The organism is Bradyrhizobium sp. 142 (assembly GCF_023074015.1).
GTDB lineage: Bacteria > Pseudomonadota > Alphaproteobacteria > Rhizobiales > Xanthobacteraceae > Bradyrhizobium.
The window spans coordinates 1-48,336 of sequence record NZ_JADPKQ010000292.1 but is presented as its reverse complement, the minus strand read 5'-3'; the positions used below and the strand labels follow the sequence as shown (position 1 = coordinate 48,336).

Here is a 48,336-nt window from a genome sequence, read left to right as displayed (position 1 = left end):
GACGACATGACCCCGGATCAAGCCTACTTCAACCTTCCGCCGCTCCGCGTGGCGGCCTAATCTCGGCAGAGGCTCCACTTATCGACGCGGAAAGTCTGTTCAGACAAGCGGGACCAGCTCTTAGCTCTGTTCGATCTGCTCGGCAGGGGTGAGGCGCACCATCTTTACGATCCTCTCACAGCTCCCGCTCCATCGCGGGGTGGCTCCGGTTCTTCACTTTCACCCAATGCTTCTGCCGCCCGCCCCGGTAAGGCCGGTCCTGGTGCTTGGAGACCAGCCCCTCCAGCCCCATGCGGCAAGCGGCGCGGTACAGGTCGGGCCCGATCTCGCCGCGCTCGAAAGGCGCCACCGTGATCCCGTCCGGCCGCCGCGCCAACAGTCGCTGCAAGTTGGCCTTGCGCAGGTGCAGCGGAAGATCGCGCAGGTCGTTGCCGCCCGTGGCGAGGACGTCGAAGGCGTAGAGCTGGACTTCGTGGTCGTGCGTGCAGCGCGTTGAAATCGGAGATGCCGTCGACGCCGAGGATCACCGCCTCGCCGTCGATAGCGAAGTGCTTGGTGCGAGGATGCCCGCAAGGAACGCTTCGACTTCCTTGGCTACACGTTTGGGCCCGAGTACCACCGCAAGACGGGTCGCCGATACCTGAGCGCGAGCCCTTCCAGGAAGAGCGTCCAGAGGCTCAAAGGCAAAATCGATGGGCTTCTGGTCTCCGGCAACAAAGATCCGTGGCCTGAGGTACGCGACCAGCTGAACCGACTTCTGCGCGGCTGGTCGAGTTACTTCAGCTACGGCACCCGGCTGATGGCCTACCGGGCGGTCGACAATCACGTCTATGATCGCGTGCGACACTTCCTGCGAAGACGGTGCAAGGTGCAAGGACGCGGCACACGAAGGTTCCCCGCTGACCATGTCTTCGGGCCCGCCGGCGTGCTGCGGCTCCGCCGCGTGCATCTGGGGCCGCTGCCGCGTGCCATGTGATGAAACCAGTCGGAAAGCCGGATGCCGGAAATCGGCAGCGGGGAGAGGAAACGGGACGTTGCCGCACGGCCCAAGTCACCGCGCCTCTCCTCGACTCTACTGCGAGTGATCGAAAGGCCGCCCTTCTGCTGTTGGCCCATCGCTTCCGTTGACCCGGTGCAGCTACATGCAGTTGATGGGGGCAGAGGGGAAGTGTGCCGCTGAGGGCCAAGCCGACGTTTTGACCCATAGCCGACCTGCCGTTGCGGGCGAGGCCTGCTGGTGACCGATTTCGTAATAGACCACGTTCGGAGTCCCTTGGCGGCCGGTGGCCGTGGTGATCCCGTGGTTTGATAGAAGTTGGTTTGAGGCAAGACCAGGCGGGAGCTTCGTGTGACAAGCGGACGTGTCGAGCGACGGCTCGCGGCTGCCGGCGGCTTCTTTCGCACAACTATACCGATCCCGAAGCAAGGGTTCCGGCTAAGCGCTTACAGCCGCTCGCCGCACCCGCCGGCTCAACACCTGAGCGGCTGCCATTCGGCCTGTTCGCCGAGATGCAGAAGAAGCGGAAAGAGGGACTCCAGGTTGGTTTACCGCGAAAGACAGTGAGTCCGAATTATCGGGCAAGATCTGGCGCGGATTAGCAACTCCGAGTTATCGAGCAAGATCTAGTGATCTCCGCTCTACACACAATGCCAAACCTTATCACTGCGCTGATTTGAACCTCTCGCCGAGGTCCCTATAGCTGCCTTCGAAAGAGCCAAGCCGATTGAAACCGGGAAAGGCGTTGATTGACGATTACGTCTCGCCCGGGTGCCTAGAATCATTCTGTGGCCTTCGAGTGCACTGACCATGGCCATGCCAATGACGGTTGCGGCTTTTTGGCTTGCGGCCGCGCCGGGCTCGGCGTCGGCTTTTGCGTCTGGGCGACATTGGCCGACTGCCGCCGACGCGGCAGTGGTATTTCGGGCATCACCTTTGGCTCTTCGGGGCTCACCTTTGGCTCTTCAGGCATCACATTTGGCTCTGAGGCATTGGCGATGACGTGGGCGAGTTGTTCCTGGCTTGCGTTGAGCCGCTCGGTGAGCGTCTGGCCGTCGCGCGCCATCTGCATCTGGGTCGCCTTGATCTGGTCGATGGTACTATTGTTGCGTGCCATTTCTTCCCGGCTCGCCTTGATTTGGCTCACGAGATTTTCATTGTCGCGGACCAATTGTTCTTGCCTCACCTCGAGCTGTTCGACCGTTTGCCTCAAGGCAGCGAAATCGTGTGCCATCGGTTGGAGCTGCCGCGCAAACTCGGAAGACAGGGCAACAGCAGTCGGGGCAACGTCTTTCGGCGCGGCGGCGTCCGGCGCGGCCTGTGTCAGGGGTGCCGGGTCTGAGGGGACCATCACCGCCGTATCAACGGAGGATGACCATCGCCAGGCAGCGACACCAATGGATGCTGCCAACAGAGAACCGACGAAAGCCACGTAGCGCCAACCCGCCGAGCGATGAATCGCTGCCGGCGGGGCGCGAGACGTCTTCCTCCTGGGCGGGGCCAAAGGACCGACTTCCTCTTCGTGCGCCAAGTTGACCAGGTTAGAAAACTGCTCCTCCAAGCTTTTCGTGATCTGCTCTTCCGCGAGCTTGTCGTCCAGCGTGGAATCCATTTGGTGCTCCAAAAAATGCAATGGCACCCGCCTGAGAGCGATCCGCGCATCTGCGCTACGGCGAGCTAACATTCAACGGGATGCGGATGGTTTTTGAGCCTGCGAAGCTTTCCTAGGGATGAGCATGGAGCTGCACGTCACGTCGTTTTTTTGCCAGCTCACCCCAGAACTATACGGGAGCTTTTAACGCAGACGAGGAGGCGAAACTATGTTGACGGCCGGACAACCAGGGAAGGAACCTTGACCCTTCGCAAGTGCTGTCCGCCATTCGGCGCGGGGTGACGTGTGATCGCGGAGCCTGGTCGGGGTTGCGCAGCCGGCCGCATGCTGCGGTGAGATTGGCGGCATAGGCCGCAGGCGTCAGATAGCCCAGCGAGGAAAGCGGGCCGAGATCGCCCCAGGGTTAAAAGACTGCCGCGCAGGGGATGCACCACACGAAAGGAGCAGTGCAGCGCAAGCCCCACTTCGCAGCCGTCATGGCTTCGGCCACAGAGCGGTTGCGTCGGCTCGATGATCCAGCACAATCGCGCGGTATACCAATCGCGAGCGAACGAGCGAATTAAGCTCGGTTAACTTCCGAGAAGAGCTGTTATCGGCAGTATTCGATCTGCAGCGAATTGCGCCGAACTATCGGAGGGGCGATGATCAGACTGATAAGGTCATACGAAACGGAGTCAGTTGGCCAACTGATTAGGTAATACGCAAAACGGAGTGAGTTAGCTGACTGATAAGGTTTCATACGAAAGCTATCCAGTTCGCGACTGATAAGGAAATTACAGAAAGCTTATCAGTTTCGCGACTGTTTAGCTTTCTAATATAAGCTTCCGTTGCCAACGTACTGACCCACAAGGCGAGCATAAACATCCGTGGATCTCGCACGCCAAGGCGGCGAGCTTCGGGGCGAGATCAAATTCCCCTTGGCCCTATCGTTTCAAATAACCTTCAGGTCAGCAACACGCCGCCAATATGTGAGCGGAATATAGACACAAACGTTATTGCATCAGGATGCGGATAATTCGAGCGTCATCGAACGTGAAGGAACTTCGAATAAATCACGTCTCTGCGGTCGCTGCGACGCGCAATCAGCTTGTCGTCCGGTTGACCGAAAGTATGTCACCCAATTTTGTAATAACCATATCCTACGTCTTTCAATCTGGCGCACCCGCCCAAGAAATCATTGGTTCAGTCTCCGCACAGTTTCACACCCGGCCATTCAACCAAGTTTCTACCATGGGCGACCTTCTCACATACACAAAGACAAAGTTTGGTATGCGTTCGAAACTTTGCCGACCCCTCCCGTGACCGCCGGGAAGGTAGGCAAAACTATGAAGTGGATGTTCGTGGTCTTGGTTGGCGGCGTTGCGCCCGCCAACTCCGATCTGGTGTTTGAGAAGTTCGCGATTGTCTCGCCGCGGAGCAGCGGATGCGGCAGCACTATGCTGTCGCCTTCGAGGCATGGAACCGCAACGCGGCGACGGTAAGTCGTCCAGCAAACATGCCTGACAGACGCAGATGACCGCTTTTGGCACGGCGAAGTCCGAGCGGCCTCCAAAATTGTCCGCTGATCGGGGCGGACCGGACGTGACCGGCCGAGTTCGCAAACGGCGCTTTCGACCGACCCGAAGCAGACGAAAGCTTGGGAAATGTTCACGACACCTACAACGGGACTAGCCACGGACGCAGAGCGTAACGACCTTCGTGGCGCGCCCTCAGCCAGTGTTTCTGACCGCCTCTGCCAGCATGGAGTAGTGCTGCTGCTTGCTGTATTCCTTGGGCTGCTGCCTCTCCGCTGTGTTCCGCGACACCTTCCGTGCGACTGGACGGGCGCAGGCTGCCGACGACGTCGGCCTCAGCTTCGGGCGCGGCCTTATCTTGGGCGTTGCTGTGGGCGGCTTGTGGCCGCGCTTCAAGCCCAGACGGGTCAGCATGCCGCAGACCGCGTTACGACTGCACCCGAGACGACGCGCAATCTGCGCCGCGCTCTGTCCTGCGGACCAGAGCCGGTTGAGGAGCGCTATGTCTTTCGCATCCCAGCCCATGAGAGATATTATAGCGCCGACTGCCGAACACGCCAGTCTCGTCTTCGTCCGGCTCGCGCACGACCGGCGGTTCGTCAGCGTCATCTTCCTCTTCGTCGTCTTCGTCCTCCTCGTCTTCATCGGGATCTCTTGGCGGCATCGCGGCGCCCATAAGCACGAACGGTGTCGAGTAGATCACTGTAGTGGAAAATACATGGAGGTGTGTTGCTTCATGTTGCTGCTACTCCTCGAAAACTACACGCAGTCGCATATTCCTGACGGACCAACGCGCATGTCCAGGGCGTGATTCGCTGCAAACGCGACGGGGACATCAAGTCGACGACATGAGCATGGGGTGCATCCGCCAGGCGAATGGCAGCGTTTTCGGCTAGTTTATGCCCGAGGACTCATTCGGCTCTATGTTCACCAGAACCTCGCCAGTGGTGATTTCGGGATCTCCAAGATGGAGATCATGCAGACTTGCTTGAACAAACTCCAGTATCTTAACGTTCGCTGCGTTTGCGCTTTCGCGGTCCTCGAATATCATCACGGCGAGACCAACGCCGTCGCCCCCATCCAGCAGGTAGTAAGATTTGAATCCCTGCGATTGCCTTAGTATCTGACCGATGCCGCTCTTGGCGCGGCGAGCAGCGTCCGGAACCGAACGAACCATGTGTACTTGCGAATGACTATGTACATGACGTCACCACGCGCTACAGTTCCCGCCCCACGCATCAAAGCATAGCGCGCCCAGTTGGACTAGGGCCCTACTTCCAGGATGTCACAAACGCCGGTCGGCGGGGGCGCGAGACGCGCCTTCCTCCAGTGAGCCAACCTCGCCCCGCAAGCGGGGCGAGGTGCTGAGGCTCAGGAATCCTCGAACTTGAACGATACGTTGAGCTTGGCGCGATAGGCCTCTACTTTTCCCTTCGCATCCAATTGCATATCGAGGTTGACGACCTCTGCAATGCGAAGATCTCGGAGAGATTTTGCAGCTTGCTCGACCGCATTAGCGGCCACCTTCTCCCATGAGTCGGTGCTGGTACCGATCAGTTCAATGACCTTTGTAGACGCTATCAGGCCTGTCGTCCTCCTGTTCGGCATGAAGCAGAAGCAGGTGCTCCCGACAATACTTGCACAGTTCATAGCCCCATCCTGGGTCCTTTAAGCCGAGCGCCAGGGCCGGAATAGGTCGGGCAATGCCAAGCATCGGCTGTCTACAATTGCAGCTACGGGGCAAAAAGGTTATCAAATCAAGGTCGCGGACGTGGCGGAACTGGTAGACGCAAGGACTTAGAATCGCGCGGCGCCAATGAAATCGCTCCTCTTCCGATCTAACGCGGGCAGCCAATCTGCGTGACGCGGATGGGAGACACGGCCGACGCCGGGATCGGGATCGATCGCGTTCATTCCGGTCGGTAGGACCACGCCGCACCTGATCGGCAACCAGAATTCAGGACCGCTCCGTTGATAGTCGAGCTTAGCTCGGCTGGCCACGCCGCTCCATCTGTGGCAAGCTTGACTTTATTCAACGAGCTCAACAGGTATCTCGCCACCCGACATCGGGTGCCGTAGAGGCCCGCAGTTGAACCCAGTCTTTCGGTTCGGCGCGCATGGACAGCGACTTCCAGGTGTTATGGGAGGACGACGACCGCATCTTTTGCCGGGCATCGCGCCAAGGCTCCGATGGTGGCCGCAAAACTGTGCTGGCCGTGCTTCCCGCCGAGCACGCCCCATCAACGAGCCGGGATCGCCTGGCTCACGAATATGCACTAAAGGACGAACTCGACAGTGCGTGGGCCTTGCGGCCGCTCGAACTTGTCAGTGAGGGCGGCCGGCCCGTGCTGCTGCTCGAGGATCCCGGCGGCGAGCCGCTGGAGCGCCAGCTCCAAGCGCCCATGCAAGTGGGAACATTCTTGCATCTCGCCGTCCACATCACGGCGGCTCTTGGCAAGGTCCATCAGCGTGGGCTCGTGCACAAAGACATCAAGCCGCACAACGTCATCGTGAATCGCGCGACCGGCGAAGTCAGACTCACGGGGTTCGGCATCGCCTCGCGACTCCCGCGCGAGCGCCAATCACCCGAACCGCCTGAAACCATCGCCGGCACCCTCGCCTATATGGCACCCGAGCAGACCGGACGAATGAACCGCTCGATCGACGCGCGCAGTGATCTATACGCGCTGGGCGTCACCTTCTATCAGATGCTCGCCGGCGCGCTCCCATTTACCGCAGCCGATCCGATGGAATGGGTGCACTGCCATATCGCCAGGAGGCCTGTGCCGCCCACCGAGCGTCGGAAGCAAGTGCCCAATTTCCTTTCGGCCATCATCATGAAGCTGCTCGCCAAGACCGCCGAGGAGCGCTATCAGACCGCGGCCGGTCTGGAGAGCGATCTCCGGCGCTGCCTCGCCGCCTGGGAGGCTCGGCAGGGGATCGACGACTTCCCCCTGGGCGAGCGCGACATCCCGGACCGGCTGCTCATCCCCGAGACGCTCTATGGGCGCGCGCGAGACATCGAAGTCTTGCTCGCGGCCTTCGACCGCATGGTCCAGAGCGGCACGCCTGAGCTGGTGTTGGTCTCGGGATACGCCGGCATCGGCAAGTCAGCTGTCGTCAACGAGCTGCACAAGGTGCTGGTGCCCTCGCGCGGCCTGTTCGCCGACGGCAAATTCGACCAATACATGCGCGACATTCCCTATGCCACACTGGCGCAGGCGTTCCGCAGCTTGCTCCGGGGCCTTCTGGCGAAAAGCGAGGTCGAGCTGGCGCCCTGGCGCGATGCCCTGCACAAGGCGTTAGGCCCGAACGGCGGGCTATTGGTGGACCTCGTCCCCGAGCTGAGGCTCATCATCGGCGAGCCGCCGCGGGTACCCGACCTGGCTCTGCAGGATGCGCAAAGGCGCTTCCACCAAGTGGTGCGGCAGTTCATCGGCGTGTTCGCGCGACCGGAGCATCCGCTGGCGCTATTCCTCGACGACCTGCAATGGCTCGACTCGGCGACGCTGGACCTGCTCGAGGATCTGCTGACTCAGGCGGATCTGAGCCATCTGCTGATGATCGGCGCTTACCGCGATAACGAGGTCGACGCCGCGCATCCTCTGCGGCGCAAGATCGCCGCCATCAAGAACCGCAGCGGCATCGTTGAGGAGCTCGCGCTGGCGCCGCTTGCCACCGAGGATGTCGGGCAGCTGATCGCCGACTCGCTGCGTTGCGAGCCGAGTTATACCGCGTCCCTGGTTCAGTTAGTGCAGGAGAAAGCGGGCGGCAATCCGTTCTTCGCCATCCAGTTTCTTTACGAGCTCGTCGAGGAGCGTTTGCTTGCGTTCGACCATACGTCGTCGTGCTGGACGTGGGATCTCGATCTCATTCGCGCCAAGGGCTATACCGACAATGTGGTGGACCTCATGGTCGGCAAACTCGCGCGCCTTCCGGCCAATACGCAGGCTGCGTTGCAGCAGCTCGCCTGTCTCGGTAACACCGCCACGATCACGCTGTTGGCCCTTGTTCTGGGAAGATCGGCGGCTGAAGTCGACGCAGCGCTGTGGGAAGCCGCGCACGAGGAGCTGGTCGAGCGACGGCAAGGCTACTACAGATTCACCCACGACCGGGTGCAGGAAGCCGCCTATTCAAGCAAACCGGAAGCCGAGCGTGCGGAAGCCCATCTCGCCATCGGCCGGCTGCTCGCGGCGAATACTCCCACAGAACAGCACGGGGACGTGATCTTCGACATTGTCAATCAGCTCAACCGCGGCGTTGCGTTGATCACCTCACGAGACGAACAAGCGAAGCTGACCGACCTCAACCTGCTCGCAGCCAAGCGCGCCAAAGCGTCCACCGCCTATGACTCGGCACTGACTTATCTCAATGCCGGCGCGGCCCTGTTGCCGGAGGATTGCTGGGAGAGCAGGCATGAACTTGCCTTCTCGCTGGAGATCGACCGGGCAGAATGCGAGTTTCTGACCGGCGCGCTGGCGGAAGCGGAGCGACGCCTGATGGCTCTCTCAGCCCGTGCGGCCGGCCCTGTCGAGTTAGCCACGGTCTCATGCCTGCGCATCGACCTGTACACGAGGCTCGATCGGAGTAGCGATGCAATTGCTGTTGCTCTCGATTACCTCCGCCGCCTGACCATCGACTGGCCACCCCATCCCACGGAGGAGGAGGCGCGAGGTGAATACGACCGCGTCCGGTCCCAACTTGGCGGGCGCCGTATCGAAGCTCTGATCGATCTGCCCTTAATGAGTGATCCGGTGTCTCTCGCGACTCTGGGCGTGCTGACCAGGCTGCTGCCGCCTGCACTATTCACGGATCTGAACCTCTTTTCCTTGACCGTTTGTCGAGCGGTTAATCTCAGCCTTGAGCACGGAAACTGCGATGCCTCCTGCGTTGCCTATATGAGGCTTGGAATGATTGCCGGTCCTCGCTTCGGCGACTACGAGGCGGGATTTCGATTTGGTCTGCTCGGATATGAATTGGTCGAACGGCGCGGATTGACGCGATTTCATGCGCAGACCTACATGCTCTTCGGAGCGCACCTCGTGCCATGGACGAGACATGTCCGGAATGCGCGTGATTCGCTGCTTCGGGCTTTCGACGTCGCAAACAAAACCGGCGACCTCACGTTCGCCGCGTACGCCCGCGTCAATCTGAATTCGAATCTGCTCGCGGCTGGTGACCCGCTCGCCGAGGTGCAACGCGAAGTCGAGAGTGGCCTCGCGTTTGCGAAAACGGCACAGTTCGGGCTGGTCGTTGACGTTGTCGTCAGCCAACTGCAGCTCATCCGGACCCTGCGGGGGCTGACGTCGAAATTCGGCTCCTTCGACGATGAGCAGTTTGAAGAGCTTCAGACGGAGCGCCGGTTTGCCGAGAATGCCAACCTCATGCGAGCGGACTGCTGGTATTGGATCCGAAAGCAGCAGGCGCGCTTTTTTGCAGGCGACTACGCGGCCGCGATTGAGGCGTCACAAAGGGCGCAGCGGCTGCTGTGGACGTCTATATCGCAGCTCGAAACTGCCGAATACGAATTCTATGGTGCATTGTCCCTCGCGATGGCCTGCGCCTCCGCCGCGCCTGCCCAGCACCGGGAGTACCTCGCGGCACTGGCGGCGCACCGGCGACAGATCCAAATCTGGGCAAAGAATTGTCCGGAGAATTTCGAGAATCGCGCTGCGCTTGTCGAGGCGGAGGTCGCCCGCTTGGAGGGCCGCGAGCTCGATGCCGAGCGCCTCTATGAACACGCTATCCGCTCGGCCCGCGCCAATGGCTTTGTTCAAAACGACGCGCTTGCCAACGAACTCGCCGCACGCTTCTACGCGGCGCGCGGGTTTGAGAGAATCGCTCGTGCGTACTTGGCCGACGCTCGGCGTGCTTATTTGCGGTGGGGGGCTGATGGCAAGGTGCGGCAACTCGACCGCGTCTATGCCCACCTGGCAGAGGAAACAGCGGCGCCCGGCCCGACTAGCACGATCGGGACTCCCCTGGAGCAGCTCGACCTCGCCACAGTCATCAAGTTGTCGCAAGCGGTCTCGGGCGCAATCCTCCGGGAGAAGCTGCTCATCACCGTCATGCGCACCGCTATCGAGCACGCGGGCGCCGAGCGCGGCCTGTTGGTTCTGTCGCACGGGGCCGAGTTGCGAATTGCCGCCGAAGCGACCACCGAAGGCGACACGATCGTCGTGCAGCTGCGCGACGAGCCCGCGACTGCAGCGCTCCTGCCGGAGGCGATCCTCCACTACATCTTGCGTACGCGTGAGAGCATCATTCTCGATGATGCCGCAGCTCAGAGACCGTTTTCAGCGGATCCCTACATCATTCAGCGCCAAGCGCGCTCTGTTCTCGGCCTGCCGGTGATCGCTCATGCCAATTTCATGGGCGTGCTGTACCTGGAAAATAATCTGGCTGCGCATGTCTTCGCGCCGGGTCGGATCGCGGTGCTAAAGCTGCTCGCCTCGCAGGCGGCAATCGCGCTGGAGAATGCTCACTTGTACCAGGATCTCGCAGAACGCGAGGCTAGGATTCGGCGCCTGGTCGAGGCCAACATCATTGGGATTATAATCTGGGAGCTTGAGGGTCGGATTCTGGAGGCCAACGATGCGTTTCTCAGCATCGTGGGATACGACCGTGAGGATCTCGGTTCGGGCCGCCTGCGCTGGACTGACCTGACGCCGGCTGAATGGCTCGATCGCCACGAGCGGTGGTGGATCCCGGAACTAAAGAAGATGGGCCGCGTGCAGCCGTTCGAGAAAGAGTATTTCCGCAAGGATGGAAGCCGCGTGCCTGTGTTGATCGGTATGGCTGCGTTCGACGAGCAACGAGACCAGGGCGTCTCCTTCGTCGTCGACCTGACGGAGCGGAAACGGTCGGAAGAGGCACTGCGAGAGAGCGAGGAGCGTTTCCGGACTCTCGTACAATTCTCTTTCGACGTGTACTGGGAATCCGATGCGCGGCATCGCTTCATTCGCCAGGAGTTCGCCGAAGGTATGGTCGACGCACCCGCGTCGGGCTCTGAACTTGGTAAAACTCGCTGGGAAGTGCCCTATTTAGAGCCCGACGAGGAGGCTTGGCGCAATCATCGGGAGACGCTCGATGCCCACCTGCCGTTCCGTGATTTCGAGCTCGCGCGCCCTACGCCCGACGGCGGCAAGCGCTACGTGTCTGTCTCCGGGCTGCCGGTGTTCGACAAATCCGGGCACTTCATCGGTTATCGCGGCGTTGGACGGCACATCACCGAACAGAAGCGGGCCGCAGAGGCCCTGCGCGAGATGCAGAAAGATCTTGCGCATGCCAACCGCCTCGCCACTATGGGCGAACTCACGGCCTCGATCGCCCATGAAGTGAGCCAGCCGATTGCCGCGGCATCCATGAATGCTGGTGCGGCCGCGCGATTCCTAGAGAGAGATCCGCCGGATCTCGATAGGGTCCGGGAATCGCTGGGCTGGCTCATGAACGATACCGCTCGGGCCAGCGACATCATCCAACGAATTCGCGATCTCATCAAAAAAGCACCGCCCCGGAAGGATCGCTTGGATATCAACGAGGCGATCAGGGAGGTCATTGAGCTTACCCGCGGCGAAGCGATGAAGAACGGCATCTCGGTGCAGGCGGAACTTGCAGACAGCGTGCCGCTTGTGGAGGGCGACCGCGTCCAATTGCAACAAGTGGTTCTCAACCTGATTATCAACGCGGTTCAGGCAATCGGCACGGTCGCGGATGGAGCTAAGAAAGTGCTGATCACCACCGCGCAGGCTGCACCTGACAGTGTTCTCGTCGAGGTGAAGGACTCGGGGCCGGGGATGGGCTCGGAAAGCTTCGAGCGCGCCTTCGCCCCCTTCTACACGACGAAGCCCGGTGGTTTGGGGGTGGGACTGTCGATCTGTCGTTCGATCATCGAAGCGCATGCTGGGCGCCTGTGGGTGACCGCCAACTTGCCCCGCGGCGCGAGTTTCCACTTCACGGTGCCAGCCCATCCGGGCAGCGCGTCGTGACGATCCCGCATGGTTGCTTTTGAGACCCCGCTCCGGGCGTTCCCGCCAGTTCCGATATGTCAATCTGGGGTGGGCCCCGGGGCCGGACAGGGGCGAATTTAAGATTTGACCGCTATGCCGCCGAAGCGTCACGCGCCTTTTCCTCCTCGAGACCGGCCATGAGGTTGGCGCGCGTTCTCGCCAAGTACTTGGCCTAGCGCTGCTGTTGCAACCACTTCTCACGGTTCAAGCGCTGCCGGCGCGGACCCAGCCTGGTGAGCCCGCAATGAGCATTGCGACGCAGAGACTCTCGCCGTATGCGCTTGCAGGAAGCCCTTGGCGAGCGCGTGGTATATGCCCTCGGGACATAGGATGCGCGAAATTGCCTGGGCGATCAACGCTGAAGCGATCAACGGCACCACCATGGATTGATTATTGGTCATCTCGGTTACGATGACAAAGACCGTGATAGGAGCCTGCACGACGCCCGAAAAGTAAGTGACCATTCCGAGCAGGATGAACGAACCGATCGGGGCGCCCGAAAACAGATGCGCGATGTTCGGTGAAACCGGACGGCGCCAGCTCTCGCCTGGATGCCTCCCGCGGTCGGTCTACCCAAGGATGGGCCAGCAGGCCTCAGAGAATTGTTAGGCAGCAAGTTCGTTGTTGGCGTGGTCACGATACTTTAGGTATTCCTGCAGGCTAGCACAAAGAGCCTTAATGCCTCCCTTGCTTGCGCTCGCAAGAAACTACTCGAGATCACGTCCTCCGTCGCGATCGATCGCGTCGATCAGCAAGGTTGCAATCTGATCGACGGGAGGAATATCTGGATCGGTGGCGGGCGCCTATCTTTAGCCGCTGCCTTACGTGCTTTGACCTGCTCTCAGTAAAAACGTGCCCGTCATATACGTCAGCGAGTATCTCCGAAACGACAATACTGGTGGTATTCGTAGCGGCTAACTCGTAAGCCGCTCCCGGTTTCAGCTTCGCCAATCTGTGAGGTCATGAGAGCGCGCGAGCTTCGCTGGATTCAACGATGATGGGGACAATGGCGGGAAGTAACTCGTTGACGCGCGTCAAAATCGGCAATGCGGTCGCCCAAGCTTTGGCTTTATTTTCACCGGGAGTCCCGGAGGACACCCGGCGATCTCAAAGTCCAGAATCAGTAAGTCTTAGATGGTCTGTCCGCCGGATACTTCGATGCGTTGAGCCGTCATCCACCGGTTGTCCGGACCGAGCAGGCTCGCGATCATCGGCCCGATATCGTCGGGAACGCCCACGCGGCCGAGCGCGGTCATCCCGGCAAATTGCTTGTTGAGGTCAGGGATGTCACGAACCGCTCCGCCGAGGAAATCGGTCGCAATCGCTCCGGGCGCGACCGTGTTCACGGTGATCCCGCGGCTGCCCAACTCCTTTGCCAAGCAGATCGTTAGAACTTCCACCGCGCCCTTGGCGGCCGAGTAGGCCGAGAAGCCGGGGAAAGACACGCGGGTTAGACCCGAGGAGAGATTCACTATTCGGCCTCCGTCGTGAAGCAGCGGAAGAAGAGCCTGGGTCAGGAAGAAAACGCCCTTGACGTGCACGTCGAAGAGAGAATCGAATTGAGCTTCCGTCGTCTCGGAAAAGGGGGCCATCTCGCCATGGCCGGCGTTGTTAACGAGATGGTCGAACATCTCTCGGCCCCAGTTCTTTTTCAACGTCGCTTGCACTTCATTGGCGAAAGTCTTGAAGGAGGACACTTTGCTGACATCCAACGGCAGCGCGACCGTCTTCCGTCCCAGCGCCTTCATCTCTTGGATCGTCGTCTCGGCCTCGGCTGCGCCGCTACGATAGGTCAGAATGACGTCGCCACCGTGGCGGCCGATGCTGAGAGCGGTGTTACGACCAAGGCCGCGGGTACCGCCGGTGACGATAGAGATGGTGGTCATCGTAGTCTCCTTGTTGATGATCGATACGATGGGACCAGTAATCAGATCGGTCGGTGTTGAGGTTGCCAGATACTCGGAAATCTTTGCCTGTTTCTCGGAGTTACCAACGTCCATACGGCTGGATGGCGATTAAATGCCGGCGATTCCGAGCATAATGATCCAAGGCGATTTGGAATGTCTTGCCTGAAAGAAGATCAGACTTGCCCAATGCTCCAGGGCGGCTTGTGCCCCGAAGTCAGTCCCGCTAGTCAGACGAACCTGTTGGCCTTGAACGCCACTATCGAGGCCGCGCGTGCTGGCGAGGCGGGGAGGGGATTTGCGATCGTCGCGTCGGAAGTGAAAGGACTTGCGACCCAGACCGCTCAGGCCACGCAACGGATTGCCGATCAAATCTCGACCATGCAGAGCGCGGCTTCGGATACGGCTGGCGCGCTTCATGAATTGCGCGACGTGATCAACGAAGTGAACGAGGTCGCGATCTCGATTAGTGCTGCGGTGGAAGAGCAGACCGCGGCAACCAGCGAGATCGGGCGCAATATCATGGAAGCAGCAGGCCGGACCGAGGCCGTCACGAGAAGTATCGTCGTTGTGGCGGAGGGAGCCAGAGAAACCGGGGCAGCGGCACGCTCGGTCTTCGACATTTCGCGCGATCTAACGCACCAGTCGTCTGCGCTGTCCGGGAAGGTAAACAGCTTCGTCAGCGGCTTGCGAAATGCGTCCTGAAGCTGAAAACCCAGATCCGATGGTCTCCGAGGCTCGCGCCCCGACGGTTGGATTCTTGATCGAGAATGCCTAGGCGATTTCCATTTGCTGCCGCGTGAGCCGCATAGAATAGCTGTAGCGATCCGCCGGATGTATGCTGAGCGAGACTTCTGCCATCTCGTTCGAGCTGAAAAGATACTGGCGTCGAATCGAAAGAGCGTAGGCGCCCGGCAATGCCTTCAAGGGCGAAGCAAGATCCGCCGATACGCCGACCGCGCTGATGTCCTGACGGATCTCGACAAAGCGACGTCCTGATATCTTCTCTACCAGTGTCCCGAAGATGTCGCGATGGCTGTCCATTCGCGTCCGGACTTCGCGGGCGAAAGTACCGTCGACATAGACATCGGTCCAACAGACAGGCGTCTTCGTTGCATCTCCCGGAATCATGCGCAAGCTTGAAATCCGCAACCAGCGACGCCCGGGCTGGCAGCCCAGAGCGCGAGCGAGCTGTTCATCGGTCACGACCTCGGCGACCCGCTGAACGTGGCGTTCGGTCTCGACGCCGAATTGCTGCACCGCTTCGATAGAACCGAGCGATTGCGAAAAGCCGCCGCCGCTCTGCAAGGGCGCAACCGCTTCGACCCTAGTGCCCGCGTTTCTTTTTCGGCTCACGATCCCCGATGCCTGTAACTCCCGCATCGCCGCCCGGATTGTTGATCGGCTGACGGTGAACTGCTCGGCGAGCTCGAACTCGTTGGGGAGCAACGAACCGACGGGATGGCGCCCGTCGGCGATCGCCTGCATTAGAGCTCGAGCCACGTAGGCGTAACGCGTTACCACCGGACTCCTCCTGAAACGTCCTCATGGAAGGCTGGCTGGCCGACGTCAAGCGAAGCCCTATTGACCGTTATATGTTCGTACATATAAATATGTACGAACATATATGTTAGGGGAGCGCGATGCGATGGGAAGCACGGTGTTTGACTCGGACCTGTTTCGCGACATGTTCGGGATACCCGAAATGCGTGCGATTTTCGCCGATGACGGGTTAGTAGGTCGCTATATCGAGGCCGAGGTCGCACTGGCCCGTGCTCAGGCGCGCATTGGTGTGGTGCCCGAAGCTGCAGCCGAGGCGATTGCAGCCGCAGCGCGTTCCATCAAGATCGACTTCGAAAAGTTGCGCCGCGAGACCGAGATCGTCGGCTATCCGATCCTCCCGCTCGTGCATCAGCTGGCGGAAGCTGCGGGCGAGGCCGGTCGCTTCGTGCATTGGGGCGCGACGACCCAAGACATCATGGATACCGCCAACGTCCTACAGATCCGCGCGGCGTTGCAGATCGTGGCGCGCGACCTGCGAGAGGTCCGCGACATCCTGGCTGTGATGGCGCGCAAGTATCGCAACACACCGATGGCCGGACGTACCCATTTGCAGCAGGCACTCCCGGTAACGTTCGGTTACAAGGCCGCGTTCTGGCTATCCTCGATCGACCGTCATATCGAGCGCGTCGATCAGGCGCTTCCGCGCATCCTTGTCGGCGAATTCTCAGGCGCCGCGGGCACGCTCGCTTCCGTCGGCGAGGGCGGCTTCGAAATGTAAAAGCTGTTTTGCGAAGAACTCGGACTGCATCAGCCGTCGATCACCTGGCATGTCGCTCGCGACGGCATCGCCGAGGCGGTGACGTTGCTCGGTCTGGTCACAGGCACCTTGGGCAAGATCGCGACCGACGTGATGTTGATGTCGGCGTCGGAATTCGGCGAGGTCTCAGAACCGTTTGTGCATGGACGTGGTGCATCGTCGACAATGCCGCAGAAGCGCAATCCGATCTCCAGCGAGCTGATGCTCGCCGCGGCAAAGTCCGTGCGCCAGCACGTCGCCGCGATGCTCGACGGCATGATCCACGATTTCGAACGCGCCACCGGTCCATGGCATCTGGAATGGGTGTCACTGCCGGAAAGCTTCCTGCTGACCGCCGCGTCACTGGCCAACGCCAAATTCATGCTGGCCGGGCTCGTCGTGCACGAGCATCGGATGCTGCAAAACCTCGATCTCACCCGCGGTCTGATCGTGGCGGAGGCGGTGATGATGGCGGCGGCGCCGAAGCTCGGCCGGCAGAGGGCCCACGATGTCGTGTACGACGCCTGCCGCAAGGCGATCGAAGGCGGCGGTCAGCTTGCCGACATTCTCGCCGGCGTGCCCGAGATCACCGAAGCCCTTGGAGGCGAGGACGTGATCCGGCGTCACTGCGATCCCGCCAACTATCTCGGCCTCTGCGGTCCGATGGTCGATCGCGTTCTCCAGATTTCAGCCGCCGGAGCCCGGTGACCCGCGCAGGTGCACGGCACGCGATCTCCCCAAATGCGCCGGAGAGCGCAGTCAACAACGATTGACGATCCTCGGAGGATATAATGGCCACGATAGCGACAACACCGCGCGACGACGTTGCGCTCCAACAGCCCGCCAAGCCGGCGCGGAAAGCCCTATGGAAGAACCTCGGCCTGCAAGTTGCGGTCAGCATGGTTCTCGGAATCGTCGTGGGCCTCGTTTGGCCCGAGTTCGGCGCGTCGCTGAAGATCCTCGGCGATATCTTCCTGCGGCTGATCAAGACAGCGGTCGCACCGCTGGTATTCCTAACGGTCGCCGTCGGTATCGTTGCGGCCGGCGACATCAAGCGGGTCGGCAAGGTCGGGCTCATCGCCATGGTCTATTTCGAGGTCGTCTCGACGATTGCGCTGGCGCTTGGCCTGCTGTTCGGCAACCTCGTCGGTGTCGGCAAGAATCTCGATCATATTGCAGCTCCGGCTGCCGCCACCAAGGGCGCGGAAGCCGCGACCAAGGCAGCGGCCGCCTCGCACACCACGTTCGACCAGTTTCTGATCAACGTCTTTCCGGACAATTTCATTGGCGCTTTCGCGCGCGGCGAATTGCTTCAGGTGCTCGTCATCGCCCTGATCTTCGGCTTCGGTCTGATGGCGCTTTCGCCGGAGAAGCGCGCGCCGGTCGAGAGCGGATTGAACACGATGTCTACCGCGCTCTTCGAGTTCATTCACATCATCATGGCGTTGGCACCGATCGGAACGTTTGGCGCCGTCGCCTATGCGGTCGGCTCGAACGGGACGGCCGTGCTGATTTCGCTCGCTTACTTCGTGCTGACGTTCTACGCGCTGGTGATCCTGTTCATCGTGGTCGTGCTCGGCGCCGTCTGCGCCCTGTTCCGCATCAATATCTTCCATCTGCTGCGCTGTATCCGGGAAGAGATCATCATCATGCTCGGTACCGCTTCCTCCGAAAGCGTGCTGCCGCGCCTTTTGGAAAAGCTGCCCGCCTATGGCGCTTCGAAGCAGACCGTCGGGCTGGTGCTGCCGACCGGATATGCCTTCAACCTCGACGGCACTTCGCTTTTTATGTCGATGGGCGTGATCTTTCTCGCCAACGCCTATAGCGTGCCGCTCTCGTGGGAACAGGAGATCGGCATTCTTGCAATCATGCTGCTGACGTCGAAGGGCGCAGCCACAGTCTCTGGCGGCTCCTTCGTCGTCTTCGCCGCGACGGTGACGGCATCCGGAATTCTCCCCGTGGACGGTCTCGCGCTGATCTTCGGCGTCTATCGCTTTCTCTCCATCGCGCTGTCGACCTGCAACGTCATCGGCAACACGCTGGCGACCGTGGTGGTCGCCAAATTGGCCGGTGAATTCGATGAGACCGCTTGGAAGGGCGCTGGCAAACGAGAAGCGGTCCGGCGCCCTGATCCGAAGCAATGGTGGCAATGAACTCATTGGAGGCGACTGAGGTGAACCAGTCAAGGCTCGAGCAGGACGCATTCGGCGCGGTCGAGGTCCCGTCCAACCGCTATTGGGGCGCCCAGACGCAGCGGGCGCTCGCGGTATTCGACGTCGGAGAAGAGCGCTTTCCGGCCTGCCTTTTCCACGCCTTCGCACTTCAAAAGATCGCGGCCGCCCGCGCGAATAGTCGGCTTGGGGCCCTCGATGAAGAATTGGCAAAGACGATCGAACTGGCTGCGTTGGAGATCCGGGAGGGGAGGTTCGATGATCATTTTCCTCTGACGGTCTGGCAAACGGGTTCCGGGACACAGACCAATATGAACGTCAATGAGGTCATCGCCAATCGAGCCAATGAGATGCTCGGGCAACCGCTTGGGGGGAAGAAATCGGTTCATCCCAACGATCACGTCAATTGCTCGCAATCGTCCAACGACAGCTTCCCCACTGTCATGCATATCGCCGTCGCCTTGGAGATACGCGATCGCCTGCTCCCGGCCGTCCGGGCATTGCGCGATGAACTTGCGTCGAAGGATGCCGTGCCGATGACGATGGGCCAGGCCTTCGAGGCGTTCTGGCGACAAGTGGACAACTGCCTGGCGCGAATTGAGGATGCCAGACCGCGTCTGCATAGGCTGTCGCAGGGCGGCACGGCGGTTGGGTCCGGTCTAAATGCACCGGCCGATTTCGATGTCGTGTTTTGCGATGAACTGAACTCGTTGTGCAAGCTGACGTTCGCTCCCAATCCGAGCAAGTTCGAAGGTATGGGCGCGCACGATACCTTGGTCGAAGTTTCCGGTACGTTGAACACGCTTGCAGTCACTCTGGTCAAGATCGCAAACGACATCAGGTTTTTGGGGTCTGGCCCCCGCTGCGGTCTTGGAGAGCTGATCGTGCCGCACGATGGCCTGACGTCGTCGATCATGCCGGGAAAACGCAACCCCACGATCGGCGAGGTGGTGGTGCAGACAGCCTTCCAAGCGATGGGCAATCACGCCACCGTCACCGCGGCCGGCGCGTCGGGTAATTTCGAGCTGAACGTCGCGAAGCCTGTGCTCATTTATAATTTGCTGCAATCGATTCGCGTCTTGTCCGATAGCTCGCGGATGCTGGCTATCCGCCTAGTGCGCGGATTGACGGTCGATCGAGAGCGTCTCGCAGCCAATGTGTCCAACGCGCTCCTCCTGGCGACGAGTCTGAACCCTGTCTTGGGATACGACAAGGTTCCCGAAATCACCGCACGAGCGTTGGCGGATGGCGTCACGCCTCGGCAGGCGGCGATCTCCTTGGGCTTCCTGTCAGGCGACGAGTACGACCGGATCGTCGATCCGGCTCGGATGACGGGGGTGCCAAGCGCGCCTTCATCAAAGGTCTGATGCATTCACCGACGGCGAAGACGCGCGATCTTCGCCGCATCCCGGCCGACAAGTTTAGGCTTCCCTCGGTCATTTATTCCCGCTAAGTCTTCTTTAGAAGAATAATTCTCTTTTAGAATACTCATCTCGGCCGGTCGAGATGAGGGATCTGATCAAGGGCGCTCAAGACGTCCGCGGAAGCTCACGAAAGGGAGGAAATAAAATGGCGACCAAGGATGAAATGAGATCTGACATCCTGACCCGGCGAGCCGCGCTTGGAGTCGGGGCGCTGGCGTTGTCCGGGCGCCGTGTGCAGGCGCAAGCTGCGAAGCCGGACGAGATCAAGGTCGGCATAGCAACGTATTTGTCCGGGCCAGCGAGCGTGTTCGGCGTCCCGGCGAGGCGTTGTCGCAGAATCTGGAATTTGAGTGCCCTCAGGGGCAGCTCGGCGCACCAACATTTTTTTTCGTGCTTGCCATTGCGGCTGAATTGATCACCGATCATTGTAAATGCGCTGCGCTCTACGTGCCAGTGATGCAGGTTGCCGACCGCTTCTCGACGAGCGGACGGTACTTTTTCGCCCGAAACGCGCCATGTGGGCACACAGCTCATGAGAGGTGCTTGCCATGACACAAGCGTCCATCAAAGTCGGCATGATCGCCGAAGAGACCGGAGCACTTTCCTTCATGGGTCGCGCCAACGCCAACGTGGCAAGGATGGTGGCTGACGAGATCAACGCCAACGGCGGCCTGCTGGGGCGGAAGATCGAGCTCTATCTCGAGGATGGTGCAACGACCGACGCTGTCGCGGAGGCCAAGGCGGCCAAGCTTGTTTCGCAGGACAAGGTGGATGTGATCTTCGGCGGCATCTACAGCTCCACGCGGCAAGCCATCAAGGGCCCCGCGGTCGTGAAGGGCAGGACGCTCTACATCTACCCCGAGCAATACGAAGGGCAGGAATGCGATCCGCTGATCTTTTGCACCGGCCCGGTGCCGGCGCAGCAGCTCGATCCTCTCATTCCCTGGCTGATGCGCAAAACCGGTGCCAAGACATTTTACCTACCCTCCGCAGACTACATCTGGCCGCGCGTGATGAACGAGAGGGTCCGCCAGCTCGTCGCCGCCAATGGCGGTAGCATCGTCGGCGAGGAATACTATCCCCTCGATCACTTGGAGTACGACGCGACAGTTGGGAGGATCATGTCCAGCGGTGCGGAGGTGGTGTTCAACACCATCGTTCCGCCTGGGGTGATGCCCTTCTTCGCGCAACTCAATAACGCCGGTTTTCAGAACCGGGGCGGGCAGCTGATCTGCACCTACTTCGACGAAAACCTGCTCGGCCTGTTGCCCGCGCCGCATGTGGAAGGCCTCTACGGCTGTCTCGACTTCTACCAGAACGTCAGCGATCCCTTCAGCAAGACGCTGCTCGGCACGTACGACAAGCGCTATCCCGGCAGAGAGCAGTTCACGGGCGGCAGCGCCTGCTCAGGCCTCTACCGTGGAATGAAGCTCTGGGCGGCGGCCGTGAAGGAGGCCGGTTCGCTGCACCAGGAGGACGTCATCGCGGCGCTCGATCACGCAAAGATCGCTGAGGGGCCAGGCGGTCCGGTGGAAATGGTTCCCGGCCAGCACCACGTCCGCATGAACATGTACATCGCCCAAGCGAAGAACGGGCTTTTCGAGATTGTCGAGGACTTGGGGGCCATCGAGCCGGACGAGGCGATGGTGCCGTCCCCGTGAAGTTCGGCCAGGAACCGATCGCGTAGTCAGCCCGTCAGGTAGGAGGCATGAGATGAACGTTCCGTCTCCGGTCAACGAGAGTCTCCTCAGCGAGCGACTCGGCGCGCTCAGATCGGCAAGAACCTGGGCACCGAATGTCATCCCCGAGCTAGAACGATTCATCCGTACCGCCGACGACTATGATCTCTTTCGCATCAACCCCATCCAATACAGCGGCCTCGTCCACCTAGCCGAAGCGGACGCAATAGAGCTTTTCGTGCACGCCGCCAAGATAGGCCTGTTCGAGATGGACTGGCTGCTCATCTGCGCCTATTGCCCCCAGGTCGCCGGCAGCTTTCGCGAGCTCGATCAGGTCCATCCACGCTTTCAGTGCGCGTTCTGCAACGCGATCAACGATGTGGCGCTGGACGACTACATTCAGGTCACCTTTACGGTCTCGAGCGGCGTGCGCGACATCATCTTCCGCCATCCCGAAATGCTGTCTGTCGAGGATTTTTACCTGCGCTACAACTTTTCCAAGGGCTTCATCGCTCCGCACGGGATGACGCACCAGCAGCTCGTTGCCGCGCTCTCACGGGGCTTCGCCGATATCGAGAGCCATGAGCACCGCAGCTTCGACTTCGAGGTCACAGCTGGCCGTTTCGAGGTGCTGGATTTGAGCCACAAACTCCTGCTGGTCTTTTTCGTGAACGGGGAGCCGGCAGAACCGCAAGGGACGCTGGTCCAGCTCGAGTCGGGCCGCTTTCTGCTACCGGACCGGCCCACGGCACCGAGAGACATGGTCCTCGGCGACGGACGCTTTTCGTTCCGGCAGACGGCCGATCTCAGCCCAGGCAAGCACACCATCGGGGTCGAGAACCGCACCGGCGATCGCGGTCGCTTCTGGTTCGTCCAGTATCCCTTCGGTTTCGCGCCCCATCTGGTCGAATATGAACCGTTTCTTTCCGGCAAGCGGTTGCTGCTCACCCCGAGCTTCCGCGAACTCTACAAGGCGCAGCTGGTGGATGAGGGCGAGAGCATCAAAGTCTCAGACATGACTTTCCTGTTCACCGATCTGAAGCAGTCGACTCCGCTGTATGAAAGCATTGGTGATGTCAACGCGTATTTTTTAGTTCGTCAACACTTCGAGATCTTGAACAGGATCATCAGGGAGCGATCCGGCACCATTATCAAGACGATTGGCGATGCAGTCATGGCCGGATTCGAGCGTCCCCAGGACGCCGTTTGCGCCTCCATCGAGATGATCGAAGAGCTGTCGCGGTTCAACCGGACCGCTTCGCGGCCGCTGGGCCTCAAGGTCGGCGTCCATAAAGGTCGGGCGATTGCGGTGACGCTCAACGACCGAATCGACTATTTCGGACAGGACGTGAACATCGCCGCACGCGTGCAAGGTCTCGCCGATGTCAACGAAGTTTGCATCAGTGCAACGGTCATGGAGACGCCGGGCGTCGGTGACATCGTCAATTCACGCTCGGTGTCGCGCAACTACGAGAACCTGAAGGGCATCGGTCAAAAGATGGAAGTTCATCGTATAGCAATCACGCCGACGCAGACATAATCGACCGCGGTGCTGCCGCGAGGCGAAGGCCCACGGCTCCTCGACGACAGACCGAAGTCGTCCGCGCTAGATCAATTGAGTTCTTCCGATCGTGCGATTATACAAAGTACGTCTTCACTCCGCGGGCCGCGCTGGCGGACGTCGACGAACAGATGCGGCGTTCCGGCTGATCCGGCTTCACCGTGCCTTTGACGCGGCGCATCCGCGTTACTCCTCCCAACGCTGCAACGCCTGCTTCATAGGCGGCATCGAATGCTGACGTCCCGTATTCCTCGCTGATCCCGATCCCGGGCCTTTGCGGCTAGGGCTCGTTGATTTTGCGGGGTTTTGTTTGTTTTCGATTGCGTCTGTTGCGCTCTGATCAGGTCGTTTCTGGTGCTAAACTGGTGCTGTAGATTATTTTGCAGCGCACTCGCCTGAGCCTAAGAATCTTATTGGCTCACATGCGTTTTAAGAAATTCGATGGTCCGAACTGAGTGGCGTCTAAACCCGCGGCTTGCGCTCTTCGCTGCAGCTATCCGGCGCTCTGGAGATCTTGGATCCGTCGACCGATTCAGACGAGGTTGTCCGTTGCCGTGCAACGAGTCGTGCGCAATGTCGCATTGCGAAATTGCGGCTGCGCGGTTGACAGGTGAATGAGCATGTGAAATTTTGCCTGCAATGAAAAAAATTACAGGAGGGGATGTGAACGCTAGCGACCGGCCCATTTCGCCGTTTGACGACGATGGCAGCCTTGCATCGCGTGCCGCCTGGCTGCACTACGCCGGGGGGTTGACGCAGGGCGAGATCGCCGCGCGCTTGAATATTCCGGCCATCAAGGCTCATCGGTTAATCGCGCGCGCCGGGCGCGAGGGTCTGATCCGCATTTTCGTCGACGGAGCGGTTGCCGACTGCGTGAAGTTCGAGGAAGCGCTTAAGGAGCGCTTTCAGCTCGACATGGTTCAGGTCGCGCCTGATCTTGGCGAGTCCGGGCTTCCGCTCAAGGCGCTGGCGTTTTCCGGGGCGAGCTATCTCCATGCGGTCCTGCAGCGTACTGATGGCCAGATCGTTGGGATAGGTCATGGGCGCACGCTGGCCGCTGTTGTCAGGCACTTGCCGACCATGCCGGCCTCCGAAGTCAAGTTCGTCTCGCTGCTCGGCGGCCTGACGCGGAAATTCTCGGCGAGCCCGTTCGACGTCATTCATCTCATTGCCGAGCGAACCGACAGCGAAGCCTATCTGATGCCGGTGCCGCTCTATGCCAACAGTGCGGCGGATCGCGCCGTGCTGCTCGCGCAGCTCGGCGTCTCCGCGGTGTTCGATCTCGCGCGCCAGGCAGACCTGATGCTGGTCGGCATCGGTGAGGCACGTCCGAGTGGATCGCTGGTGCAGACCGGGATGATCCGACCCGACGAAGTCGCCGAGCTTGAGCGCGCCGGCGTCGCCGGCGAGATGCTTGGGCATTTTTTCGATGCCGAGGGCAAGGTCGTTGAAACCGAGTTGTCCGGCCGATCGATCTCGCTGTCGCCGCGAGATCTGCGCGGCCGCTACATCGTGGCGATCGCGGGCGGGCCGAGCAAGGTTGCGGGAATCCGCGCAGCATTGGCCAGCGGACTTTTGAAAGGGCTGATCACTGATGAACTCACCGCGCGCGGTCTCGTCGACGAGCGGGGCGCGGTTGTTCCCGAGAAAAAGAACGGCAAAGGCCGTCGCGTCAAACCACAGAAAAAGCAAGGGGAGTGAAACATGACAGACAGAATCAAGGCTCTGTTCGACGCCTATGCGGCTGGCCGTCTCAGCCGTCGAGATCTGATGCGCGGCGCCACCCATCTCGGCGTCACCGCGGCAACTGCCAATTTGCTGCTCGGGTCCTCGCTGGTCGAGGCGATGGCCGCCGACTATGACTGGCAGGCGCAAAAGGGCACGGCCATCAAGCTGTTGCTCAACAAACATCCCTATGCCGATGCGATGATCGCCGATATCGAGAACTTCAAGAAGTTGACCGGCATCGATGTCAGCTACGATGTCTTCCCCGAAGACGTCTATTTCGACAAGGTGACCGCGGCGCTGTCGTCGAAGTCCGATCAGTATGATGCCTTCATGACCGGCGCGTACATGACGTGGACTTATGGACCGGCCGGATGGGTCGTCGATCTCAATGAGTACATCAAGGATCCGAAGAAGACGAACCCGAATTTCGCATGGGACGATGTGCTGCCCGGCTTGCGCGCGTCGACCGCCTGGAATGGCGTGCCCGGCGGCGAGCTCGGCTCAGCGGATGCCAAGCAATGGTGCATCCCCTGGGGCTACGAGCTGAACAATCTGGCCTATAACCGGACGATGTTCGACAAGGCCAAGGTCAGCGTGCCGAAAAACCTTGGCGAGCTGAAGGAGACGGCGGCAAAACTGACCAAGGATCTCGGCGGGCCCTATGGCGTCGGCGTCCGCGGATCGCGCTCCTGGGCGACGATCCATCCCGGCTTCCTTTCGGGATACGCCAATTTCGGCGAGAAGGATTTAACGGTCAACGGCGGCAAGCTTAAGGCGGCGATGAATTCCACCGGCTCGAAGGCATTCCACCAGCAGTGGGTGGACATGATCCGGGAGTCCGGTCCGAAGAACTGGTCCACCTACACATGGTATCAGGTCGGCGCCGATCTCGGCGCCGGCGCCTCCGCGATGATCTTCGACGCCGACATTCTCGGCTATTTCGAGAACGGCGGTGACAACAAGGAGAAAGGCAATCTGGGTTACGCCCCGTTCGCGGCTAACCCTGCGGCAAAGGCGCCAACGCCAAACGTCTGGATCTGGTCGCTGGCGATGTCCAGCTTCTCAAAGAAGAAGGACGCTGCCTGGAAGTTCATGCAATGGGCGACGTCAGTCGAGCACGATCTGTTCGGCGCACGCAAAATGGACTTCGTCAATCCGGTCCGGGCCTCGGTCTGGAAGGACAGCGAATTCCGCGACCGCATTGCCAAATCCTATCCCGGCTATCTCGAGCAGCATGACGTCTCGGCACCGGGCGCGAAAATCTACTTCACCGCGCAGCCACTGTTCTTCGACGTCACCACTCAATGGGCGGAGACGCTGCAGAAGATGGTCGCCAAGGAGGTGCAGGTCAGCGAGGGCCTCGATCAGCTGGCTGCGAGCATCGACAAGCAGTTGCGGGAAGCCGGCCTCGGCTGAGTCCTTCCTGCAGTCTTCCTGTTCAATGCTGCTCCGCCCGACCCCCTCGGGGTCGGGCATCGGAGACTTCTTCATGACGTCACAGCCCATTGACGAGCCCATTCGCGTCGTCGATCGCCGTCCGGTCGATTGGCTTCCTTATCTGCTCAGCCTGCCGGCGCTGCTGGTCTGCATCGGTATCCTGATTCCGTTCGTCACTGCGCTCTATTATTCGGCGTTGCGATTTCGGCTGAATTTGCCGGCGCTGAAGGGCTTCATCTGGTTCGGCAACTACACCAACCTGCTGTACGACACCGAGTTCTGGAATACAGTCAGCATCTCCTTGCGCTACACCGCCCTTACGGTCGGAGTGGAGCTGGTGTTCGGATTGATCATCGCGCTGCTCTTGCAGCGGCAGACCCGGCTCAACAACTTGATCTCGGTCCTGCTGCTGCTGCCGCTGATGACCGCGCCGGCGATCGCCTCGCTGATGTGGAAGTTGATGACGAACCCGAATTTCGGGATACTGTCTTATTTGGTCAGCCTCGCCGGCGTGTCCGACTTCAGATGGGCATCCAGCCCGTCAACGGCTTTGTTCACCGTCGTTCTGGTCGATGTGTGGGTCTACACCCCGTTCATGATGGTGCTGCTGCTGGCCGGGCTGCGCTCGCTGCCGCAGCAGCCGTTCGAGGCGGCCGCCCTGGATGGCGTTCCCCGGCTGTTCGTGTTTTTCAGGATCACGCTGCCGATGCTTTCGCCCTACATTATCACTGCAAGCCTGTTCCGCCTACTCGATGCCATCCAGCAGTTCGATATCGTCTACGCGATGACCCAAGGTGGGCCAGGCAACACCTTGCTGGTGTTTCAGGTCCGCGCCTATCTCGAATTCTACCAGTACACCAATGTCGGCAAATCGGCAGCGCTGCTGGTGGTGCTGTGGATGATCACCTACGTCCTCTCGCACTTTTTCATCAAGAACTGGCTGCGCCTGCGCGAACGCAGCCACGCCTCAGCATGAGGAGCAGATCAAATGGAGCGTAGCTCGATCATCGAACGCGTCCTCCGCGCCGTGCTGCTCACGTTGATCGTGATCTTCTTCCTGTTTCCGATCGTCTGGATTCTATTGATGTCGTTCCAGACCAATGAGCAGATCCTGCGCATTCCGCCCAGTCTCTCCTTCGTCCCGACCTTGGAAAATTACAAGGCTCTGATCAGCGGCCATCTGCTGACCAGCGCCGGCTCGCTCGATATCGCCTTCATGCGCAATCTCGGCAACAGCGTGCTGCTGTCGACCTGTGCCGTGGTGCTGGCGCTGATCCTCGGCGTGCCGGCCGCCTATGCCTTCGCCCGCTTCAAGTTTTGGCTCAGCGAGGACATCGCATTCACGCTGCTGTCGTTTCGCTTCGCGCCGCCGCTATTGGTGCTGCTGCCGCTGTCGCTTTACTTTCAGGACCTCGGATTGGTCGATACCTATGTCGGGCTGATCTGGGTCTATCAGCTGATTGCACTGCCGCTGATCCTCTGGATCGTGCGCGGCTATTTCGAGGATATCTCGCCCGACATCGAGAATGCCTACCGCATCGCCGGCCACTCCTGGCTGCGGACCTTCTTCAAGATTGCCGTGCCGCTGGCTGGGCCGGGCATTGCGGCGGCGGGGCTGCTATCCTTCATCTTCTGCTGGAACAACTTCGTTTTCGCGCTGGTGCTGGCCTCCGCCGACAAGCAGCCGGTGACGGTCGGGGCGCTGGCATTCGTGACCGCCTCCGGTATCCAGTACGGCCAGGTGGCGGCGGCCATCGTGCTCTCGGTCACCCCGACATTGCTGCTCGCGCTCTATGCGCAGCGCTGGCTGGTCGAGGGCCTGTCGCTCGGGGCCGTCAAGGGCTGACATGGCGTAGAATGATATGACGCAGATCGAGATCAGAAACCTGCACAAGACCTTCAGGGCCGACACGGTCCTGAAAGGGCTGTCCTTGAGCGTCGACAAGGGTGAGATTGTCACCCTGTTCGGGCCCTCAGGGACCGGGAAGACCGTGCTGTTGCGTCTGCTTGCGGGCATCTATCCACCGGACGCCGGAACGATTCTCCTGCGCGGCCGTGACGCGTCGGGCAGCCCGCCGGATAAGCGCGGCATCGGGATGGCCTTCCAGAATTTTGCGCTGTTTCCGCACATGACGGCGCGCGACAATATTGCAAGCGCGTTGACAGCGCGGAAGACGAACGCAGGTGAGATCGCGCGCAAGGTCGAGGCGGTCGCGCAACTTCTCAAGATCGGCCACGTGCTTGGCCATTCGCCGCGCGAGTTGTCCAATGGCCAGAAGCAGCGCACCGCACTGGCGCGGGCGCTGGTTGCAGATCCCGATATTCTGCTGCTCGACGATCCCTTACGCAATGTCGATGCCAAGCTGCGATACGAGATGCGGCTGGAGCTTCCGGCGCTGCTGAAGCGCGTCGGCTCGACCGTGCTCTATGTAACGCAGGACTTCAAGGAGGCGATGGCGCTGGGGGACCGTGTGGCCGTGCTGCTGGATGGTCAGATCGCACAATGCGATACGCCGGCGCGGATCTATGCCGAGCCGGTCAATGTCGGGGTGGCTCGGCTGTTCGGCGATCCGACACTCAACCTGATCGAAGTCGTGCCTCAGCTCGTGGACGGTGCGCCCGAAATCCGGCTCGGCGGTGCGAGGATCAGGTTGCCCGCAAGCTATGCGGCTGCGGCCGGCGGCCGTTGTCTGCTCGGACTACGGCCGGAAGCACTGCGCCTCGCCGAGGCGCCGGGGCCCGGCACGGTCGCGGTAGAGCTGGTAGCGGTGACGCCGTTGAACGAGAAATCGGTGCTGCTGCTCACGATGCAGGGCGGCGAGGAGCTCCTGGCGTCGGAGGCCGGAGATCGTGACGAGCCGCGGCGGACCGGGCCCGCGCACGTCGCGTTCGATCCTGACGCGTTGCTGTTGTTTGAGCGCGAAAGCGGACGGCGCTTCATTCCGGCCGAGAACGGGGAGGTGGCTCATGAGCGCATCGCTATCACTTCGTACCGTTGACAAAGTCTATCATCCGCGCGGCCGGTCAGCTGTCCATGCGGTCAAGGCGCTCAGCATGGATGTCGAGCGCGGTGAGATCGTCGCCTTGCTCGGCTCGTCCGGGTGCGGCAAGACCTCGACCCTGCGCATGGTCGCGGGGTTCGAAGCCGTCAGCGCTGGCGAGATCTCGCTGGCGAACCGGCGGATCGAGCGTCTGGCGCCGGCCGCGCGTAACGTCGCCATGGCGTTCGAAGGTTATTCGCTCTATCCGCCGCTGACGGTGCGGGAGAACATCGCGTTCGCGCTGAAGCGTGGCCGGCTGTCCGCGAGCGAGGTTTCGCGGCGCGTGCAGGAGGTGGCCGCGTTGGTGGAAATCGAGCCGATCCTCGACCGCTATCCCAATGCGATCTCCGGCGGCCAGCAGCAACGTGCGTCGCTGGCGCGAGCATTGGTGCGCGATGCCGCGCTCTATGTGCTCGACGAACCGATGGGACAGCTCGAGCCGCAGTTGCGCGCCTTGCTGCGTGGCCGGCTCAAGCGCCTGCTCAAGGATCGGGCGATGACCTCGATCTTCGTCACCCACGACCAGACCGAAGCCAATGCGCTGGCTGACCGCATCGCCGTCATGGAAGGCGGCGTGCTGCAGCAGTTCGCGCCCCAGCATGTTCTGAAGGAAAAGCCCGCCAATCTCTACGTCGCCACCTTCATCGGCGAGCCGCCGATGAACGTGTTCGATGCATCTGTGATTCGCAGTGAAGGCCGTACCACGTTCGAGCTCCACAACGGGCCGAGCTTCGGCTTCGGCGACAATGAGCTGGGGCCGGAGGTGCGGCAGGCGATCGGCAATCGGCGCAAAGTGGTGATCGGCGTTCGTCCACACCGCGTTGTGCTGGGCAACGGTAGCGCCGAGACGGCACGCGTGGTTTCCAACCAGTGGCTCGGCGACCAGAGTCACGTTGCAATGGCGGTCGCGGGCAAGCTGCTGGTCGCGGTCTCGCATGCACGAGTGCGGGCGGCGATCGGAGACAGCGTACCTTATGGCGTGCGGGCGCAGGATCTTCATATCTTTGATGCCGACACCACCGTCGCGCTGGCGCACGGAGCGCGAGCCGCATGACACGCGACCTCATCATCGGTCTCGATGCCGGCACCTCGGTTATCAAATCGGTGGCGTTCAGGCTTGACGGAACGCAGGTCGGAATGGCGTCGCGCCCGAATTCCTACACCCGCTTCGGGCGGGGATGCGTCGAACAGGACATGCCGCGGACCTGGGAAGACGCCAGGCAGACGCTTTGCGATCTCGCCGCCGTCGTCCCCGGTCTAGCGGAGCGCGTCGCGGCTCTGGCTGTCACCGGTCAGGGTGATGGTTGCTGGTTGATCGATGCCGCCGGCGAGCCGATCGGCGATGGGCTGATCTGGCTGGATTCGCGGGCGGCCGAGATGGCGGCCATCTTCGTCGCAGGACCGGACCACGCCGCCCACTACGCAACAACCGGCACCGGCCTGAACGCCTGCCAGCAATCGATCCAGTTGGCCTGGCTACAGCAGCATCAGCCGGAGCGACTGGAGCGGGCCACGACCGCCCTGCATTGCAAGGACTGGCTCTATTTCAAGCTGACCGGCGTTCGCGCCGTCGATCCTGCGGAAGGTATCTTCACCTATGGCGACTTCCGCAGCCGAAGCTATGCACCTGATGTCAGCGAGCGACTTGGTATTGCACGACTTGCCGGCCTAATGCCCGAGATCGTGGACGGCGCGCTGACGCGTCACCGACTCGCAAACGCTGCGGCGGCCGCGACCGGTCTGCCGAGCGGCTTGCCCGTGGTGCTCGGCTACGTCGACGTCGTCTGTTCGGCGATCGGAGGAGGGCTCTGCGATGTCGGCGGCAAGGTCGGCTGCTCCATTCTCGGCTCGACCGGAATGCATATGCGGATGAGCGTCGGGGCCGACGCGGTGGCGCTTAACCCGGCCTGTTCGGGCTACACCATGGCGTTGCCCGGACCCGATCTGTACGCGCAGATCCAGTCCAACATGGCTGGGACTGTCAATATCGACTGGGCGATCGAGATGGCCCGGCAGGCCTGCGCCATGGCCGGAATCGATACAAGCCGTCAGGCGCTGCTGGCCGGCGTCGACGCGCATATCGCCGACGCGACGCCAGGGAGCGCGCTGTATCATCCCTATATCCTGCAGGCCGGTGAACGCGGTCCCTTCATGAATGCCGATGCGCGCGCGCAGTTCGTCGGGCTGTCGACCAATACCACTTTCGCCGGTCTGGTCCGCGCGATCTATGAAGGGCTGGGCCTTGCCGCTCGCGATTGCTACAGCGTGATGGGACAAATTCCTGGCGAGATTCGCGTCACCGGCGGCGCAGCGCGATCATCGAGCCTATTGCAGATTTTCGCCGATATTCTCGGTGCGTCAGTGCGGCGCGTAAGGCGCGAGGAAACAGGAGCTGCGGGCGCAGCCATGATTGGAGCGATCAGTCTCGGCCATTACGCGAGCCTCGCGGCTTGCGCCGAACAGTGGGTCACACCGACGCTCGGGCCTTCGATCAACCCGGATCCCGGACGCCGCGTGCTCTACGACAAGCTGTTCCCGATCTATCGTTCTGTTCGTGAAGCCATGCCCCCGGTCTGGGCCGCCCTGGCTGACGCAAGGGAGGCAAACCCGTGACGCAGTCAGTGGCCATCATCGGAGATCGCTTCATGCTGCCGCGCCTGTTCGAGGAGGCGCTACGGGATGTCTGCGGTGATGCACTCGCCATCCGCTCGCTCGAGCAGCCATGGCCCGATGAGCCGATGGAGCACGGTTATGCCAAAGCGGGCATGGATGGGCTGAAGGAGTATATGGGGCAGCCTGACGATATCGTCGCATTCATCGGCGATTCGCCGATTTTGGTAACTCATCTCGCGCCGTTATCGGCCGCGATGATGGATCGCCTGCCAGGTCTCAAGCTCGTCGCGGTGTCGCGCGGTGGACCCGTCAACATCGACCTCGCAGCGGCCCGTACGCGTGGCATCCAGGTCGTCAACACGCCCGGACGCAATGCCAGCGCGGTCGCGGAATTCACTATAGGCGCTATCCTCTCGCAAACCCGCTTGATCACACGCGGTCACGATGCTCTGCGGCGGGGCGAATGGCGCGGCGATCTGTACCGCGCCGATTTGACCGGAGACGAGTTGTCGGAGATGACGGTGGGCATCATCGGCTATGGCCATGTCGGCACGCGCGTGGTGCGGCTGCTCAAGGCATTCGGTTGCCGGATTCTGGTTTGCGATCCCTATGTTCAGCTTGCGGTCGAGGATCTGAACGATGCTGTCGAGCAGGTCGGGCTCGACCGCCTGCTGGCGCAATCCGACGTGGTCAGCCTGCATCCGCGGGTAACCGATGAAACGCGGGGAATGATCGGCGCGGCGCAGTTCGCCGCGATGAGGCCGGGTGGTTTCTTTATCAACACCGCGCGCGGTCCTCTGGTGGACTATCAAGCCTTGTACGACGCGCTCGTCTCCAATCATTTGCGGGGGGCGGCGATCGAAACCTTCGCGGTTGAGCCCGTTCCGCCGGATTGGCCGCTGCTGCAGCTGCCAAACGTCACGCTGACCCCGCATATCGCGGGCGCTTCCGTCAAGACGGTCAGGATTGCGGCACGGGCGGCCGCCTTGGAGGTGCAGCGATTTCTGAACGGAGAATCTCTCCACCACCTCTGCTAAGCTATCAGGAGCTGACCATGGATGACACCGAACTGCAGTTGCGGAAAGCGATCGTCGATCAATGTCGCTGGATGAATGCCACGGGCCTGAATCAGGGCACGTCGGGCAACATTTCGGCCCGGCACGGCGACACCATGCTGATCTCACCATCGGCGACGCCGTATGACATCATGACGCCGGAGATGGTCGCCGCGATGCCGATCAACGGCGAGTATGGATCGTGGGAGGGACCATTGAAGCCGTCGACCGAATGGCGGTTTCACCTCGACATCATGAAAGCGCGGCCCGAGATCGGCGGTATCGTGCACACCCACGCGACCTATTCCACGGTGCTGGCGATCGCGCACAAGGAAATCCCGGCCTGCCACTACATGATGGCGGCGTTCGGCGGCATGAACGTGCGCGTCGCCGACTATGCACGCTTCGGCACCAAGGAATTGTCGGACTATGCGCTGAAGGCCTTGGAGGACCGGACCGCTTGCCTGCTGGCGAACCACGGGATGATCGCGGTCGGGACCTCGCTCGACAAGGCGATGTGGCTCGCGGTCGAACTCGAGACCATCGCCCGGCAATACTATCTCACTTTGGCTATCGGCGGACCTGTGCTGCTTGGCGAGGCCGAGATCAAGGAGACGGCGGCCGCATTTGGCAGCTATGGTGTGCAGGATCCGCCGTCGAGGTCGGGGAAGAAGATCGCGTCAGCGTGATGTCAACCCACCAGGTCGATCTTCTCGTCGTCGGCGGCGGTATCAACGGCGTCGGGATCGCCCGCGATGCGGCCGGCCGCGGCCTCAGTGTGCTGTTATGCGAGAAGGACGACCTGGCGCAGGGAACGAGCTCGAGGTCTGGCAAGCTCGTCCATGGCGGCCTGCGCTATCTGGAATATTACGAATTCCGCCTGGTTCGCGAAGCGCTGATCGAGCGCGAAGTCCTATTGCGCGCAGCACCGCACATCATCTGGCCGCTGCGTTTTGTGTTGCCGCATTCGCGCGAACAGCGCCCGGCGTGGATGATCCGGCTCGGGCTCATGTTGTACGATCATCTCGGTGGCCGAAAGCTGCTGCCGAAGTCACGCCGCCTCGATCTGTCCAGCGAGCTCGCGGGCAGGGCGCTCAAGGCGGAATTCAGGACCGGCTTCGAATATTCGGATTGCTGGGTCGATGATGCCCGGCTCGTCGTGCTCAACGCGCTCGACGCGGCGGCCCGTCGCGCGCAGATCCTGACGCGGACAGCGCTGGTTTCAGCGCGCCGCGAAGGCGGAATCTGGCGGGCCGAGCTGCGGGACCAAGCGGGTGTCGTCACGAGCGTTTCGGCCCGCGCCATCGTCAATGCAGCGGGTCCCTGGGTCGAGGATGTGCTCCGGCGCAATGCGGGGCTGAATGCGGGCCACCGCGTTCGCCTGGTCAAGGGCAGTCATATCGTGGTGCCCAAGTTCTGGGACGGCCCGCACGCCTACCTGTTCCAGAATGACGATCGCCGGGTGATCTTCGTCAATCCCTATCAGGACGATCTCTGCCTGATCGGCACCACGGATATTCCCTATTGCGGCGAGGCCGATCGTGTCGGGGCCGGTGAGGACGAGATTTCCTACCTGCTTCGCGCCGTCAATCGCTATTGCGTGCGGCAGCTCACGCGTGCCGACGTCGTGCATTCGTTTTCCGGCGTCAGACCGTTGTTCGACGACAATGCCGAGAATCCGTCGGCGGTCACGCGCGATTATGTCTTCGAGCTCAACGGCGCCGATGGGGCCGCGCCGATCCTGTCCGTGTTCGGCGGCAAGATCACGACCTTCCGCAAATTGTCGGAGCATGCGCTCGAGAGACTGAAGCCCTACTTCCCCAGCATGGCCGGCCCCTGGACGGCTGGCTCCGCATTGCCCGGCGGTGATATCGTGTCGGCCGAATTCGACGCGTTCGCCGCAGGACTGGGCCGCGACTATCCGGACCTGCCGCGCGATGTGCTGAATCATTATGCGCGGCTCTACGGAACCCGCGTTCATCGGCTGCTCGATGGCGTGCGGACGCGCAGTGACCTCGGGCGTCATTTCGGTGGCGCGTTCTATCAACGCGAGGCCGAATTCCTGCAAATTGAGGAATGGGCCTTGACGCCTGAGGATATTTTGGAGCGGCGGACCAAGCACGGACTCCATCTAACAATTGGTCAAAAGCAGGCGTTTTCCGGCTGGATGTTCGCGAGGGTGAAATCAGCATGACGGATACAGCCGATTCCAGCATGGGTGACCTGCTCGCGCTTGCTGCGCGGCTCGGGCGAGATCCGCTCGTCATTCAGGGGCCCGGCGGCAACATCTCGCTTAAGGGCGATGGCGTGATGTGGGTCAAGGCGAGCGGCACCTGGATGGCCGAGGCGATGGAGCGTCCGATCCTGATTCCGATCGACGTCGCCGCGGTGCTTGACGGATTGGCGGCGGGCGACCCCGTCTGCGAGACCTGCGAAGCATTTGTGCGCCGCGATCTCTCGGACATGACGCTGCGCCCCTCGATCGAAACCACCCTGCATGCGGTGATGCCGCAGCGGGTCGTGGTGCATGTGCATTGCGTCGAGACGATTGCCAGCGCGTGCCTGTCCGACGCGGCTGAGCGCCTTGCTGCGCCGCTATCGGGTCTGAACTGGAGCTTCGTGCCCTACATTCGCCCCGGCGCGTCGCTTGGTCGCGCCATGGCCGAGCATCTTGCGGCCCGGACCAACGTTGTGGTGCTCGGTAAGCACGGATTGGTGGTGGCCGCCGACAGCGTCGCCGAGGCGGAACGACTGCGCGCCGATGTGTCGCAGCGGCTCGCCCGCACCGCGCGAACAGCGCCGGCGCCGGATCGTGAGAGGCTGGAAGCTGCCGCAGGCGATGGCTATTCGATTCCGGACGATGATAGCTGGCATGCGATTGCGACCGACCGGGTGAATCTCTCCGCTTCCCGAAGCGGATCGCTCTATCCGGACCACGTCGTCTTTCTCGGTCCCGGCATCGTGACGACGGAAGCACGGGAGCGTGCAGTTGACGCGGCGCGGCGATGCGGCCGTATTGGTGTTCCGTTGGTCGTGGTGCCCGGCGCCGGCGTCCTTGTACATGAGGCGGCAACGTCAGCCGCTCGCGCGCTGATACGCTGTCTCGCCGACGTCACAAGCCGGCTGGAAACCGGCGATCCGATCGCGCCCCTGAGCGCGGACGACGAAGCGCAGCTGCTGAATTGGGACGCGGAGAAATATCGGCAGTCGCTCGATGCGAGGATACCATGAGCGATCTTGTTCTCGGTATCGATGTCGGCACCTCGGGTGTACGGATCGCTGCGATCGACCAGGCCGCGAACGTTGTGGCCCTTGCGACTGCAGCGATGCCGGCTGCGCATCGCAGTGGGCAGCGGATCACACAGGACGCGGCAGTCTGGGCACGCGGGCTGGACGAGGCGATGGCTCGCCTCGCATCGATGGTTGAACTTTCGCGAGTGAGTGCGCTGGCCGTCGACGGCACCTCGGGGACGCTGGTTGCGATCGATGATCGTGGCGTCTCGGTCGCGCCGGGTAGCCTTTACAACGATCGCGCTGAGGATGCCGACATCAGTGCTGTCGAACGGATCGCACCGGCGCAGGCCGCTGTCCATGGCGCGACGTCGCCGCTGGCGCGCGCGATGCGTTTGCTGCGGACGCCCGGTGCCAAGAGAGTTCTGCACCAGGCCGATTGGATCGCGGCGCAGTTCACCGGACGCTTTAATGTCAGTGACGAAAGCAACGCGCTTAAGACAGGTTATGATCCGGTTGGCAGGAGATGGCCGGGTTGGATCGCAGCCACCGGTGTCACGTCGTCTCAGCTTCCCGCAGTCATCGCGGCCGGCAGCATCATTGGCCATGTGTCAGCGGAGGCCTCGCGGCGATTCGGGCTATCGACGCAGACCGTCATTGTCGCCGGGATGACCGACGGATGCGCGGCCTTCATGGCAACGGGCGCAGCGCGACCGGGAGACGCTGTCACGTCGCTCGGCTCGACGCTGGTCTTGAAGCTTGCGAGTGAAGTGCCGTTATTCGCGCCGGAATATGGCATCTACAGCCATCGTATTGGCGATCTCTGGCTGGCGGGTGGTGCTTCCAATGCGGGAGGCGCGGCTCTTGCACAGTTCTTTTCAGTGGAGCGGCTGCGCGAGCTCAGTTCGCGGATCGATCCAGACCTTAGCACTGGCCTCGATTATTATCCGCTGCCCGCGCCCGGCGAGCGCTTTCCCCTCAATGACCCGGCGCTCGCGCCGCGGCTGACCCCGCGTCCGGACGACGATGCGGTGTTTCTGCAAGGACTGTTCGAAGGCATTGCGCGCGTCGAAGCGCTGGGTTATCGGCGCCTGTCCGAGCTCGGCGGCTCCGGCCTGACAAAAGTGACCACCGTCGGCGGCGGGGCAGCGAATGAGACCTGGCGCCGCATCCGCGCAGCGACCCTTGGCGTTCCCGTGGTGGTTTCCGAGAACGACGAAGCCGCCGTCGGCGTCGCCCGGCTCGCACTCAGCGGGGTTGGAGCAGGATCGTCAACATGAAGCGCATCGACGGCCTGCGCGACATCGCCGATCAATTCGATCTGTACCTCGTCGATCAGTACGGGGTACTGCATGACGGCCTCGCGGCATATCCCGGCGCCGTCGAGGGGCTGGCCCGAATCGCCTCCGGCGGGCGTGACGTCATCGTGTTGACGAACTCGGGCAAGGACGCCTCCGACAACCTGGCCCGGCTGGTGAAGCTGGGGTTTTCCGAACCCCATTTCCGCGTCTTGAGCTCGGGAGAGGTCGGGTTGCAGCTCGTACGCCGCGGTGGCCTCGGCCCGCGGTTTACGATCGGAGCGGCGGCCTGCGTGATTGGGCGCAGCGGCGATCGATATGCGTTTTCGTCAGGCGAGTTCGATCTGGTGTCCCGACCGGATGACGCCGCGTTCCTGGTCTTTGCCGGCTCCGACGCGCCGAGGACCTCGCTGGAATCCTATCGCGCACAGTTGCAGACGGCGGCACAAGCCGGCGTGCCGGCGATCTGCGTCAATCCCGACATCACGATGATCAGGGATGGTGAGCTCGTGGCTGCGCCGGGCGCGATCGCGCGGATCTATGAAAATATGGGCGGCAAGGTCGAGTATGTCGGCAAACCGCATGGTGCGATTTTCCGCCATGCGTTGGACGGTGTGGCGACCGGGGTAGGGCGCGCCGTCGTGATAGGTGACAGTCCGGAGCACGATGTCTGCGGCGGCAAGGCTATGGGATTGTCGACGCTGCTGGTGCGCACGGGCATTCATCGGTCTCTGGGAGAGCCGGAGCTTCTCCATCTGTGCGCGGCATGCGGCGGCATACCGGACTTCCTGGCGTCGGCCTTCACCTGGTAATTGATCTCTAGAATCTCAAACGGTCCCGGCCGAGGTCCCAGCCACCGGCGGCCGCTCTTGCGTCTTGTGCTTGCGATAGAACAAGGCGCGATAGATCTCGATCGGTGCGATGGCGCCGCCGGTCCGCAGCCTTGCCATGGCCAGGATTGGCGACACATCGGTGGTGAAGGCGGAAACCGAGCTCAAGACGTTGATGCTTGCCAGCCAGGACGGCGACGCGGCGGCGCATCGCGTGTTGCTACAGCGGCTGAGCCGTTGAGCCGGCACTTGCGCGCCTATCACGAGGGTAAGCTCGCGACGGCGCGGCGGATGTACCGGAGCCTTATGATCTTGAACGGCCCCGGAGTGCTTCACGCGCCGGGGCCGTTTTCCGTTGCGTATAGCGTGTGGCTACCGCTGATGACCCAGACCGATACCGAGCGCGAGCGCCTTCTGTCTCAGCGAACCCTCCGACCGCTTCATCAGTTTCGAAAGTGTGGCGACAGGGGTGCGAGCCTTGGAATGCGCTTTGATCAGTTTAACGTCTTCATTCGTGTATTCTTTGCGTTTGGTTTTAGTCGTCTTAGCCACTGATGCTCTCCGAGCCGATTAATGGGGGTGCGTAGTAGCACGCCGAACTGCTTCATCAAGAGCAGCCCGAGATTTGTTGATGTCTTACGGTGATATCGGGATGATGCTGTCCGTCGTGTTGCGGATCGAACGCACGCTGGATGCCGCCGAGATCGACCAGATCATCTAGGACGTCGAGACGCGCAAGGCGTTGGCGATTAGCATCGGCGTCGCGTTGAGTGGCGCAAGGCCGAGGTGGAGGCCGAGCGTTTTCGGGCACAATGTGCTCAAACCGCTGCCGTAGCATCTTCCCAGGGCGTCTAGTGGTTCATCACAGTGATTTTGACTCTTTGGCGGTGGCTGGATAGGCGCGGCCGAGTTTGGCGCGGGCTTTGTCGGTTGTGAACATCCATTTGATGCGGGCTCGGGTTTTATTCCGCCGCTTTTGCCATGCTGCGATTTCGTTTCGGAGCCTTTTGGGGTCGTCGATGCGGCGGTCGAGGCACTGGCGCTGGAGCACGCTGATCTCGCACTCGACCATATTGAGCCAACTGGCGTGTTTCGGGGTGAAGTGGAATTCGAGGCGGCGCAGGATGCGACGGGCCTCGGCAGGCGCAAATGCTTGATACAACGCGCCGGCGGTATGGATCGACAGATTGTCCTGCACGAGGCGGATGCAGTCGGCGTCGGGATAATGGACGTCGACGAGTTCGCGCATGCAGTAGGCGTAGTCCACGGCGGCGCGGTGCTCGGTGAGCTTGACGTTGCGCCAGCCACGATGCGGGTCGAAGGTAACGAAGAGGTTGACGGTGCCGTTGCGGCGGTACTCGTAATCGTAGCGCTCGCGCTGTCCCGGCTCGGCTGGAATCGGCTGACGGACCTCGCCGATGAGCTGGACGGGGGTCTCGTCGAAGCAGACCAGCGGCCGGGCGGGATCCGGCGCCTCGGCGTAGAGGTCGAGCACGTCCTCCATGCGGGCGACGTATTCGCCGTCGACATAGGGGATGCACCACATGTCCCTGCGCCATGGCTTGAGGTCGTTCTCGGCCAGCCGGCGACGCACGGTCTCGCCCGACAGGCTGTCATGATCGGTGAGCTTGACCATCGTGTCGGCCAGCAGCGTCAGCGTCCAACGTTTGCGGCCGGTGGGCGGCTTGGCGCATGCCGTCGCCACCAGCAGGGCCTCCTCCTTGCCGGTCAATTTGCGCTCTGCGCCCGGACGCGGTTCCTCGCTCAAGGCCCGCTCCAGATTGCCTTCCACGAAGCGGCGCTTGGTCCGGCCGATGCTGGACAGGCTGACCCGGACAGACCGGGCAATCTCCGCGTCGCAACTGCCGGCATCGGCCGCCAGCAAAATCTGCGCCCGCTTGAGCTTGCGGGCAGCATGCTTCCCGCCGCCCAGCATCGCCATCAGTTCGTCCCGCTCGATTTGGCTCAATTCGACCCGATAACGTACATTCATGCTTCGCCTCCTTGTCGGAGGCCGGGACGAATCCAGCGATGAGTCAAAAATCAGGCACGCACTTCACCGAGAAGCAGGGACACTACCTGGCCTTTATCTACACCTACGCGCACATGTTCGGACGCCCACCCGCCGAAACCGACATGCAGCGCCATTTCCGCGTCAGCCCGCCTTCGGTCCACCAGATGATCGTCACCCTCGAACGAAACGGTTTCATTCGCCGTCAACCTGGCGTCCCCAGAAGCATCGAAATCATCGTGCCGCCGGAAAGCTTGCCGATCCTCGAATGGCTCGGTATCAAAACGTCAAAATTACTGTGATGAACCGCTAGCTTCAACAATAAGAGCAACTGTTCATTCGTTCATCATTCAGCTTCCGGCGTGCAGACAGGCACTATCGTCTCTCCAGCCAGCACCTTATCCGCGAAGCGGATGGCGGCGGGAAGCGATATTGTCACCGCTGCGTCATGTGGCACACCGGCATAAAGATGAGCTTCCACAGTGGTGCCCGCCACACAGGCGTTCTTTGCCAGTGCAAGCTGACGACGCGCAGGCGCGTCGTAATCCAGTTCACCGATGCCGACGAAGAGCGGCTTTGGCAATTTCAGCGACTGATATTCGAGCAGATGCATGTTTGCGGCTAGAGCTGTCGTGTAGCCCGGCTTAGAGCTCTCCGCGTGAGTTAGACCGGAGACGAGAACTTCGAGAACAAGCTGCCACACACACGCGCGCCGAGTCATCTCGAAAAGCGGCATCGCTTTGTCGCTGAACATTTCAGAGGCTTTCAAAGCCGGATCGGCCTGCTGTGCCATCAACGCGATGTATAGCGGGTAGATCAGTGTGTAACTGGCCTGAGCGGGGGTGTCGTCTCGCATGATCTTGGACGTCTCGGGTGTAATGTAAGGTAACCCCGTCGCAATCGTACCGCGGATATCGAGATCGGGCGCGTAAGACGGTTGAAGAGCCGCTGCTCCGAACACTGCCCCGCCCCCCTGAGAGTAACCCGCAAGCAGTATTCTCTTTCCGATGTTGGGAAACGATTGCTGCACCGCGCGTATGCTGTCGAGCACACCATATGCGCCCGGTCGGACAGCCAAATACGGGTGTGGTCCCGGCGTACCAAGCCCTTGGTAATCAGTCGCCACGACAGCCATACCGCGCGCCAGCCAAGTGTTCAGGTACGCCTCAATCCTTGTCGAGTAGCCGACCCAGGATGGCGCACAGATGTCGGCCATTCCGGCCGTCTCATGCGCCCAGGCCATAAGGGGCCAACCACCCGCAGGTGGCGTGCCCTTGGGGACAAACAGTAACCCGGACACGACCGTGGGGGACTTCCCGTCGACACCATCTGTCGAGCTATAGAGAATGCGATACTGCGCAGCGGCATTCGCGAGCCCTAGAATTGGTTCCAATTCCTCCTGACGCAGGAGCTGGCCGGGCGTGCCAGGAATTGGCCCTTCCCATGTGTAGAAGCTGGAGACCCGACCATCGCCTTGTAGCGGATCTGGCGCGAGAACTTGCGCCGCGTGAGCGACGGCAACGGACAGCATCGCTGTTAGCAAGAAGAGGGGCGTTCGCAGCATGTCTGAGGTCCTGAAACTGGCGTAAGAGCATAGAAGTGGTGCCGGGAGCGAGCAAGAGATGGATAAGGGTGACACCATGTGATCTTGCATCGAGATTTCGGAGCGTCACACCAGCGCGTATCACGCGCAAAGCTCAGGCGCGTAAATCCGCTTCTGACCCTGGCTGTGTGAACGTCAAATCTCGCGAAGCGCGGAGAATCTGCTTCTCAGATGGAGCGGCGCCGCAGTTCAATATGCTCCTCCCGCTCCCGGAGCAGGCTTGTGAAGGAATGCTTTTCTCTGCAATTTGCGCGGCGCTCCGTTTTTTACACAGCCAAGACCCGTTGCAGACGTCCACCGCTCGACTAAAGATGAGCGCGCCCTATTCTCCAACTCGTTCAGCAAATGGCGATAGCGATTAACATTCGAGCCGATGATTCCTCTGCGAGCGGGATCGAGCGACTGTGGGACCAAGTCGCGGCATTCGAGGATCAGCCGTCGATGCGCGCTCTCGGCTACCGACCGCTTTTTACGTTCGCAAGCTACGATTCGCCCGAGATTACGGAGCAGGCCGCATGGGAGGCGATGCGGCCTGCGGTGACCCGATGAAACGCAGTTGTGCATCGAGTTCAAGCGTATTCGTTGGTTCGTCGGTCCGCCGCTTGTCTTGTCGGCAGAGCCCTCGACGACCCAGGTGCTCGCGAGATGGCACAAGTCAATCAGCGAGCCCATCAAACCCGCTTACTGCCGAGATCACTATCGGCCCGGAGCTTGGACTCCTCATTGCACCCTCGGCACTCGTATTGCTGACGCGAAACGCGATGAAGCTATGGGTTGTTCGCGGTCTTTCGACCGAAATATCAGAGTGCTATTCGACGTCGTGGACTGCGTGGCTTTCCCACCGGTACGCGTCATCGCAGAGCAGAGATTGCCGCCCATTCCGCAACTGCGTTAGGCAGCTTCTGGTCCATCGCTTCAGTTGGCGCATTGCAGCGAGACGTCCGGGGGTCGGGGGAGACCGGAAGTCTCGAAGGCAGGGGCTGACCGACGTGAATGACCCAAGCCAGAAATGACGCGAATGATGTGGTGGACGACGCCCGCTCCCGGCATCGAATGTGCCAAAGAGTGATCGTTGAACAACGAATCACCGGAGGGGGCGTCCACTTGCAAGTTAGAACCATCGGCGTTGATCTCGCCAAGAACGTGTTCCAAGTGCACGGCGTGGATAGTGCGGGCAAGGTTGTCACGGATAGCCTGCGGAACCGCTCATCATTGGGCACGTGAAGTTTCCAAGCTCGGTCACACCGTGCTCGTGATGCCGCCGAGCTAGTCAACGGTCGACAAACGATGCTACGGACGAACATTAACGGGACCGTGACCTTGAATCGGGCAAGGCCGCTGCCCGAAATGGGCAAGGTCGCGTGACCCTTTTGATCTCCCGCAGTTTTCTCATTTAACTAGTATTACGCTGTGCGTAAGCGCAGAGTGAATCGATCGTCGCCCGTCCTTGGTATTGTTTTAGGTGACTGAGAGCGTTGCGCTCCACCTTGCGAGGCGAACATCAGGCAAATGGCGCCTTGGATCGATGCATATGTCCGCCGCCCTTCGCAGGCGCCCGGGGAAAAGGTGATTTCGAGGAGGCTCCAATGCAGACGAACCGTCGCGACTTGCTATTGGCGGGGTGCTGCGCCGCTTCCACCGCGCTCGTTTGGAGCGCTGCCAGTCGGCTCAGGGCCGAAGGACCCAATCCGCCGCCAGAAACCACTACAATCCGCCTCGCGAAGAACTCGAGCATCTGCATCGCCCCCCAATATGTCGTAAGCGACCTGCTGAATGCCGAGGGGTTCACAAACGTCGTTTACGTCGAATCTGATGCCGGCGTGGCGCAATCCAAAGCACTCGGGAAGGGCGATCTCGACTTCACCCTGCATTTCTCCGGTCCACTTCTTCTTCAGATCGATCGGGGCGTGAGCATCACGCTTCTGGCCGGGATTCATGTCGGCTGCTTCGAACTATTCGCCAAGGAGGGCATACGCAGCGTCGCCGATCTCAAGGGTCGAACGGTCGGCATTCAGGGGCTTGAGACAAGCCCGCACGTTTTCCTCAGCGCGATGGCGACGCTTGTTGGACTTGACCCCGCCAGGGATATTGAGTGGGTGACGAGCGCATCAGTCAAACCGATTGAGTTGTTTGCCGAGGGCAAGATCGACGCCTTCCTCGGATTTCCCCCGGAACCACAGCGTTTGCGTGCGCAGAACATTGGTCATGTCATCGCCAACAGCGCGCAGGATCGCCCATGGTCGCAGTATTTTTGCTGCATGTTGGCGGGGAATCGAGAATTCGTCCGCAAAAATCCGATGGCCACCAAGCGCGTGGTGCGCGCCATGCTGCGAGCGACAGATTTGTGCGTGAGCGAGCCCGCCCTTGTTGCGCAGCGTATGGTAGATGGGGGCTTCACGCCTCGCCAGGACGATGCGGTTCAGACGCTTGCGGACGTACCGTACAACCGTTGGCGCGACTACGATCCCGAGGACACAATCCGTTTTTACGCGCTTCGTCTGCGCGAAGCGGGGATGCTGAAATCAAGCCCTGCGAAAATTATCGCGGATGGAGCCGACTGGCGGTTCCTCAACGAGGTTCGACGTGAATTTGGAGGCTGATCCGACTACGTCGTTTCTTGGTCAGCGCCCGCTCGCTGCAACATCGCGAGCAAGTGGAGACGGCGCGTCGGTGAAGGACGGCCTCGTCGGCTTCGCATTGCACCCATCGCTGCGCACCAAATTGCTGGCGGCCTTCCTCGTCATCGAGGTGCTCCTAGTCTCGGTTGGGGTAATCGGGCTTCTTTCGCTGCGCGAAGCCGATCAGCACGCTAACCAAGTAGTTGCCCTGCAGCACAAGATCGAGGCATACCGGCAGGTGCAGCACGATACGCTTCGACAACTCCACGGCGTAGCCGCAGCGCTCGCCCTTCCGAACGAAACGACATTGGCGGGTGCGCTGCGGCAGATCAACCAGTTTGGGTACGACCTTGATCGCGTGTCGTTCGTCGCAAAGGATGAGGTTGCGCTGCTCAACCAGGTGCGCGAAGAATATGTGCGCTTCATTGCCGTAGTTTCACACGCCGTCGATCTCATCCGCCACGAGCGAGTAGCTGAGGCCAAACAGAGCGAACTCGCGGAACTCGGGCCCCTCGCGGACAAGCTCGAACGACTGACCAATCAATTGGTCAACCGGGCTGAAGCGGACATGGTCGCCGGCATAGATGCGGGCCGGCAAACCTATGCCAAATCTCAAGTGCTTGTCGCCGCCGTCGCGCTGGCAAGTTTCGTGCTTACGCTGGTCTTGGGACATGCGATCTCCCGATCTGTGATCGAACCGGTCCGCATTATCCACGACGGTCTGAATCGAATAGCAGCGGGCGACTTCACCCATAGCATTGACGTTCCCAATCGGGACGAACTTGGGGCGCTTGCGGCGCACGTCAATTCGACCTGCGAAGAACTCCTGCAGCTCTACCAAAACCTCGAGGAAGCCAGCCGCCATAAGTCACAGTTCCTCGCAAACATGAGTCATGAGTTACGGACGCCACTGAACGCGATACTCGGCTTTTCAGAGCTCCTGCTAGACGGCATATACGGCGACCTTCCAAAAAAAATGCAATCAGCCGTCGAACGTATCCAACGCAACGGCAGACATCTGCTCGGGCTCATTAACGATGTTCTCGATCTTTCCAAGATTGAAGCCGGTCAGCTTCGGCTTTCTTTAGCCGACTATTCAGTGGAGGAATTGGTTAGTGGGGTTCATATCTCCATTGAATCCCTCGCCGCCGAAAAGAACTTGAGTTTGAGAATTGCTGTTCCACCTGGTCTGCCGCCGGCGCGAGGAGACGAACGCAGGCTCGCTCAGGCGCTGTTCAATCTTGTCGGTAACGCGATCAAATTCACCGATGCGGGAGAGGTCCGGATCGAAGTGGCGACGAAAGGGGATTCGTACATATTTTCCGTCCGAGATACGGGGCCGGGCGTCGACGAAGCCGATCAAGCAAAGATTTTCCAAGAATTCCAGCAGGTTGATAATTCGATCACCAAGACGAAGGGAGGCGCGGGATTGGGCTTGGCGATCGTAAAGCGCATCGTGGAGATGCATGGTGGACGAATCTGGATAGAATCCCGCATCGGCCATGGCGCCACATTTTCTTTTTTGGTGCCGGCCCGGCTCGAGCAACAGGCGATGCACACATGACCAAGCGCGTACTGGTGGTCGAAGATCAGGAGGATAATCGGCAGATTCTGCGCGATCTGCTCGCAAGCGCAGGTTATGAAATGATCGAGGCGCACGACGGCGCAGGAGCGCTGATAGCAGCGCGAACCCAAAGCCCGGACCTGATTCTGATGGATATCCAACTGCCTATTCTCGATGGATACGAGGCGACACGGCGTATAAAAGCACAATCAGATCTCCGTCGCATTCCAATCATCGTCGTCACTTCGTACGCGCTGAGCGGCGATGAAGAAAAGGCGCGCGCGGCAGGCTGCGACGCCTACGTGGCGAAGCCGTACAGCGCCCGAAAACTACTTGAGACGATCAATCGATATCTGACATAGGTTCCAGCGCGTCGACGTGGAGCAGAAATGCATGACCCACCCAGAATCTTGATTGTAGATGATAACGAAACGAATCGCTGCCTTCTTACCGCGCGCCTCGGCGCCGAGGGTTATGAGACGGCCGAGGCCGAAAACGGCGAGAGGGCGCTCGCAGTCGTGCGTGAGGTTACGCCGGACGTTGTCCTCCTTGACGTCATGATGCCGAAAATCGATGGCTTTGAGGTCTGCCGGCGAATGAAGGGCGACGCCACGCTTGGACTTGTTCCAATCATTATGGTTACGGCGCGAACTGACTCAAAAGATGTCGTCACGGGACTTAACGCAGGCGCCGACGAATATCTGACCAAACCGATCGACCATGCAGCACTCGTTGCGCGCGTGCGCTCCATGCTCCGAATCAAGGAATTGCATGATCGAGTTGAAGCCCAGGCGCTCGAACTCGCGTCGTGGAATAGATTGCTTGAGCAACGCGTTGCCGAGCAGCTTGTGCAAATTGAACGGGTTAGCCGCTTAAAGCGTTTTCTTTCGCCACAGATAGCGGAACTGATCCTTTCTTCCTCGACATATGAGGCCTTGGCGAGCCATCGCAGGCAAGTGACCATAGTCTTCGGTGATCTGCGGGGATTTACCGCTTTTGCGGAGATCGCCGAGCCCGAGGAAGTGATGGCCGTGATGCGAGAGTATCATGCAACCTTAGGCTCCCTTATCCATGAATTTGAAGGCACGTTGGAGAGATTCTTGGGGGACGGAATCATGGTGATTTTCGGTGATCCGATTCCCTGTCCCGATCCGTGCGCGCGAGCTGTCCAGATGGCGGTCGCGATGCGAGACCGTCTGTCGGAATTATCGAGCAAGTGGCGGCACGAAAGGCACGAGCTCGGTTTTGGAGTCGGCATCGCATATGGATATGCGACGCTCGGCGCTATGGGTTTCGAGGGCCGATCTGAGTACAGCGCGATCGGGACCGTGGTCAATCTCGCGGCCCGTCTTTGTGCGGAGGCGCGCGACGGCCAGATTTTGATCGATAGCAAAGTGCGCGCGGCCCTCGACGGAAGGGTGACGGCAGAGCCCGTGGGTGAACTGACGCTCAAGGGTTTGCATCGTTCAGTAGAGGCCTTCAACGTGCTTGAGATAACTTGAGGAGATATTGATCACGAAGGGTTCGCATCGTTTCGACCGGCCCGTTGCTTTCTCCGATGCGTTTTCCCATTCTTATCGACGCACGTCGGCAAACAGGGAAATATGCAGATCGAATGCCTCTGCTTGTGGGCACATCGCGTCATTTCGCTGTGCTGCCGGACGCCTCCGGGAGGTCCGCTCGCCGAGGCACAGCAGACCAGACTTGCTCACGTTGAGTTTTTCGCATTTTGACCCCAGATGTATGGTCCGGCCGTGCGTTGCAAGAGGTTCGTCGATCTGGTGGTAAGCGGTCTTGCATCAATGTATCCGGTCTCTAGTTGGAGCTGTTTTGCTCCGGACCATCATGGATATCAGCGCGCGTGCGACCTCATTAACGGACAGGCCTCGACGGGCCATCCGGGTCACCAGTGTTCGCATGCGCTCGGAAGACCGATCCTCCATCTCTACTTATCCTCTCGCAGACCTCGGCTGGAAACTGTTGATAGGGTTACGTCATCGCCTGCTCCTCATACCGCGCAGTTCCTTTGTTCGAGGCAAGGGCCGTTCCTTCGTCCCGGCCCTGCAGAACGTCGATCGCGTCGCGCGCAGGGGCGGTCAAGGCCGGCCGTCGCGCTTGGCTTGCGGCGGGCTCCGGC

Annotated in this window: 35 protein-coding genes and 6 pseudogenes; 29 read left to right on the top strand and 12 right to left on the bottom strand. The window is 60.9% G+C overall.

Annotated features, from left to right (window positions below; all coding sequences use genetic code 11):
• Nucleotides 1-175 precede the first annotated feature (175 nt).
• A pseudogene (locus tag IVA82_RS25480) lies at nt 176-560 on the bottom strand (DNA ligase); the annotation flags it as partial.
• A gap of 80 nt (nt 561-640) precedes the next feature.
• Here IVA82_RS25480 and IVA82_RS25475 point away from each other — a divergent pair.
• Entirely contained in the window at nt 641-976 is a 336-nt protein-coding gene (locus tag IVA82_RS25475; RefSeq protein ID WP_256469713.1) for a group II intron maturase-specific domain-containing protein, read from the top strand.
• An 802-nt stretch (nt 977-1,778) separates the two neighbouring features.
• Here the strand turns inward: IVA82_RS25475 and IVA82_RS25470 are convergent.
• From IVA82_RS25470 to IVA82_RS25455, 4 genes and pseudogenes are all read right to left on the bottom strand, one after another.
• A complete protein-coding gene (locus IVA82_RS25470) occupies nt 1,779-2,609 on the bottom strand; it encodes a hypothetical protein (protein WP_247390511.1) in 831 nt (276 codons plus the stop codon).
• Between the two features lie 1,709 nt (nt 2,610-4,318).
• Nucleotides 4,319-4,768, bottom strand: a complete 450-nt coding sequence (locus tag IVA82_RS25465; protein WP_247390509.1) for a GcrA family cell cycle regulator — start codon at nt 4,766-4,768, stop codon at nt 4,319-4,321.
• A 247-nt stretch (nt 4,769-5,015) separates the two neighbouring features.
• Nucleotides 5,016-5,326, bottom strand: a pseudogene (locus tag IVA82_RS25460) (hypothetical protein).
• 168 nt (nt 5,327-5,494) lie between these two features.
• Complete coding sequence (locus IVA82_RS25455) at nt 5,495-5,773, bottom strand: dodecin family protein (RefSeq protein ID WP_247390507.1); 279 nt, start codon at nt 5,771-5,773, stop codon at nt 5,495-5,497.
• A 467-nt stretch (nt 5,774-6,240) separates the two neighbouring features.
• Here IVA82_RS25455 and IVA82_RS25450 point away from each other — a divergent pair, with 467 nt between their 5' ends.
• The gene (locus IVA82_RS25450) at nt 6,241-12,111 is read left to right on the top strand and encodes an AAA family ATPase (RefSeq protein ID WP_247390505.1); all 5,871 of its coding nucleotides are present in this window, start codon (nt 6,241-6,243) and stop codon (nt 12,109-12,111) included.
• A gap of 218 nt (nt 12,112-12,329) precedes the next feature.
• On the opposite strand, the pseudogene IVA82_RS25445 reads toward IVA82_RS25450, so the two are convergent.
• Both IVA82_RS25445 and IVA82_RS25440 read right to left on the bottom strand, forming a co-directional pair.
• A pseudogene (locus IVA82_RS25445) lies at nt 12,330-12,650 on the bottom strand (chloride channel protein); the annotation flags it as partial.
• 612 nt (nt 12,651-13,262) lie between these two features.
• Nucleotides 13,263-14,018 carry an SDR family oxidoreductase gene (locus IVA82_RS25440; protein ID WP_247493633.1) on the bottom strand — a complete coding sequence of 252 codons (756 nt, stop codon included), beginning with the start codon at nt 14,016-14,018 and terminating at the stop codon, nt 13,263-13,265.
• 207 nt (nt 14,019-14,225) lie between these two features.
• On the opposite strand from IVA82_RS25440, the gene IVA82_RS25435 reads away from it, so the two are divergent.
• Nucleotides 14,226-14,741 carry a methyl-accepting chemotaxis protein gene (locus tag IVA82_RS25435; RefSeq protein WP_276578088.1) on the top strand — a complete coding sequence of 172 codons (516 nt, stop codon included), beginning with the start codon at nt 14,226-14,228 and terminating at the stop codon, nt 14,739-14,741.
• Nucleotides 14,742-14,810: 69 nt separating this feature from the next.
• On the opposite strand, the gene IVA82_RS25430 is transcribed toward IVA82_RS25435, so the two are convergent.
• The gene (locus IVA82_RS25430) at nt 14,811-15,539 is read right to left on the bottom strand and encodes a GntR family transcriptional regulator (protein ID WP_346658811.1); all 729 of its coding nucleotides are present in this window, start codon (nt 15,537-15,539) and stop codon (nt 14,811-14,813) included.
• Nucleotides 15,540-15,684: 145 nt separating this feature from the next.
• Between IVA82_RS25430 and IVA82_RS25425 the strand changes: the two are divergent.
• The 19 genes and pseudogenes from IVA82_RS25425 to IVA82_RS25335 all read left to right on the top strand — a co-directional run bounded on the left by IVA82_RS25425 (nt 15,685) and on the right by IVA82_RS25335 (nt 38,385).
• Nucleotides 15,685-17,043, top strand: a pseudogene (locus IVA82_RS25425) (adenylosuccinate lyase family protein).
• Nucleotides 17,044-17,126: 83 nt separating this feature from the next.
• On the top strand, nt 17,127-18,488 hold the full coding sequence (locus IVA82_RS25420; RefSeq protein ID WP_247390500.1) for a cation:dicarboxylase symporter family transporter: 1,362 nt from the start codon (nt 17,127-17,129) through the stop codon (nt 18,486-18,488).
• Between the two features lie 20 nt (nt 18,489-18,508).
• Nucleotides 18,509-19,873, top strand: a complete 1,365-nt coding sequence (locus IVA82_RS25415) for a class II fumarate hydratase (RefSeq protein WP_247390498.1) — start codon at nt 18,509-18,511, stop codon at nt 19,871-19,873.
• A gap of 202 nt (nt 19,874-20,075) precedes the next feature.
• A complete protein-coding gene (locus IVA82_RS25410; RefSeq protein WP_247390496.1) occupies nt 20,076-20,345 on the top strand; it encodes a hypothetical protein in 270 nt (89 codons plus the stop codon).
• A 133-nt stretch (nt 20,346-20,478) separates the two neighbouring features.
• The gene (locus IVA82_RS25405; protein ID WP_247390493.1) at nt 20,479-21,591 is read left to right on the top strand and encodes a substrate-binding protein; all 1,113 of its coding nucleotides are present in this window, start codon (nt 20,479-20,481) and stop codon (nt 21,589-21,591) included.
• 52 nt (nt 21,592-21,643) lie between these two features.
• On the top strand, nt 21,644-23,149 hold the full coding sequence (locus IVA82_RS25400; protein WP_247390491.1) for an adenylate/guanylate cyclase domain-containing protein: 1,506 nt from the start codon (nt 21,644-21,646) through the stop codon (nt 23,147-23,149).
• A gap of 660 nt (nt 23,150-23,809) precedes the next feature.
• Nucleotides 23,810-24,871 (top strand): sugar-binding transcriptional regulator, encoded by a 1,062-nt coding sequence (locus tag IVA82_RS25395; RefSeq protein ID WP_247390488.1) that lies wholly within the window; start codon nt 23,810-23,812, stop codon nt 24,869-24,871.
• A 3-nt stretch (nt 24,872-24,874) separates the two neighbouring features.
• Nucleotides 24,875-26,314 carry an extracellular solute-binding protein gene (locus tag IVA82_RS25390; protein ID WP_247390485.1) on the top strand — a complete coding sequence of 480 codons (1,440 nt, stop codon included), beginning with the start codon at nt 24,875-24,877 and terminating at the stop codon, nt 26,312-26,314.
• A gap of 73 nt (nt 26,315-26,387) precedes the next feature.
• On the top strand, nt 26,388-27,311 hold the full coding sequence (locus tag IVA82_RS25385) for a sugar ABC transporter permease (protein WP_247390482.1): 924 nt from the start codon (nt 26,388-26,390) through the stop codon (nt 27,309-27,311).
• Nucleotides 27,312-27,323: 12 nt separating this feature from the next.
• Complete coding sequence (locus IVA82_RS25380) at nt 27,324-28,181, top strand: carbohydrate ABC transporter permease (RefSeq protein WP_247349643.1); 858 nt, start codon at nt 27,324-27,326, stop codon at nt 28,179-28,181.
• Between the two features lie 16 nt (nt 28,182-28,197).
• The gene (locus IVA82_RS25375; RefSeq protein WP_247390479.1) at nt 28,198-29,334 is read left to right on the top strand and encodes an ABC transporter ATP-binding protein; all 1,137 of its coding nucleotides are present in this window, start codon (nt 28,198-28,200) and stop codon (nt 29,332-29,334) included.
• On the top strand, nt 29,303-30,430 hold the full coding sequence (locus IVA82_RS25370; RefSeq protein ID WP_247390477.1) for an ABC transporter ATP-binding protein: 1,128 nt from the start codon (nt 29,303-29,305) through the stop codon (nt 30,428-30,430). The genes IVA82_RS25375 and IVA82_RS25370 overlap by 32 nt, the downstream gene beginning before the upstream one ends.
• Nucleotides 30,427-31,989, top strand: a complete 1,563-nt coding sequence (locus tag IVA82_RS25365) for an FGGY-family carbohydrate kinase (RefSeq protein ID WP_247390475.1) — start codon at nt 30,427-30,429, stop codon at nt 31,987-31,989. Before IVA82_RS25370 ends, IVA82_RS25365 begins: the two co-directional genes overlap by 4 nt.
• 32 nt (nt 31,990-32,021) lie before the next feature.
• Complete coding sequence (locus tag IVA82_RS25360; RefSeq protein WP_247390516.1) at nt 32,022-33,026, top strand: 2-hydroxyacid dehydrogenase; 1,005 nt, start codon at nt 32,022-32,024, stop codon at nt 33,024-33,026.
• A gap of 17 nt (nt 33,027-33,043) precedes the next feature.
• A complete protein-coding gene (locus tag IVA82_RS25355) occupies nt 33,044-33,733 on the top strand; it encodes a class II aldolase/adducin family protein (protein WP_247390473.1) in 690 nt (229 codons plus the stop codon).
• Nucleotides 33,733-35,238, top strand: a complete 1,506-nt coding sequence (locus IVA82_RS25350) for a glycerol-3-phosphate dehydrogenase (protein WP_247390513.1) — start codon at nt 33,733-33,735, stop codon at nt 35,236-35,238. The genes IVA82_RS25355 and IVA82_RS25350 overlap by 1 nt, the downstream gene beginning before the upstream one ends.
• Nucleotides 35,235-36,275, top strand: coding sequence for a class II aldolase/adducin family protein (locus IVA82_RS25345; RefSeq protein ID WP_247390471.1), 1,041 nt, complete (start codon nt 35,235-35,237; stop codon nt 36,273-36,275). Before IVA82_RS25350 ends, IVA82_RS25345 begins: the two co-directional genes overlap by 4 nt.
• Nucleotides 36,272-37,555: an FGGY-family carbohydrate kinase gene (locus tag IVA82_RS25340; protein ID WP_247390469.1), complete on the top strand. Its 1,284-nt coding sequence runs from the start codon at nt 36,272-36,274 to the stop codon at nt 37,553-37,555. Before IVA82_RS25345 ends, IVA82_RS25340 begins: the two co-directional genes overlap by 4 nt.
• Nucleotides 37,552-38,385 (top strand): TIGR01459 family HAD-type hydrolase, encoded by an 834-nt coding sequence (locus IVA82_RS25335; protein WP_247390466.1) that lies wholly within the window; start codon nt 37,552-37,554, stop codon nt 38,383-38,385. Before IVA82_RS25340 ends, IVA82_RS25335 begins: the two co-directional genes overlap by 4 nt.
• A 15-nt stretch (nt 38,386-38,400) precedes the next feature.
• Here IVA82_RS25335 and IVA82_RS25330 read toward each other — a convergent pair.
• Nucleotides 38,401-38,559 (bottom strand): annotated as a pseudogene (locus IVA82_RS25330) (sugar isomerase); the annotation flags it as partial.
• On the opposite strand from IVA82_RS25330, the gene IVA82_RS48595 reads away from it, so the two are divergent.
• On the top strand, nt 38,522-38,644 hold the full coding sequence (locus tag IVA82_RS48595; protein WP_256469714.1) for a hypothetical protein: 123 nt from the start codon (nt 38,522-38,524) through the stop codon (nt 38,642-38,644). The pseudogene IVA82_RS25330 and the gene IVA82_RS48595 sit on opposite strands and share 38 nt — an antisense overlap.
• A 131-nt stretch (nt 38,645-38,775) precedes the next feature.
• On the opposite strand, the gene IVA82_RS25325 is transcribed toward IVA82_RS48595, so the two are convergent.
• Nucleotides 38,776-38,955 (bottom strand): hypothetical protein, encoded by a 180-nt coding sequence (locus IVA82_RS25325; protein ID WP_247390463.1) that lies wholly within the window; start codon nt 38,953-38,955, stop codon nt 38,776-38,778.
• Nucleotides 38,956-39,265: 310 nt separating this feature from the next.
• Nucleotides 39,266-40,396, bottom strand: a complete 1,131-nt coding sequence (locus tag IVA82_RS25320; RefSeq protein WP_247390461.1) for an IS630 family transposase — start codon at nt 40,394-40,396, stop codon at nt 39,266-39,268.
• 38 nt (nt 40,397-40,434) lie between these two features.
• On the opposite strand from IVA82_RS25320, the gene IVA82_RS25315 reads away from it, so the two are divergent.
• A complete protein-coding gene (locus tag IVA82_RS25315) occupies nt 40,435-40,716 on the top strand; it encodes a helix-turn-helix domain-containing protein (protein ID WP_247390459.1) in 282 nt (93 codons plus the stop codon).
• 44 nt (nt 40,717-40,760) lie between these two features.
• Here IVA82_RS25315 and IVA82_RS25310 read toward each other — a convergent pair whose 3' ends face one another.
• The gene (locus tag IVA82_RS25310; protein ID WP_247390457.1) at nt 40,761-41,978 is read right to left on the bottom strand and encodes a lipase family protein; all 1,218 of its coding nucleotides are present in this window, start codon (nt 41,976-41,978) and stop codon (nt 40,761-40,763) included.
• Nucleotides 41,979-43,121: 1,143 nt separating this feature from the next.
• Between IVA82_RS25310 and IVA82_RS25305 the strand changes: the two are divergent.
• From IVA82_RS25305 to IVA82_RS25285, 5 genes and pseudogenes are all read left to right on the top strand, one after another.
• Nucleotides 43,122-43,284: pseudogene (locus tag IVA82_RS25305) on the top strand (IS110 family transposase); the annotation flags it as partial.
• A gap of 319 nt (nt 43,285-43,603) precedes the next feature.
• Complete coding sequence (locus tag IVA82_RS25300) at nt 43,604-44,617, top strand: ABC transporter substrate-binding protein (RefSeq protein ID WP_247390455.1); 1,014 nt, start codon at nt 43,604-43,606, stop codon at nt 44,615-44,617.
• Between the two features lie 70 nt (nt 44,618-44,687).
• Nucleotides 44,688-46,199 carry an ATP-binding protein gene (locus IVA82_RS25295; protein ID WP_247390454.1) on the top strand — a complete coding sequence of 504 codons (1,512 nt, stop codon included), beginning with the start codon at nt 44,688-44,690 and terminating at the stop codon, nt 46,197-46,199.
• Nucleotides 46,196-46,561 carry a response regulator gene (locus tag IVA82_RS25290; RefSeq protein ID WP_247390452.1) on the top strand — a complete coding sequence of 122 codons (366 nt, stop codon included), beginning with the start codon at nt 46,196-46,198 and terminating at the stop codon, nt 46,559-46,561. Before IVA82_RS25295 ends, IVA82_RS25290 begins: the two co-directional genes overlap by 4 nt.
• Before the next feature lie 27 nt (nt 46,562-46,588).
• On the top strand, nt 46,589-47,701 hold the full coding sequence (locus IVA82_RS25285) for a response regulator (protein WP_247390449.1): 1,113 nt from the start codon (nt 46,589-46,591) through the stop codon (nt 47,699-47,701).
• Nucleotides 47,702-48,336 lie beyond the last annotated feature (635 nt).

Bases quoted from the DNA above. Each gene is read 5' to 3' on its own strand.
- IVA82_RS25290 (WP_247390452.1), top strand. From the start codon at position 46,196: ATGACCAAGCGCGTACTGGTGGTCGAAGATCAGGAGGATAATCGGCAG.
- IVA82_RS25450 (WP_247390505.1), top strand. From the start codon at position 6,241: ATGGACAGCGACTTCCAGGTGTTATGGGAGGACGACGACCGCATCTTT.
- IVA82_RS25385 (WP_247390482.1), top strand. From the start codon at position 26,388: ATGACGTCACAGCCCATTGACGAGCCCATTCGCGTCGTCGATCGCCGT.
- IVA82_RS25470 (WP_247390511.1), bottom strand. From the start codon at position 2,609: ATGGATTCCACGCTGGACGACAAGCTCGCGGAAGAGCAGATCACGAAA.
- IVA82_RS25410 (WP_247390496.1), top strand. From the start codon at position 20,076: ATGGCGACCAAGGATGAAATGAGATCTGACATCCTGACCCGGCGAGCC.
- IVA82_RS25300 (WP_247390455.1), top strand. From the start codon at position 43,604: ATGCAGACGAACCGTCGCGACTTGCTATTGGCGGGGTGCTGCGCCGCT.
- IVA82_RS25375 (WP_247390479.1), top strand. From the start codon at position 28,198: ATGACGCAGATCGAGATCAGAAACCTGCACAAGACCTTCAGGGCCGAC.
- IVA82_RS25335 (WP_247390466.1), top strand. From the start codon at position 37,552: ATGAAGCGCATCGACGGCCTGCGCGACATCGCCGATCAATTCGATCTG.
- IVA82_RS25360 (WP_247390516.1), top strand. From the start codon at position 32,022: ATGCTGCCGCGCCTGTTCGAGGAGGCGCTACGGGATGTCTGCGGTGAT.
- IVA82_RS25315 (WP_247390459.1), top strand. From the start codon at position 40,435: ATGAGTCAAAAATCAGGCACGCACTTCACCGAGAAGCAGGGACACTAC.
- IVA82_RS25390 (WP_247390485.1), top strand. From the start codon at position 24,875: ATGACAGACAGAATCAAGGCTCTGTTCGACGCCTATGCGGCTGGCCGT.
- IVA82_RS25320 (WP_247390461.1), bottom strand. From the start codon at position 40,396: ATGAATGTACGTTATCGGGTCGAATTGAGCCAAATCGAGCGGGACGAA.
- IVA82_RS25365 (WP_247390475.1), top strand. From the start codon at position 30,427: ATGACACGCGACCTCATCATCGGTCTCGATGCCGGCACCTCGGTTATC.
- IVA82_RS25400 (WP_247390491.1), top strand. From the start codon at position 21,644: ATGAACGTTCCGTCTCCGGTCAACGAGAGTCTCCTCAGCGAGCGACTC.
- IVA82_RS25285 (WP_247390449.1), top strand. From the start codon at position 46,589: ATGCATGACCCACCCAGAATCTTGATTGTAGATGATAACGAAACGAAT.
- IVA82_RS25455 (WP_247390507.1), bottom strand. From the start codon at position 5,773: ATGAACTGTGCAAGTATTGTCGGGAGCACCTGCTTCTGCTTCATGCCG.
- IVA82_RS25370 (WP_247390477.1), top strand. From the start codon at position 29,303: ATGAGCGCATCGCTATCACTTCGTACCGTTGACAAAGTCTATCATCCG.
- IVA82_RS25405 (WP_247390493.1), top strand. From the start codon at position 20,479: ATGACACAAGCGTCCATCAAAGTCGGCATGATCGCCGAAGAGACCGGA.
- IVA82_RS25420 (WP_247390500.1), top strand. From the start codon at position 17,127: ATGGCCACGATAGCGACAACACCGCGCGACGACGTTGCGCTCCAACAG.
- IVA82_RS48595 (WP_256469714.1), top strand. From the start codon at position 38,522: ATGGCCAGGATTGGCGACACATCGGTGGTGAAGGCGGAAACCGAGCTC.
- IVA82_RS25310 (WP_247390457.1), bottom strand. From the start codon at position 41,978: ATGCTGCGAACGCCCCTCTTCTTGCTAACAGCGATGCTGTCCGTTGCC.
- IVA82_RS25345 (WP_247390471.1), top strand. From the start codon at position 35,235: ATGACGGATACAGCCGATTCCAGCATGGGTGACCTGCTCGCGCTTGCT.
- IVA82_RS25350 (WP_247390513.1), top strand. From the start codon at position 33,733: ATGTCAACCCACCAGGTCGATCTTCTCGTCGTCGGCGGCGGTATCAAC.
- IVA82_RS25465 (WP_247390509.1), bottom strand. From the start codon at position 4,768: ATGAAGACGAGGAGGACGAAGACGACGAAGAGGAAGATGACGCTGACG.
- IVA82_RS25380 (WP_247349643.1), top strand. From the start codon at position 27,324: ATGGAGCGTAGCTCGATCATCGAACGCGTCCTCCGCGCCGTGCTGCTC.
- IVA82_RS25340 (WP_247390469.1), top strand. From the start codon at position 36,272: ATGAGCGATCTTGTTCTCGGTATCGATGTCGGCACCTCGGGTGTACGG.
- IVA82_RS25355 (WP_247390473.1), top strand. From the start codon at position 33,044: ATGGATGACACCGAACTGCAGTTGCGGAAAGCGATCGTCGATCAATGT.
- IVA82_RS25440 (WP_247493633.1), bottom strand. From the start codon at position 14,018: ATGACCACCATCTCTATCGTCACCGGCGGTACCCGCGGCCTTGGTCGT.
- IVA82_RS25395 (WP_247390488.1), top strand. From the start codon at position 23,810: ATGAAAAAAATTACAGGAGGGGATGTGAACGCTAGCGACCGGCCCATT.
- IVA82_RS25435 (WP_276578088.1), top strand. From the start codon at position 14,226: ATGCTCCAGGGCGGCTTGTGCCCCGAAGTCAGTCCCGCTAGTCAGACG.